73 protein-coding genes, 1 rRNA gene and 2 other annotated features (1 of these 76 cut by a window edge) are annotated in these 54757 nt (G+C 47.6%); of the genes, 70 read left to right on the top strand and 4 right to left on the bottom strand.

Translation table 11 applies throughout. The features are described from left to right. Together disA and pssA are read left to right on the top strand one after the other, a co-directional pair. Positions 1-555, top strand: partial view of a DNA integrity scanning diadenylate cyclase DisA gene (gene disA / locus C3B52_RS31065; protein ID WP_103110211.1) — the 3' portion only. The gene continues 522 nt to the left of window position 1, outside the view; only the last 555 of its 1077 coding nucleotides appear in the window; its start codon lies beyond the left edge, outside the window; its stop codon occupies positions 553-555. A gap of 87 nt (positions 556-642) precedes the next feature. Then, positions 643-1371: a CDP-diacylglycerol--serine O-phosphatidyltransferase gene (gene pssA, locus C3B52_RS31060; RefSeq protein WP_103110210.1), complete on the top strand. Its 729-nt coding sequence runs from the start codon at positions 643-645 to the stop codon at positions 1369-1371. Between the two features lie 93 nt (positions 1372-1464). Here pssA and C3B52_RS31055 read toward each other — a convergent pair whose 3' ends face one another. After that, the gene (locus C3B52_RS31055) at positions 1465-1860 is read right to left on the bottom strand and encodes a DUF1573 domain-containing protein (protein WP_103110209.1); all 396 of its coding nucleotides are present in this window, start codon (positions 1858-1860) and stop codon (positions 1465-1467) included. 285 nt (positions 1861-2145) lie between these two features. On the opposite strand from C3B52_RS31055, the gene C3B52_RS31050 reads away from it, so the two are divergent. From C3B52_RS31050 to C3B52_RS30925, 26 genes are all read left to right on the top strand, one after another. Then, positions 2146-3237 (top strand): PIN/TRAM domain-containing protein, encoded by a 1092-nt coding sequence (locus tag C3B52_RS31050; RefSeq protein WP_103110208.1) that lies wholly within the window; start codon positions 2146-2148, stop codon positions 3235-3237. Positions 3238-3258: 21 nt separating this feature from the next. Further along, entirely contained in the window at positions 3259-3945 is a 687-nt protein-coding gene (ispD, locus tag C3B52_RS31045) for a 2-C-methyl-D-erythritol 4-phosphate cytidylyltransferase (RefSeq protein ID WP_103110207.1), read from the top strand. Positions 3946-3947: 2 nt separating this feature from the next. Then, positions 3948-4421, top strand: a complete 474-nt coding sequence (ispF, locus tag C3B52_RS31040; RefSeq protein WP_103110206.1) for a 2-C-methyl-D-erythritol 2,4-cyclodiphosphate synthase — start codon at positions 3948-3950, stop codon at positions 4419-4421. 88 nt (positions 4422-4509) lie between these two features. Next, complete coding sequence (gene gltX, locus C3B52_RS31035; protein WP_103110205.1) at positions 4510-5976, top strand: glutamate--tRNA ligase; 1467 nt, start codon at positions 4510-4512, stop codon at positions 5974-5976. A gap of 27 nt (positions 5977-6003) precedes the next feature. Beyond that, positions 6004-6274 (top strand) — a binding site (T-box leader). A 69-nt stretch (positions 6275-6343) separates the two neighbouring features. Then, a complete protein-coding gene (gene cysE, locus C3B52_RS31030) occupies positions 6344-7009 on the top strand; it encodes a serine O-acetyltransferase (protein ID WP_103110204.1) in 666 nt (221 codons plus the stop codon). Further along, positions 6990-8396: a cysteine--tRNA ligase gene (gene cysS / locus C3B52_RS31025; protein ID WP_103110203.1), complete on the top strand. Its 1407-nt coding sequence runs from the start codon at positions 6990-6992 to the stop codon at positions 8394-8396. Before cysE ends, cysS begins: the two co-directional genes overlap by 20 nt. A gap of 15 nt (positions 8397-8411) precedes the next feature. Next, the gene (locus tag C3B52_RS31020) at positions 8412-8813 is read left to right on the top strand and encodes a Mini-ribonuclease 3 (RefSeq protein WP_103110202.1); all 402 of its coding nucleotides are present in this window, start codon (positions 8412-8414) and stop codon (positions 8811-8813) included. Between the two features lie 2 nt (positions 8814-8815). Then, on the top strand, positions 8816-9571 hold the full coding sequence (rlmB, locus tag C3B52_RS31015; RefSeq protein ID WP_103110201.1) for a 23S rRNA (guanosine(2251)-2'-O)-methyltransferase RlmB: 756 nt from the start codon (positions 8816-8818) through the stop codon (positions 9569-9571). A 1-nt stretch (position 9572) separates the two neighbouring features. Beyond that, the gene (locus C3B52_RS31010) at positions 9573-10097 is read left to right on the top strand and encodes an NYN domain-containing protein (RefSeq protein WP_103110200.1); all 525 of its coding nucleotides are present in this window, start codon (positions 9573-9575) and stop codon (positions 10095-10097) included. Positions 10098-10179: 82 nt separating this feature from the next. Then, positions 10180-10830 carry an RNA polymerase sporulation sigma factor SigH gene (gene sigH / locus C3B52_RS31005; RefSeq protein WP_005828894.1) on the top strand — a complete coding sequence of 217 codons (651 nt, stop codon included), beginning with the start codon at positions 10180-10182 and terminating at the stop codon, positions 10828-10830. A gap of 309 nt (positions 10831-11139) precedes the next feature. Further along, a complete protein-coding gene (gene rpmG / locus C3B52_RS31000) occupies positions 11140-11289 on the top strand; it encodes a 50S ribosomal protein L33 (protein ID WP_003392018.1) in 150 nt (49 codons plus the stop codon). After that, complete coding sequence (gene secE, locus C3B52_RS30995) at positions 11289-11537, top strand: preprotein translocase subunit SecE (RefSeq protein WP_103110199.1); 249 nt, start codon at positions 11289-11291, stop codon at positions 11535-11537. Before rpmG ends, secE begins: the two co-directional genes overlap by 1 nt. Positions 11538-11582: 45 nt before the next feature. Continuing rightward, positions 11583-12119, top strand: a complete 537-nt coding sequence (nusG, locus tag C3B52_RS30990; protein WP_049742216.1) for a transcription termination/antitermination protein NusG — start codon at positions 11583-11585, stop codon at positions 12117-12119. Between the two features lie 183 nt (positions 12120-12302). Continuing rightward, the gene (rplK, locus tag C3B52_RS30985; RefSeq protein ID WP_005828886.1) at positions 12303-12728 is read left to right on the top strand and encodes a 50S ribosomal protein L11; all 426 of its coding nucleotides are present in this window, start codon (positions 12303-12305) and stop codon (positions 12726-12728) included. A gap of 89 nt (positions 12729-12817) precedes the next feature. After that, a complete protein-coding gene (rplA, locus tag C3B52_RS30980; protein WP_103110198.1) occupies positions 12818-13501 on the top strand; it encodes a 50S ribosomal protein L1 in 684 nt (227 codons plus the stop codon). Positions 13502-13543: 42 nt separating this feature from the next. Further along, positions 13544-13705: a sequence feature (ribosomal protein L10 leader region), on the top strand. 25 nt (positions 13706-13730) lie between these two features. After that, positions 13731-14246, top strand: a complete 516-nt coding sequence (gene rplJ / locus C3B52_RS30975; RefSeq protein WP_049742218.1) for a 50S ribosomal protein L10 — start codon at positions 13731-13733, stop codon at positions 14244-14246. A 56-nt stretch (positions 14247-14302) separates the two neighbouring features. Next, positions 14303-14665: a 50S ribosomal protein L7/L12 gene (gene rplL / locus C3B52_RS30970; protein WP_088910278.1), complete on the top strand. Its 363-nt coding sequence runs from the start codon at positions 14303-14305 to the stop codon at positions 14663-14665. 101 nt (positions 14666-14766) lie between these two features. Further along, the gene (locus C3B52_RS30965; protein WP_103110197.1) at positions 14767-15363 is read left to right on the top strand and encodes a class I SAM-dependent methyltransferase; all 597 of its coding nucleotides are present in this window, start codon (positions 14767-14769) and stop codon (positions 15361-15363) included. Positions 15364-15674: 311 nt separating this feature from the next. Further along, on the top strand, positions 15675-19214 hold the full coding sequence (rpoB, locus tag C3B52_RS30960; RefSeq protein ID WP_103110196.1) for a DNA-directed RNA polymerase subunit beta: 3540 nt from the start codon (positions 15675-15677) through the stop codon (positions 19212-19214). A gap of 30 nt (positions 19215-19244) precedes the next feature. Beyond that, positions 19245-22871 carry a DNA-directed RNA polymerase subunit beta' gene (gene rpoC / locus C3B52_RS30955; protein ID WP_103110195.1) on the top strand — a complete coding sequence of 1209 codons (3627 nt, stop codon included), beginning with the start codon at positions 19245-19247 and terminating at the stop codon, positions 22869-22871. Between the two features lie 137 nt (positions 22872-23008). Further along, complete coding sequence (locus tag C3B52_RS30950; RefSeq protein WP_049742223.1) at positions 23009-23263, top strand: 50S ribosomal protein L7ae-like protein; 255 nt, start codon at positions 23009-23011, stop codon at positions 23261-23263. 122 nt (positions 23264-23385) lie between these two features. Further along, positions 23386-23829: a 30S ribosomal protein S12 gene (gene rpsL / locus C3B52_RS30945; protein ID WP_005828873.1), complete on the top strand. Its 444-nt coding sequence runs from the start codon at positions 23386-23388 to the stop codon at positions 23827-23829. Between the two features lie 54 nt (positions 23830-23883). Then, positions 23884-24354: a 30S ribosomal protein S7 gene (gene rpsG / locus C3B52_RS30940; protein WP_007716226.1), complete on the top strand. Its 471-nt coding sequence runs from the start codon at positions 23884-23886 to the stop codon at positions 24352-24354. A 71-nt stretch (positions 24355-24425) separates the two neighbouring features. After that, positions 24426-26504, top strand: a complete 2079-nt coding sequence (gene fusA, locus C3B52_RS30935; protein WP_103110194.1) for an elongation factor G — start codon at positions 24426-24428, stop codon at positions 26502-26504. Positions 26505-26625: 121 nt separating this feature from the next. After that, positions 26626-27816, top strand: a complete 1191-nt coding sequence (gene tuf / locus C3B52_RS30930) for an elongation factor Tu (protein WP_103110193.1) — start codon at positions 26626-26628, stop codon at positions 27814-27816. A gap of 169 nt (positions 27817-27985) precedes the next feature. Then, positions 27986-28924, top strand: a complete 939-nt coding sequence (locus C3B52_RS30925) for a DMT family transporter (RefSeq protein ID WP_103110192.1) — start codon at positions 27986-27988, stop codon at positions 28922-28924. A 9-nt stretch (positions 28925-28933) separates the two neighbouring features. On the opposite strand, the gene C3B52_RS30920 is transcribed toward C3B52_RS30925, so the two are convergent. Continuing rightward, a complete protein-coding gene (locus C3B52_RS30920) occupies positions 28934-29332 on the bottom strand; it encodes a globin domain-containing protein (protein ID WP_103110191.1) in 399 nt (132 codons plus the stop codon). A gap of 355 nt (positions 29333-29687) precedes the next feature. Here C3B52_RS30920 and rpsJ point away from each other — a divergent pair, with 355 nt between their 5' ends. The 38 genes from rpsJ to C3B52_RS30725 all read left to right on the top strand — a co-directional run bounded on the left by rpsJ (position 29688) and on the right by C3B52_RS30725 (position 51128). Then, positions 29688-29996, top strand: coding sequence for a 30S ribosomal protein S10 (gene rpsJ, locus C3B52_RS30910; RefSeq protein ID WP_005828858.1), 309 nt, complete (start codon positions 29688-29690; stop codon positions 29994-29996). Positions 29997-30144: 148 nt separating this feature from the next. Continuing rightward, the gene (gene rplC / locus C3B52_RS30905; protein ID WP_103110190.1) at positions 30145-30774 is read left to right on the top strand and encodes a 50S ribosomal protein L3; all 630 of its coding nucleotides are present in this window, start codon (positions 30145-30147) and stop codon (positions 30772-30774) included. Between the two features lie 20 nt (positions 30775-30794). Beyond that, positions 30795-31418, top strand: coding sequence for a 50S ribosomal protein L4 (rplD, locus tag C3B52_RS30900; protein WP_103110189.1), 624 nt, complete (start codon positions 30795-30797; stop codon positions 31416-31418). Then, complete coding sequence (gene rplW, locus C3B52_RS30895) at positions 31418-31708, top strand: 50S ribosomal protein L23 (RefSeq protein ID WP_103110188.1); 291 nt, start codon at positions 31418-31420, stop codon at positions 31706-31708. Before rplD ends, rplW begins: the two co-directional genes overlap by 1 nt. A 32-nt stretch (positions 31709-31740) precedes the next feature. Then, positions 31741-32571, top strand: coding sequence for a 50S ribosomal protein L2 (gene rplB, locus C3B52_RS30890; RefSeq protein WP_103110187.1), 831 nt, complete (start codon positions 31741-31743; stop codon positions 32569-32571). A 49-nt stretch (positions 32572-32620) separates the two neighbouring features. Further along, the gene (gene rpsS, locus C3B52_RS30885; protein WP_007716246.1) at positions 32621-32902 is read left to right on the top strand and encodes a 30S ribosomal protein S19; all 282 of its coding nucleotides are present in this window, start codon (positions 32621-32623) and stop codon (positions 32900-32902) included. Positions 32903-32931: 29 nt separating this feature from the next. Continuing rightward, complete coding sequence (rplV, locus tag C3B52_RS30880) at positions 32932-33264, top strand: 50S ribosomal protein L22 (protein ID WP_023558735.1); 333 nt, start codon at positions 32932-32934, stop codon at positions 33262-33264. Between the two features lie 13 nt (positions 33265-33277). Next, positions 33278-33940, top strand: a complete 663-nt coding sequence (gene rpsC / locus C3B52_RS30875) for a 30S ribosomal protein S3 (protein ID WP_103110186.1) — start codon at positions 33278-33280, stop codon at positions 33938-33940. 2 nt (positions 33941-33942) lie between these two features. After that, positions 33943-34377, top strand: a complete 435-nt coding sequence (gene rplP, locus C3B52_RS30870; RefSeq protein WP_103110185.1) for a 50S ribosomal protein L16 — start codon at positions 33943-33945, stop codon at positions 34375-34377. Then, positions 34367-34564, top strand: coding sequence for a 50S ribosomal protein L29 (gene rpmC / locus C3B52_RS30865; RefSeq protein ID WP_092276999.1), 198 nt, complete (start codon positions 34367-34369; stop codon positions 34562-34564). The genes rplP and rpmC overlap by 11 nt, the downstream gene beginning before the upstream one ends. 22 nt (positions 34565-34586) lie before the next feature. After that, positions 34587-34853, top strand: a complete 267-nt coding sequence (rpsQ, locus tag C3B52_RS30860; protein WP_103110184.1) for a 30S ribosomal protein S17 — start codon at positions 34587-34589, stop codon at positions 34851-34853. Positions 34854-34894: 41 nt separating this feature from the next. After that, complete coding sequence (gene rplN, locus C3B52_RS30855; RefSeq protein ID WP_103110183.1) at positions 34895-35263, top strand: 50S ribosomal protein L14; 369 nt, start codon at positions 34895-34897, stop codon at positions 35261-35263. Positions 35264-35312: 49 nt separating this feature from the next. Further along, positions 35313-35627, top strand: coding sequence for a 50S ribosomal protein L24 (gene rplX / locus C3B52_RS30850; RefSeq protein ID WP_007716253.1), 315 nt, complete (start codon positions 35313-35315; stop codon positions 35625-35627). A 26-nt stretch (positions 35628-35653) separates the two neighbouring features. Further along, positions 35654-36196, top strand: a complete 543-nt coding sequence (gene rplE, locus C3B52_RS30845; RefSeq protein WP_103110182.1) for a 50S ribosomal protein L5 — start codon at positions 35654-35656, stop codon at positions 36194-36196. A gap of 24 nt (positions 36197-36220) precedes the next feature. Next, positions 36221-36406 carry a type Z 30S ribosomal protein S14 gene (locus tag C3B52_RS30840; RefSeq protein WP_005828830.1) on the top strand — a complete coding sequence of 62 codons (186 nt, stop codon included), beginning with the start codon at positions 36221-36223 and terminating at the stop codon, positions 36404-36406. 27 nt (positions 36407-36433) lie between these two features. Further along, positions 36434-36832, top strand: coding sequence for a 30S ribosomal protein S8 (gene rpsH, locus C3B52_RS30835; protein WP_103110181.1), 399 nt, complete (start codon positions 36434-36436; stop codon positions 36830-36832). Positions 36833-36867: 35 nt separating this feature from the next. Continuing rightward, positions 36868-37404: a 50S ribosomal protein L6 gene (gene rplF, locus C3B52_RS30830; RefSeq protein WP_103110180.1), complete on the top strand. Its 537-nt coding sequence runs from the start codon at positions 36868-36870 to the stop codon at positions 37402-37404. Positions 37405-37436: 32 nt separating this feature from the next. Continuing rightward, positions 37437-37799 (top strand): 50S ribosomal protein L18, encoded by a 363-nt coding sequence (gene rplR, locus C3B52_RS30825; protein ID WP_047074697.1) that lies wholly within the window; start codon positions 37437-37439, stop codon positions 37797-37799. Between the two features lie 18 nt (positions 37800-37817). Continuing rightward, positions 37818-38315, top strand: a complete 498-nt coding sequence (gene rpsE / locus C3B52_RS30820) for a 30S ribosomal protein S5 (RefSeq protein WP_103110179.1) — start codon at positions 37818-37820, stop codon at positions 38313-38315. A gap of 16 nt (positions 38316-38331) precedes the next feature. Next, complete coding sequence (gene rpmD / locus C3B52_RS30815) at positions 38332-38517, top strand: 50S ribosomal protein L30 (protein WP_103110178.1); 186 nt, start codon at positions 38332-38334, stop codon at positions 38515-38517. Positions 38518-38550: 33 nt separating this feature from the next. Then, entirely contained in the window at positions 38551-38991 is a 441-nt protein-coding gene (gene rplO / locus C3B52_RS30810; RefSeq protein ID WP_103110177.1) for a 50S ribosomal protein L15, read from the top strand. After that, the gene (gene secY, locus C3B52_RS30805; protein WP_103110176.1) at positions 38991-40286 is read left to right on the top strand and encodes a preprotein translocase subunit SecY; all 1296 of its coding nucleotides are present in this window, start codon (positions 38991-38993) and stop codon (positions 40284-40286) included. Before rplO ends, secY begins: the two co-directional genes overlap by 1 nt. A gap of 60 nt (positions 40287-40346) precedes the next feature. Beyond that, on the top strand, positions 40347-40991 hold the full coding sequence (locus C3B52_RS30800) for an adenylate kinase (protein WP_103110175.1): 645 nt from the start codon (positions 40347-40349) through the stop codon (positions 40989-40991). A 6-nt stretch (positions 40992-40997) separates the two neighbouring features. Continuing rightward, positions 40998-41744, top strand: a complete 747-nt coding sequence (gene map, locus C3B52_RS30795) for a type I methionyl aminopeptidase (protein WP_103110174.1) — start codon at positions 40998-41000, stop codon at positions 41742-41744. A 117-nt stretch (positions 41745-41861) separates the two neighbouring features. Further along, entirely contained in the window at positions 41862-42080 is a 219-nt protein-coding gene (gene infA, locus C3B52_RS30790) for a translation initiation factor IF-1 (RefSeq protein WP_023558720.1), read from the top strand. 35 nt (positions 42081-42115) lie between these two features. Next, positions 42116-42229 (top strand): 50S ribosomal protein L36, encoded by a 114-nt coding sequence (gene rpmJ, locus C3B52_RS30785; RefSeq protein WP_003333770.1) that lies wholly within the window; start codon positions 42116-42118, stop codon positions 42227-42229. A gap of 21 nt (positions 42230-42250) precedes the next feature. Beyond that, on the top strand, positions 42251-42619 hold the full coding sequence (gene rpsM, locus C3B52_RS30780; RefSeq protein WP_049742247.1) for a 30S ribosomal protein S13: 369 nt from the start codon (positions 42251-42253) through the stop codon (positions 42617-42619). A gap of 16 nt (positions 42620-42635) precedes the next feature. Beyond that, positions 42636-43037, top strand: coding sequence for a 30S ribosomal protein S11 (gene rpsK / locus C3B52_RS30775; protein ID WP_005828803.1), 402 nt, complete (start codon positions 42636-42638; stop codon positions 43035-43037). A gap of 156 nt (positions 43038-43193) precedes the next feature. Further along, entirely contained in the window at positions 43194-44138 is a 945-nt protein-coding gene (locus C3B52_RS30770) for a DNA-directed RNA polymerase subunit alpha (RefSeq protein WP_049742248.1), read from the top strand. Between the two features lie 55 nt (positions 44139-44193). Further along, the gene (gene rplQ / locus C3B52_RS30765; RefSeq protein WP_103110173.1) at positions 44194-44553 is read left to right on the top strand and encodes a 50S ribosomal protein L17; all 360 of its coding nucleotides are present in this window, start codon (positions 44194-44196) and stop codon (positions 44551-44553) included. A gap of 186 nt (positions 44554-44739) precedes the next feature. Continuing rightward, the gene (locus C3B52_RS30760) at positions 44740-45591 is read left to right on the top strand and encodes an energy-coupling factor transporter ATPase (protein WP_103110172.1); all 852 of its coding nucleotides are present in this window, start codon (positions 44740-44742) and stop codon (positions 45589-45591) included. Next, positions 45567-46439, top strand: a complete 873-nt coding sequence (locus C3B52_RS30755; RefSeq protein WP_103110171.1) for an energy-coupling factor transporter ATPase — start codon at positions 45567-45569, stop codon at positions 46437-46439. The genes C3B52_RS30760 and C3B52_RS30755 overlap by 25 nt, the downstream gene beginning before the upstream one ends. Positions 46440-46441: 2 nt before the next feature. Beyond that, positions 46442-47239, top strand: coding sequence for an energy-coupling factor transporter transmembrane component T family protein (locus C3B52_RS30750; RefSeq protein WP_103110170.1), 798 nt, complete (start codon positions 46442-46444; stop codon positions 47237-47239). Further along, positions 47236-47970 (top strand): tRNA pseudouridine(38-40) synthase TruA, encoded by a 735-nt coding sequence (truA, locus tag C3B52_RS30745; RefSeq protein WP_103110169.1) that lies wholly within the window; start codon positions 47236-47238, stop codon positions 47968-47970. Before C3B52_RS30750 ends, truA begins: the two co-directional genes overlap by 4 nt. Before the next feature lie 255 nt (positions 47971-48225). Next, positions 48226-48663: a 50S ribosomal protein L13 gene (rplM, locus tag C3B52_RS30740; RefSeq protein ID WP_103110168.1), complete on the top strand. Its 438-nt coding sequence runs from the start codon at positions 48226-48228 to the stop codon at positions 48661-48663. Between the two features lie 20 nt (positions 48664-48683). Next, the gene (gene rpsI / locus C3B52_RS30735; protein WP_103110167.1) at positions 48684-49076 is read left to right on the top strand and encodes a 30S ribosomal protein S9; all 393 of its coding nucleotides are present in this window, start codon (positions 48684-48686) and stop codon (positions 49074-49076) included. A 119-nt stretch (positions 49077-49195) separates the two neighbouring features. Continuing rightward, on the top strand, positions 49196-49912 hold the full coding sequence (gene cwlD / locus C3B52_RS30730; protein ID WP_103110166.1) for an N-acetylmuramoyl-L-alanine amidase CwlD: 717 nt from the start codon (positions 49196-49198) through the stop codon (positions 49910-49912). Positions 49913-50018: 106 nt separating this feature from the next. Further along, positions 50019-51128 (top strand): P-loop NTPase, encoded by a 1110-nt coding sequence (locus C3B52_RS30725; RefSeq protein WP_103110165.1) that lies wholly within the window; start codon positions 50019-50021, stop codon positions 51126-51128. 62 nt (positions 51129-51190) lie between these two features. On the opposite strand, the gene gerD is transcribed toward C3B52_RS30725, so the two are convergent. Further along, on the bottom strand, positions 51191-51838 hold the full coding sequence (gene gerD / locus C3B52_RS30720; RefSeq protein WP_103110164.1) for a spore germination lipoprotein GerD: 648 nt from the start codon (positions 51836-51838) through the stop codon (positions 51191-51193). A 125-nt stretch (positions 51839-51963) separates the two neighbouring features. On the opposite strand from gerD, the gene C3B52_RS30715 reads away from it, so the two are divergent. Next, on the top strand, positions 51964-52551 hold the full coding sequence (locus tag C3B52_RS30715) for a KinB-signaling pathway activation protein (protein ID WP_103110163.1): 588 nt from the start codon (positions 51964-51966) through the stop codon (positions 52549-52551). A 31-nt stretch (positions 52552-52582) separates the two neighbouring features. Here the strand turns inward: C3B52_RS30715 and pdaB are convergent, their stop codons facing one another. Further along, entirely contained in the window at positions 52583-53353 is a 771-nt protein-coding gene (gene pdaB, locus C3B52_RS30710; protein ID WP_103110162.1) for a polysaccharide deacetylase family sporulation protein PdaB, read from the bottom strand. A 125-nt stretch (positions 53354-53478) separates the two neighbouring features. Here pdaB and C3B52_RS30705 point away from each other — a divergent pair, with 125 nt between their 5' ends. The 3 genes from C3B52_RS30705 to C3B52_RS30695 all read left to right on the top strand — a co-directional run. Further along, positions 53479-54132 carry a stage II sporulation protein M gene (locus tag C3B52_RS30705; RefSeq protein WP_103110161.1) on the top strand — a complete coding sequence of 218 codons (654 nt, stop codon included), beginning with the start codon at positions 53479-53481 and terminating at the stop codon, positions 54130-54132. A 116-nt stretch (positions 54133-54248) separates the two neighbouring features. Next, on the top strand, positions 54249-54482 hold the full coding sequence (locus tag C3B52_RS30700) for a hypothetical protein (RefSeq protein ID WP_103110217.1): 234 nt from the start codon (positions 54249-54251) through the stop codon (positions 54480-54482). Positions 54483-54678: 196 nt separating this feature from the next. Further along, positions 54679-54757: ribosomal RNA gene (locus C3B52_RS30695) — 16S ribosomal RNA — on the top strand; the annotation flags it as partial.

The following is a 54757-nucleotide window of genomic DNA, read 5'->3' as shown; positions in this document are numbered from 1 at the left end:
GGTGCGTTGGAATTCGAGGAATTAGTAACGTTTCAAGAAGTTACTTCCGTTTTGCAACGAATCGAGATGGTATTACGTATTAAGACAGAGGTCTCCAAGTACATATGTGAGCTAGGAATCGAGGGAAGGCTCGTTAGCATGCAGATGGAGGAGCTTGTATCAAACATTGAAGAAGAAGCGCACATGCTCATTCGCGATTATTGTCGAGATGTGTCGTATTCTCCTGAACATGTACTGCGTGACATGAAAAAATTAAGCTCCGATGAAATGCTGGAATTGCCCTCTTTCTTGCGTGTCCTTGGATACTCTGCAAACGTCAGTATGCTTGAAGAATCTGTTTCTCCAAGAGGGTATCGTATTTTGCAAAAAATCCCAAGGTTGCCTATTTCCATCATCACGAATTTGGCTGTCCATTTCCACAATTTACCTAGAATTATGATGGCTACGATCCAGGAATTGGACGAAGTTGAGGGGATTGGAGAGGTTCGAGCGAGGGCTATCAAAGAGGGTCTGAAACGGATTCAGGAACAAGTGTTCATTGACAGGCACATTTAAAGTAGATAGGATTAAGGCATTATTTGTATTCAACATTTGCCTAGGAGACGACTTTCTTTTGGGCAGAAGAAATCAGGAGGTAAGTCTATGTTCGTGAAATCGTTACCGAACATACTAACCGTAAGCAACTTGTTTCTGGGAGTTTTAGCAATTATTCTTGCGTTTCAAGGCGATCAATATGTCGATTATGCAGCCATTACAGTAATAATCGGTATGCTGGCAGACGGACTGGACGGGCGCGTAGCACGAATGCTGAATGCGCAAAGCGAGTTCGGTAAGGAACTGGATTCCTTGTCTGACGTTATCACGTTCGGGGTAGCGCCAGCGTTTATCATGTATGTTGTCGTCCTGCAAGATTTCAACCTGCTCGGTATTTTTGTCACCGCGATTTTTCCAATCTGTGGGGCGCTGCGCTTGGCTCGCTTCAATGTCCAAGCCGGGGTTCCAGGTTACTTCATCGGTTTGCCGATTACGGCAGCGGGTGGTGTGCTCGCTACACTTGCTCTGTACCACCAGGTTTTCAACCCGGTACTGCTTGCAGTAAGCATGCTGCTTCTCGCCTTTTTGATGGTATCCAAGGTCAAGTATCCGAATTTCAAAAAAGTGGGTATTCCTAAATCTGCGTACTGGATTACACCGATTATCATCGCTATTGTGGTCGTGGTAGCGATCAAGTACCCACAGCAGTTTCCTAAGATTGTCTTCTTGCCATTGGCGTTTTACGCTTTGTACGGAATAAAAAAAAACGTTGACTTTCTCGTCAAAAAATTACGTAAGAGAAAGAACAAAGAAGAAGAATCTGTGCCCTTTGAATAAAAGCCACGACAAAAAACCCGCACATCCGAGTGCGGGTTTTTCATTTTTTAAGTGCAACTTTTTTGAGGGTTCGTTCGTAATACGAGTGAAAGGTTATGAAAGGTTGAATACGCCCAGGGTGTTCAGTCTCTTCGACTCCTTCTCGAGTACATCTTCTAGCTTGATGTCCGTAATATTGCACAAGGCCGTGAGATAAAACAGGTTTTTACCGAGCTCGGCAGTGACTACGTCGCGACAATGCTCACACAACGGTCCGGAAAAGTGGGTGTCCAAATGGGGCTTGTTTTCCTCCAGGTTTTTGCTGGAATCATACGTTTGCTTTTTAGCAACTACTTCCACACAGCCACATTCGGTGATGGATTTGGTCAGTGAACGGTTGATGCGGGAAGCCGATTCCTGAACTTTGGACATGACGTCCAGTACGCTCCGATGTCTGATCAGAAGTTCCGATACTTGCGTTTGAAAGTCGTCTACATTTCGATTGTCCATATGGTTCACCTCTGCTTTAGGCTGTAGATATCGTCAAAATTTTCGCGCATTCGTTAATGCCATTATAAGAAGGGAGTCAGCCCTCTGTCAATTTGCATCCAAAGGAAACGGGTGTTCGAGGTTGACGAGAAATTGACAACTATGTTAAAATTTTTGGCTATTTGACATGATAAAATCATTTTTGCTATAGTGAGGGAAAGTGCCGATGAAGCATTTTAGCCATTTGGAAAGAAATAGGGTTTTACTCAAAGCTTTACGTCTATATTAATAAAAGGAGGTGAAGGCATGGTACGCCGCATAGGAAAAATCTTTTTTGTCTTGATTGGCGGTGGATTGGGGTATCAATACGGTGATGACCTGTTTTCGATGCTAAATCCGCTTTTGAATTTCGGTGTAGTAGCTGGAACACAGTATATTGGTGCGGTACTTGGTGCCATCTTGTTCTTCTTTTTAGCCAATTGGTTATTAGATTATATTTTGAGAGTTGTCCGTTGGGGAGAAGAGACACTCGTCAAAATGCCAATTGTCGATGTTATGTTCGGAGCGATGGGGTTGATTAGTGGTCTTATTGTTGCCTTTTTATTATTCCTGCCCATCAGTAAAATTCCGATCCCAGTGATAGGAGATCTTTTGCCGTTGGTTGTTTCCGGATTGCTTGGCTATTTGGGGTTCCAAGTAGGTTTCCGCAAGCGGGACGAGATTATGTCCGTTTTTTCCATCGGACGCAAGGATAAGAAAAAGGACAATGCCTCCACTACCGTTACGAACGTAGAAAACAAAATTTTGGATACTAGTGTGATCATTGATGGACGCATTGCAGATATTTGCCGCACCGGCTTTTTGGAAGGTGTGCTCGTCATTCCAGGGTTTGTGCTTGAAGAGCTTCAGCATATTGCAGATTCATCCGATGTATTGAAAAGAAATCGCGGACGCCGTGGCCTAGACATCCTGAACAAGATTCAAAAGGAAATGAAGGTCAAGGTTCAGATTTGGGAAGGCGATTTTGAAGAGGTATCCGAAGTCGACAGCAAACTGATCAAGCTGGCAAAAGTGATCAACGGGAAAGTCGTCACGAACGACTTTAACTTGAATAAAGTGTGCGAGCTGCAAGGTGTAGCCGTACTGAATATCAACGATTTGGCGAATGCAGTCAAGCCGGTAGTCCTGCCAGGCGAGGAAATGAATGTACAGGTGATCAAGGACGGCAAGGAGCACGGTCAGGGAGTTGCCTATCTCGATGACGGTACGATGATCGTCGTTGAGGGCGGACGTGAGTATATCGGCAACGATGTAGATGTACTCGTGACCAGCGTACTGCAAACATCTGCAGGGCGAATGATTTTCGCCAAGCCGAAGCTTCTGGAAAGAGCGTTATAGAGAGACAGGAGAGGAATTATCGTGAGTACGGGTGTCGTAATCGTTGCAGCCGGTTCCGGTAAGCGGATGGGTGGGCAACGGAACAAGCTGTGGTTACCGCTTGCGGGAGAGCCGATTTTAGCTCATACAGTGCGCCTCTTCGCTACTCATCGGGATGTTGATCACATCGTCCTGGTAGTAAGCGAGCAGGACCACGCAGATGTGCGAGAGTGGCTCCAAAAAGAAGCGATTCAGCTAACAGTTGTACTAGGCGGAGCGGAGAGACAGGATAGTGTGAGAAATGGCCTGTGCGCACTTCCTGAAAACTGCACGTACGTACTTGTTCACGACGCAGCCCGGCCTTTTGTCACTCGCGAACAGATCAGCGAAATGATCAAGCAGGTAGAGCACGATCAAGCGACGATCATGGCTGTTCCTGTCAAAGATACGATAAAGGTGGTGGGGTCCACAGGAATTGTGGAAGCAACCCCAGCGCGGGAAAGCTTGTGGGCGGTTCAAACCCCACAAGCTTTTCGTATGTCTTTGTTGCGAGAGGCGCATGAGGCGGCGCATCGTGCAGGAAAAGTAGGTACGGATGATGCGATGCTGGTAGAATGGCTCGGTCATTCCGTAACAGTTGTGCAGGGAAGCTATGAAAACATAAAGATAACGACTCCGGATGATTTATGGTTCGGTGAAGAGATATTACGAAAGCGAAAGGGAGAGTAGCTATGCGTATTGGACAAGGCTTTGATGTGCATCAACTGGTGGAGGGTCGCCCATGCATCATCGGTGGCGTCACCATTCCCTATGAAAAAGGATTGCTGGGTCATTCCGATGCAGACGTGCTCTTGCATGCGATCAGTGATGCCATTCTTGGGGCGATTGGAGAAGGAGATATCGGCCGTCATTTTCCTGATACCGATCCGGCCTTCAAGGATGCAGACAGTGTGAAGCTTTTGGAGCACGTATGGAAAATGGTAAAGGAACGCGGATACCGTTTGGGAAATGTTGACGCTACGATCATCGCTCAAGCTCCAAAAATGGCTCCGTACATTCCACAGATGTGCGAGGTCATCGCGCGCGTACTGGAGGCGGATGAGCCCTCCCAAGTAAATGTGAAGGCAACGACCTCAGAGAAGCTTGGTTTCACAGGCCGCGGAGAAGGAATTGCGGCACAGGCTGCATGCTTGCTTGTCAAGTAGAGGGGCAAGGTGTAACATAGAGCCTTAGAAACATGTCACGATAGTCAATTATTCATACCCTTTTACATTCATAAGGATGGTGCTACCAATGGCGAAAGAAATCCGCACCCGTTATGCGCCCAGTCCTACGGGGCATTTACACATCGGCGGTGCGAGAACCGCACTTTTCAACTATTTGTTTGCAAAACATCACGGTGGTTCGTTCATCGTTCGGATTGAGGATACGGACCAAACGCGGAATAAGGAAAATGCTGACGAAGAGCAGATGAAGAATCTGAAATGGCTCGGAGTCGAATGGGTAGAAGGCACTGACCTTGGCGGGCCGTATGGGCCGTATCGTCAAATGGAGCGACTGGATATCTATCGTAAATATATCGATCAGCTTTTGGCAGAGGGCAAAGCGTACTACTGCTATGCTAGCAAAGAAGAGCTGGATGCAGAGCGTGAAGAACAGCTGGCACGCGGTGAAACACCACGTATTCTGGAAAAGCACCGTCACGTTACAGAAGAGGCGCGTGCACAGTATGAAGCTGAAGGACGTGTTCCTTCTATCCACTTCCTGGTGCAGGAAGACCGTGAATACGTAGTTGATGATATGATTCGTGGACAAGTAACCTTCAATTCCAATGAGATGGGTGACTTTGTCATCTGCCGTCCTGATGGAATTCCAACGTATAACTTTGCCGTCGTGATTGACGACTACTTGATGAAAATCAGCCATGTCATTCGTGGGGAAGAGCATCTGTCCAATACACCTCGTCAATTGATGATTTATGAGGCGTTTGGCTGGGAAGCACCTCAATTTGCCCACTTGGCGCTGATTTTGAATCAAGACGGCAAAAAAATGTCCAAGCGCGACGAGAGCATTTTGCAGTTCATCGAGCAATATCGTGAGCTTGGCTTCTTGCCAGAGGCGATCGTGAATTTCCTCGTTCTGCTGGGCTGGTCTCCAGGCGGAGAAGAAGAGATTTTCGGCATGGAGGATTTGATCAAGCTGTTCTCAGCAGACCGTGTCAGCAAATCTCCGGCTGTCTTCGATGCAACCAAAATGAACTGGATGAACAATTTCTACTTGAAGCGTCAGTCGCTTGAGCTGATTACCGAGATGTGTATCCCGCATCTGGTGAAAGCGGGCTTCATTGAGGAAGCACTGTCCGAAGAGAAGCAAAGCTGGGTTCGCAGCATCGTGGGACTGTATCAAGAACAAATGTCCTACTGTGCACAAATCGTTCCGCTCGCAGCTCTTTTCTTCCTGGACGAAGTGGTGTACGATGAAGAAGCAACATTGGTGCTGAAGGAAGCGCAGCTGCCAGAGGTTCTGACATCTTTTGTGAAACACCTGTCGGCCCAAGACGCATATAATGTTGATGTTATCAAAGCAGCACTGAAAGAAGTGCAAAAGGAAACGGGTCACAAAGGAAAGGCATTGTTTATGCCAGTCCGTGTGGCAGCAACCGGTCAAGCGCATGGTCGCGATTTGGCAGAGACCTTGTATCTGCTCGGACGCGATAAAGTCATCACGCGCACCAATCAAGTGATTGCAAACGGAAAGTAGGCAAACGCCTCTTTTCTTGAATAAAGAGTGAATGCGACGATCAGGAGAAGTACAGCAGGACACACGTCTACAGAGAGGATGGATAGGTGAGAGCCATCCGGCGTGACCTGTTTGGAAATGCGCCTGTGAGCAATGAGCTGAACGCGTCTGGCTAAAAGTGGCCAGATGTCTAGTAGGTGATATCGGTGCCCCGCCGTTACCGGGATGTTGAGCGAGATTGTCAGGGCTAATCCTAAATTGGTTAGCCATGTTCATGACAATCTAAGCAGAGTGGAACCACGGCTAAACCGTCTCTGTCCTTTCGTTATGAAGGGCAGGGGCGTTTTTTATTTTTTAGCAGGAAAATCAGGCAGGAGGTGCCACCAAAATGTTAGCACAGATGAGAGATGACATTCGCGCTGTATTTGAACGAGACCCGGCTGCGCGCAGTACCTTGGAGGTCGTTATGACCTATGCGGGTCTGCATGCGATATGGGGGCACCGGATTGCCCACAAGCTGTGGAAGGCCGAATGGTGTACGCTTGCTCGCGTTGTTTCTCAAATGTCCCGCTTTTTTACCGGGATTGAGATTCACCCGGGCGCGCGGATCGGCCGAGGCTTGTTTATTGATCATGGGAGTGGGGTTGTCATCGGAGAGACTTGTGAAATCGGTGATAATGTAACGATTTATCAAGGGGTTACACTCGGGGGAACAGGCAAGGAAAAAGGCAAACGCCATCCTACGGTAGGAAATGATGTCATTATTGCGACTGGAGCAAAAGTATTGGGTTCCTTCAAGATTGGCGATAATTCAAAGATAGGGGCTGGTGCTGTTGTTTTGCAGGAGGTACCGCCGAATTCGACCGTCGTAGGAATTAAAGCCCGCATCGTCATTCAGGATGGCAAGCGTGTAAAAAACGATTTGGATCACGTGAATATGCCTGACCCGGTAGCAGATACCATTCGTTTGATGCAAAAAGAAATTGATCAGCTGCGAGCAGAATTGGAACATTTGAGGGAGGATAAAAAGAACAATGGGCATTCAACTGACTAATACGATGACACGCCGAAAGGAACCGTTCGTTACATTGGAGCCAGGGAAGGTAAAGATGTACGTGTGCGGTCCGACCGTGTACAACTACATTCATATTGGTAACGCCCGTCCAGCTATTGTTTTCGACACACTTCGCCGATACTTGAAATACCGCGGCTACGAAGTGACGTTTGTACAAAACATTACAGATGTGGACGATAAGCTGATCCGGGTCGCCAATGAAGAGGGAACGTCTGTCAAAGAAGTGGCTGACCGTTATACAGATGCTTTCAATGAGGATTTGCGCTCCCTGAATGTACTGCCGCCAGATATTCAACCGCGTGTGATGCAGACCATCCCTGAAATCATTGAATTCATTCAAGGCCTGATCGAAAAAGGCTACGCCTATAAGAGCGAGGGGGATGTATACTTCCGTACGGGACGTTTTCAAGAGTATGGAAAGCTTTCTCATCAACCGCTTGATGACCTGCAGGCAGGCGCTCGAGTAGAGATCAATGAGAAAAAGGAGCACCCGCTTGACTTTGCTTTGTGGAAAGCGGCAAAGACAGGAGAGGTTACCTGGAGCAGTCCTTGGGGTGAAGGGCGCCCGGGCTGGCACATCGAGTGCTCGGCGATGGCTCTGAAGTTTTTGGGTGAGGAAATTGATATTCACGCTGGTGGTACCGATCTGGTGTTCCCTCACCATGAAAACGAAATTGCGCAGTCTGAGTGCTTTACAGGAAAAGTATTTGCTCGCTACTGGCTGCACAATGGCATGCTCAATATCGACAACGAGAAAATGTCAAAATCACTGGGCAACTTCCTTTTGGCTCGTGATTTGACAGCAAAGTTCGGGGGACAGTTAATTCGTTTCTTTATGCTGCAAGGTCATTACCGCAACCCGATTAATTTTAGCGATGAATTGTTGGAGCAAGCAGCAAACGGCCTGGAGAGAATCAAGACAGCTTACACGAACCTCTCTCATCGACTGGAAACGTCGCGGGACGAAGAGCCGAATGGTCAAGCGGAAGAGCAAGCAAAAATCATCAGCGACCTGCGTGAGCGCTTCATTGCTGAGATGGATGATGACCTGAATACAGCGAATGCGATTACCGTATTCTTTGATATCGTAAAAGAAGCCAACCTCTACATGCGTCACCAAAATGTAGGGACAAAAGAGATCACTGCCTACATGGAGCTTCTCGTAGAACTGACTGGAGTATTTGGACTGGAGCTTGTATGTGAACAAGAGCTGTTGGACAGCGAAATCGATGCGCTGATCGTAGAACGTACAGAAGCGCGCAAAGCACGCAATTTTGCCCGTTCGGACGAAATTCGCGATTTGCTCGCAGCCAAAGGAATTGTGCTGGAAGACACTCCACAGGGTGTTCGCTGGCGCCGTAAGTAAGGGGCCGAAGAAGGTATGCAAAAAGAAGAACTGACGCGAGATCCCAATCTGACCAATCCACTGGTGCTTGCCTTTCTCGGCGACGCTACCTATGCTCATTGTGTGAGATACCATCTAATTGCCAAGGGGCTGGTTAAACCAAACCAGCTCCACAAGGCAGCCAATCGGTATGTGTCGGCAAAAGCCCAGGCAAATGTCTTGTTGACCTTGATGCCTACACTGCCGGAGGAAGAGCTGAGTGTGGTAAAACGAGGACGAAATGCCAAATCAGGCTCCACGGCTAAAAATGCCGATATTATCGATTATCGTCATGCCACTGCCTTTGAAGCATTGATCGGGTATTTGTATTTGAGCGGAAAAGAAGAGCGGATCGCTGAAATCGTGCAACAGGCTTTTGCGATTGTGGAAGGAGAATAAGCATGAGTGAAGAGTGGATTCTCGGGAAAAACCCGGTTATCGAGGCGCTCCGATCAGGGCGTACAATCAATAAGATTTGGATTGCAGAAGGAACCAATAAAAATTTAATGGGCCCCGTATTTTCTTTGGCAAAAGAACAGGGTGTCATTGTGACGACGGCGAACCGCAAGAAGCTGGATCAGCTGGTGTCTACAGATAACCACCAGGGAGTCATTGCTTCTGTAGCCGCTTACGACTATGTAGAAGTGGACGATATTTTGAAGCGGGCAGAGGAGAAAAATGAGCAGCCCTTTATACTTTTGCTGGACGAGCTGGAGGACCCGCATAATCTGGGCTCCATTATGCGTACGGCAGATGCAGTAGGTGCTCATGGCGTGATTATTCCCAAGCGCCGTTCTGTCAGCTTGACGGCTACTGTGGCCAAGGCGTCCGCAGGGGCCATCAATTATGTGCCTGTAGCGCGTGTAACGAATTTGGTTCGCACCATGGAAGAACTAAAAGAGCGTGGTGTCTGGATTGCCGGTACCGATGCGAGTGCGAAGCAGGATTTCCGCCAAGGTGATTATACGATGCCGCTTGCGATTGTGATTGGCAGTGAGGGCAAAGGCATTAGTCGTTTGGTACGGGAAAACTGTGATTTTCTGTACAGTCTGCCAATGGCCGGCAATGTAACCTCTCTCAATGCCTCAGTAGCTGCGGCACTGCTCATGTATGAAGTATACCGTTCCAGGAGTCCACTTCCGACGCGGGTGAAATGAAATGGCTAAAAAGAAAGCCAAGCAGCTGCTGATCGTGGATGGCTATAATATCATCGGTGCCTGGCCGGACTTGCGCGTATTAAAGGATCAAGATCGCATGGACGAGGCGCGTGATCAGCTGATTTCCAAAATGGCAGAATACCAGAGCTACACGGGAATGAAAGTCATCATTGTATTTGATGCCTATAATGTACCGGGCATCGGCCGCCAAATGGAAGATTATCAGGTAGAAATTTATTTCACGAAGAAAAAGGAGACGGCTGACGAAAAAATTGAACAGCTCGTCTCCCAATTTCACCAAAAAAATCGACAAATTTATGTAGCAACATCTGACTACACTTCCCAGCGTGTCATTTTCGGTCAGGGAGCACTGCGCAAATCCGCGCGGGAGTTGTTGTTAGATATGGAAAATGCGGGCAAGGAAATCAAGCGGCAGGTCGAAAAAACACATGAAGAAGGCTTCTCCAGACGCATTAAGTTGGATGATGAAATAGCGAAAATATTCGAAAAATGGAGAAGGGAATAAGTTCGATTTGGTTGACGCTTTTTTACGGCATCATGTATAATAGCGTCATCTATGGAGAAACCGGTTGGCGGAGGGATCATTTGTGAGTGTTGACCTCAAGGAGTTAAAACATGCCCAATATGAACTGATGACCGACGAAGAAGTAGTCGACCTGGTTCGCGATAATGACGCAGAAGCTCTGGAGTACTTGATCAACAAGTACAAGAACTTCGTGCGTGCCAAAGCGAGATCCTATTTTCTTATTGGGGCTGACCGCGAAGATATCGTGCAGGAAGGGATGATCGGACTGTACAAGTCTATTCGCGACTTCCGAGGGGACAAGCTCACTTCTTTCAAAGCTTTTGCTGAGCTGTGCATTACTCGTCAGATCATCACAGCCATCAAGACGGCTACCAGACAAAAGCATATTCCGCTCAATTCGTACGTATCGCTGGACAAGCCGATCTACGATGAGGATTCTGATCGTACCTTGCTTGATGTTATTTCTGGCACCAAGGTGACAGATCCCGAAGAATTGTTTATTAACCGCGAAGAGTTTGATGATATCGAGGGGAAAATGAGTGAGATTTTGAGCGACCTGGAACGTCAGGTGCTTATGCTCTACCTGGATGGACGTTCTTATCAGCAGATTGCTGTTGAGCTGAAGCGTCACGTCAAATCTATCGACAATGCCTTGCAGCGTGTAAAGCGCAAATTGGAGCGCTATTTGGAAGGAAGAGAGATTCATCTGTAAAAAGAGAATCTCTCTTTTTTATTCCTAGCGAAATCGAAATCGCTTTCAGTAGGGTAAACGGTGTAAAAAAGGGAAATAGCGGATTTTTTATGGAAGCAAAATGCTTTCGTCTTGTCAAGTCGTTTTGTTTGACATGGGTATTTCGGTGTGATAAATTTATTTAGGTAGCCATAGACTCTTATCTCTCTGTTCTATGGTTACTTTGGTGAATGAAATGGTCTGGAAAAAGTAGCGGTTTTCCCGTACTATTTATCATCGGGGTACTTTTCATTAATAGTAAGGTTTGAAATGAGATGGAGGTGGCAATAAATGCGAGTAAACATCACGTTGGCGTGCACCGAGTGTGGCGAGCGTAACTATATCTCCACAAAGAACAAACGCACCACTACTGAACGTGTTGAACTGAAAAAGTATTGCTCCCGTGACAAGAAGCAAACCCTTCATCGCGAGACGAAGTAATGGTTGATGCGACGAAGTCAGGGGGTGGCAAAGTGGGTTTTTTAGCACGAATCGGAGCCAGTTTTCGCCGTACCGGTGACTTTTTTGGCGACGTAATGTCCGAACTGAAGAAAGTCCGTTGGCCCAACCGTAAAGAATTGACGACCTACACGGTCGTTGTTCTCGTAACAGTTGTGCTGTTAGCACTGTTCTTCTTCGTCGTTGATTTGGGTATCTCGCGCTTGATCGATTTGATTCTAGGAACGTAATTTTGCAAGTCTTAGGAGGGACGGACGGTTAACGTCCTGGTGGATATGGAAAAAGCATGGTATGTACTTCATACGTACTCAGGTTACGAAAACAAGGTGAAGACGAATCTTGAGAAACGCCTCGAGTCGATGGGCATGGAAGACAAGATCTTTCGCGTTCTCGTTCCCACTGAAGAAGAAGTGGAGACTAAGGATGGCAAAAAGCGCACCGTCACGAAAAAAGTGTTTCCTGGATACGTCCTTGTTGAAATGGTGATGACGGACGACTCTTGGTATGTCGTGCGCAACACTCCTGGGGTTACCGGCTTTGTCGGATCCACAGGCGCTGGTTCAAAGCCAACAGCGCTGCGTCCCGAAGAGGCCGATACGATTCTCAAGCAAATGGGGATCGAAATTCCCAAAATCAGAGTCGATTTTGCTCTCCGCGATATGGTGCGCGTCACAGATGGTCCATTTTCTAATCGCACCGGGGAGATTATCGAGATTCACCCGGACAGACAGAAGGTTCGCGTATTAGTGGACATCTTCGGTCGCGAAACACCGGTAGAGCTAGACTTTACACAAGTTCAAAAATTGGATTAGGATTCAACTTGAAAAGTATCGTGCTATATGGTACATTTCATTTTGTTTTAACAATCCCACAACAATATCTGGGGTTTCTTGCACTCTCACTATAGATCGAAGGTCTTTACATAGACTTTCACCAAACGGTGGGAGGGGGCATTCCCCCGTAATAACCACATGTGAAGTAAGGAGGTGTCTTACGTGGCTAAGAAGGTTATCCGCGTAATTAAATTACAAATCCCAGCAGGTAAAGCGAATCCTGCACCTCCAGTAGGTCCGGCGCTCGGTCAAGCTGGTGTTAACATCATGGGATTCTGTAAAGAATTCAATGCTCGTACAGAGAGCGAAGTTGGTATGATCATTCCGGTGGAAATCACCGTGTTTGAAGACCGTTCTTTCACTTTCATCACGAAGACTCCACCAGCTGCAGTTCTTCTGAAAAAAGCTGCTGGCATCGAGTCCGGTTCTGGCGTACCAAACAAAACAAAGGTTGCTACGCTGAAGCGTGATAAAGTTCGTGAAATCGCAGAACTGAAGCGCCCTGACCTGAATGCAGCATCCGTTGAAGCGGCTATGCGCATGGTTGAAGGTACTGCACGTTCTATGGGTATCGTAATCGAAGACTAATTGTCTTAAGTGCAAGGGGGCACAGACATTGTGCCCCCCTGTCTGTGGGAGGATTAACCGCTACGACCACATTGAAGGGAGATTTAATCATGGCGAAAAAAGGTAAGAAATATCAAGAGGCTGTAAAGCTCGTTGATAAAAACAAAGTATACGAAGTAGCAGAAGGTATCGAGCTGGTTAAAAAAGCAGCTACTGCTAAATTCGATGAAACTGTTGAAGCAGCTTTCCGTTTGGGCGTAGACCCTAAGCGTGCTGACCAACAAATCCGTGGCGCTGTTGTATTGCCTCATGGTACTGGTAAAGTACAACGCGTTCTCGTATTCGCTAAAGGCGATAAAGCAAAAGATGCAGAAGCAGCTGGCGCTGACTTTGTAGGCGATGCAGACATGATCGCGAAAATTCAAGGTGGCTGGTTCGACTTTGACGTTGTAGTAGCTACTCCTGACATGATGGGTGAAGTAGGTAAATTGGGTCGTGTACTCGGTCCAAAAGGCCTGATGCCAAACCCTAAAACCGGAACTGTTACATTTGATGTAACGAAAGCGGTTAACGAAATCAAAGCAGGTAAAATTGAGTATCGCGTAGACAAAGCAGGTAACATCCACGCTCCGATCGGAAAAGCATCCTTCGATGCTGACAAGCTGGCTGACAACCTGGCTGCATTGACTGAAGCGCTGAACCGTGCGAAACCAGCAGCAGCTAAAGGTGTTTACATGAAAAATGTAACCCTGAGCTCCACTATGGGTCCTGGCGTACGCGTTGCTGTAAAATAATGACACTTGACTTCCTTTGTGGGAGTTGTTAAGATAGTTCCTGTTGATGAAAAGAATAGGCCGTAGACAGAAGGTGCAGAGCTTTCTAAAGCAATGCTTAATATCCCTCCGAGGCGTGTGATGTACGAAAGAGGAAATGAGTTTCCTTTGACGATAAAGCATTATGCCCTCGTGAGTCTGCGAGGGCATTCTTCATTTTCTAGGAACTAGAGCACGGGAGGTGTAAACAATGGCAGAAATTCGTCCAACCGTTATTCGTGAAGAAAAGGTACAAGCGATCAACGAAATCGCAACTAAGCTTCGCGAAAGCCAAACAACAGTGGTAGCTGACTACCGCGGTCTGACAGTAGCACAAGTAACTGAGCTGCGCAAACAATTGCGTGAAGCAGGTGTTGAGTTCCAGGTGTTGAAAAACTCCCTGACTCGATTGGCTACTGAGAAGGAAAGCCTGACTGAACTGGATCAATATCTGACTGGTCCGAACGCTCTGGCGTTCTCCAAAGACGATATCATCGCTCCAGCGAAAATCATCGCTGAATTCGCTAAGAAAAACGACAAGCTGGAAATCAAGGGTGGCGTAATCGAAGGTAAAGTAGTTGCTGCTGATCAAATTCAAGCACTCGCAACTCTTCCATCCCGCGAAGGTCTCCTTTCCATGCTTCTTTCCGTCCTGCAAGCTCCGATGCGCAACGTTGCACTGGCAGTCAAAGCAGTGGCAGAACAAAAAGAAGGTCAAGGCGCGTAATCGCCTGATCGCTTAACGTTTCAACTATACTTTTCCTTGAATGGGAGGATTTCAAAATGTCTAAAGAGCAAATCTTGGAAGCCATTAAAGGCATGTCCGTTCTCGAACTGAACGACCTGGTAAAAGCAATCGAAGAAGAATTCGGTGTAACTGCTGCTGCTCCTGTAGCTGTAGTTGCTGGTGGCGGCGCTGAAGCGGCTGCTGAGCAAACTGAATTCACTGTAAACCTGGTAAGCGGTGGCGCTTCCAAAATCAACGTTATTAAAGTTGTTCGCGAGCTGACTGGTCTGGGTCTGAAAGAAGCAAAAGACCTGGTAGACAACGCTCCAAAAACACTCAAAGAGGGCGTTTCCAAAGACGAAGCAGAAGCTCTCAAAGCAAAACTCGAAGAAGCTGGCGCACAAGTAGAAGTAAAGTAAGTTAGCTTCCTAATGGAAATCCCCTTGCCTGCGGCAGGGGGTTTTTCTGTAGAAGTGAGGGAGCCTTGCTTCTATAACGATGCGAAAAGGGTGAATCACACGTGGCAGATCACTACTACACCAATCAACCGGGCGCTGCGCATGATGAGCAGCAGTTTGCGTTTGAGCTTCGCGGTAAAGAACTGTGTTTTTGGACAGATGCAGGTGTTTTTTCGCGCGATCGGATTGACTTCGGGAGTGTATTGCTCATCGAAAATATGGACATTCCCAGTCATGCTCGAGTACTGGATGTGGGATGCGGTTATGGTCCGATTGGTCTGACTGCTGCTGGACTTGCTACTGAGGGACAGGTAACGATGATTGACGTCAATGAGCGTGCCGTGAGCTTGGCTCGACGTAACGCCGAGTTGAATGGCGTGAAAAATGTTGTGGTTCTCGTTAGCGATGTTTACAGCGGGGTGCAGGGAAAGCAGTACGATATCATTTTGACCAATCCACCTATTCGAGCGGGCAAGGAAATCGTCCATCGCATTTTTACGGAAGGGTATGAGCTCCTGGCTGAGGGTGGCGAGATGTGGGTAGTGATTCAAAAGAAACAAGGTGCCCCTTCAGCATTGAAGAAGCTTCAGGAAACCTACCAAGAAGTAATAGAGGTAGACCGCAAAAAAGGCTATCACATTTTTCGAGCGATCAAATAGTCAAGAAAAGGAACGTTAGAAAACTTTTCTTGACGAGAATAATCTATTGTGATAGCATTATAAAATGTCAATATGGGATAAATGTCTATTTTTCAGTAATTCCCTGTCTGTCAAGCATTTTCTTCTTTTTATGAAAAAGGAAGGAATGTTTGTGTAAAAACATGGGAATTCTTTTAAAATAGAGTTTCTCTGGGTTAAAAATGGTGTTACTGCTTTAACCCATTTTTATTTTTGAGGCATTCGTCTGCTCTCTTAAAGTTGCCGAATGCCAAGTTTCTATGTGTGAAAACACAACCTGAGGGGTGAATAAGTTGGCAGGTAAAGTGATTCAAAGTGGCCGACACCGCCAGCGTCGTACGTATTCACGTATTAACGAAGTGCTGGGCCTTCCAAATCTCATCGAGATTCAGCAAAAGTCCTACCAATGGTTCCTTGATGAGGGGCTCCGTGAGATGTTCCAAGACATTTCGCCAATCCAGGACTTCACAGGTAATCTCGTGCTGGAGTTTATCGACTACAGCTTGGGAGAGCCGAAGTACGATGTTGACGAGTCGAAAGAACGTGACGTCACCTATGCGGCGCCTCTGCGTGTGAAGGTACGTTTGTTGAACAAAGAGACGGGAGAAGTGAAGGAACAAGAAGTCTTCATGGGGGATTTCCCGCTCATGACTGAAACGGGAACCTTCATTATTAATGGTGCTGAGCGCGTTATTGTCAGCCAGCTTGTTCGTTCCCCCAGTGTATATTACAACACCAAAGTGGACAAAAACGGCAAGCAGACGTTCACAGCTACTGTGATCCCGAACCGGGGCGCGTGGTTGGAGTTGGAGACTGATGCGAAAGACGTAATCTATGTCCGCATCGACCGTACGCGTAAAATCCCGGTAACGGTCCTTTTGCGTGCATTGGGCTTTGGTTCTGACATTGAGATTTTAAACTTGCTGGGTGAAGATGAGTACATCAAGAACACGCTGGAAAAAGACAATACGGACTCTACTGAAAAAGCGCTGATCGAGATTTACGAGCGCCTGCGTCCAGGTGAGCCGCCGACAGTTGATAATGCGAAGAGTCTCTTGGTCTCTCGCTTCTTTGATCCAAAGCGCTATGATTTGGCTTCTGTCGGTCGTTACAAAATGAACAAGAAGCTTCATCTGAAGAATCGCCTGTACAATCAGCGTTTGGCAGAAACGTTGGTCGATACCGATACTGGTGAGATTTTTGCCGAGGCAGGTCAAATGATTGACCGCCGTGTATTGGATCGCATTTTGCCAGCACTGGAAGGAAACATCGGAGGCATTGATGTTCGTACGCATGGCGGCGTTTTGGAAGAGGAAGCGATTCATCTGCAATCCATTAATATTTTCTCTCCGATCGAAGATGGCAAGATCATCAAGATCATCGGAAACGGAAATGTAGATAAATCCTTCAAGCATATTACGCCGGCAGATATCGTTTCGGCGATCAACTATTTCATGAACCTGTTGCACGGTGTTGGTTCTACTGACGATATCGACCACTTGGGTAACCGTCGTCTCCGTTCCGTGGGTGAGCTCTTGCAGAACCAGTTCCGTATCGGTTTGTCCCGTATGGAGCGCGTAGTTCGCGAGCGTATGTCCATCCAGGATCAGAATCAGATTACACCGCAAGCTCTCATTAACATCCGTCCAGTGATTGCATCACTGAAGGAGTTCTTTGGTAGCTCGCAGCTGTCTCAGTTCATGGACCAAACAAACCCGCTTGCTGAGCTGACTCACAAGCGTCGTCTCTCTGCACTCGGACCTGGTGGTCTGACTCGTGAGCGCGCAGGCTTTGAAGTGCGCGACGTTCACCATTCCCACTATGGTCGCATGTGTCCGATTGAGACGCCAGAGGGTCCAAACATTGGTTTGATCAACTCGCTGTCTTCCTTCGCTCGTATCAACGACTATGGCTTTATCGAAACGCCTCGTCGTAAGGTCGACCCGGAAACAGGCTTTGTTCTTACTGATATCAGCTATTTGACAGCTGATGAGGAAGATGTGTTTAACGTGGCACAGGCGAACCAGCCTCTTGATGATGATGGTCGCTTTGTAAACGACATGGTTATTTGCCGTCGTAAAGGTGAAATCCTGAGCGTACCACGTGACAAGGTTGACTTCATGGACGTATCCCCTAAACAGGTAGTGTCCGTAGCAACCGCGCTGATTCCGTTCCTCGAAAACGATGACGCGAACCGCGCATTGATGGGTTCCAACATGCAGCGGCAGGCCGTTCCGCTTTTGATTCCACAAGCACCGTTTGTCGGTACGGGTATGGAGCATAAAGCAGCGCAAGACTCCGGGGTAGCTATCGTAGCTAAGCATCCGGGTCAGGTAGAGCGCGTAACGGCTCGCGAAATTTGGATTCGTCGTTACAAAGAAATCGACGGCAAGAAAGTGGCTGGCGATATCGACAAGTACAAGATGCACAAATTTATCCGTTCCAACCAAGGTACGTGTATCAACCAACGCCCGATCGTAAGCCGTGGCGACTGGATTGAAAAAGGCGATATCATTGGTGACGGTCCATCCACCGAAAAAGGTGAATTGGCTCTCGGTCGTAACGTAATCGTTGCGTTTATGACATGGGAAGGATACAACTACGAAGACGCGATTCTTCTGAGTGAAAAACTGGTTAAAGATGACGTGTATACGTCTATCCATATTGAGGAATACGAGTCCGAAGCTCGTGACACCAAGCTGGGTCCAGAAGAAATCACACGCGATATTCCAAACGTGGGTGAGGACGCTCTGAAAAACCTGGATGAACGCGGTATTATCCGTGTAGGTGCAGAAATTCAGGATGGCGACATTCTTGTTGGAAAGGTAACACCAAAAGGGGTTACTGAGCTGACAGCAGAAGAACGTCTCCTGCATGCGATCTTTGGTGAAAAAGCTCGTGAAGTACGTGATACTTCCTTGCGCGTGCCGCATGGTGGTTCCGGAATTATCGTGGACGTAAAAGTCTTTACGCGTGAAAACGGCGATGAGCTGCCTCCAGGCGTAAATCAACTGGTACGTGTCTACATCGCCCAAAAACGGAAAATTTCCGTGGGTGACAAGATGGCCGGTCGACATGGTAACAAAGGGGTTATTGCACGGATTATGGCAGAGGAAGACATGCCGTTCCTCCCAGATGGTTCTCCTGTAGAGATCGTACTCAACCCGCTGGGTGTACCTTCGCGGATGAACATCGGTCAGGTATTGGAGACTCACCTTGGTATGGCAGCGAAGCTTCTGGGTATTCACGTGGCAACCCCAGTATTTGACGGTGCACGACAGGCAGAAGTATTCGAGACGTTGGAAGAAGCTGGACTCGACCGCGATGGTAAAACCATCTTGTTCGATGGTCGTACAGGTGAACCGTTTGATCGACGTGTAACCGTCGGTTGCGTATACATGCTGAAACTGGCTCACTTGGTTGATGACAAAATCCATGCCCGTTCCACTGGTCCATACTCTCTCGTTACACAACAGCCATTGGGTGGTAAAGCTCAATTCGGCGGACAGCGTTTCGGGGAGATGGAGGTTTGGGCACTGGAAGCATACGGTGCAGCCTACACCTTGCAAGAAATTCTCACTGTGAAATCCGATGACGTCGTAGGCCGTGTGAAAACGTACGAAGCGATCGTCAAAGGGGAAAACGTTCCAGAGCCAGGCGTTCCTGAGTCCTTCAAGGTATTGATCAAGGAGCTGCAAAGCTTGGGTATGGACGTGAAGATCCTGTCCGGAGATGAGCAGGAGATTGAAATGCGTGAGATGGAAGATGAGGATGAGGGCAATGGTGAAAAGCTGAACCTCGTACTCGAAGGCGGAAGCTTGAACGAAGAGTAAGATTCCGGTACAAAAGGGAGGTAACGCCCTGTGATAGACGTGAACAACTTCGAATATATGAAGATCGGCTTGGCTTCCCCCGATAAGATCCGTTCGTGGTCTTTCGGGGAAGTAAAAAAGCCGGAGACGATCAACTACCGCACACTGAAACCGGAAAAAGACGGCTTGTTCTGCGAACGCATCTTTGGACCGACCAAGGACTGGGAGTGCCATTGCGGTAAATACAAGCGTGTACGTTATAAAGGTGTAGTGTGCGATCGTTGCGGCGTGGAAGTGACTCGCGCCAAAGTACGTCGTGAGCGTATGGGGCACATTGAACTGGCTGCCCCAGTTTCTCACATCTGGTACTTTAAAGGGATTCCAAGCCGTATGGGCTTGGTTCTCGATATGTCCCCGCGTTCCCTGGAAGAAGTTATCTACTTTGCTTCTTACGTGGTAACAGATGCTGGGGATACACCTCTCGATAAGAAGCAGCTGCTCTCCGAAAAAGAGTACCGCAACTATCGTGAGAAATACGGCCACTCCTTCCAAGCAATGATGGGTGCAGAAGCGATCAAACGTCTGCTCGCTGAAATCGATCTGGACAAAGACGTGGAAACGTTAAAAGAAGATCTGAAAACGGCACAAGGCCAACGTCGTAACCGCGCGATCAAGCGTCTGGAAGTGCTCGAGGCATTCCGTAACTCCGGTAACCACCCGGATTGGATGGTTCTTGACGTACTGCCAGTAATTCCGCCGGAGCTGCGCCCGATGGTTCAATTGGATGGTGGACGTTTTGCCACATCCGACTTGAATGACCTGTACCGTCGTGTAATCAACCGGAACAATCGTCTGAAGCGCCTGCTTGAGCTGGGTGCTCCTGACATCATCGTACAAAACGAGAAACGCATGCTGCAGGAAGCAGTAGATGCGCTCATCGACAACGGTCGTCGTGGACGTCCGGTAACAGGACCAGGTAACCGTCCACTGAAATCTCTCAGCCACATGCTGAAAGGTAAACAAGGTCGTTTCCGTCAAAACCTGCTCGGTAAGCGTGTTGACTACTCTGGTCGTTCCGTTATCGTTGTAGGACCAAACCTGAAGATGTATCAGTGCGGTTTGCCAAAAGAAATGGCACTCGAGCTCTTCAAACCGTTCGTGATGAAAGAGCTGGTGGCAAAAGGCCTCGCTCATAACATCAAGAGCGCAAAGCGCAAGGTCGAGCGCGTTCAGCCTGAGGTATGGGATGTACTTGAGGATGTTATCCGCGAGCATCCAGTCCTACTGAACCGTGCCCCTACTTTGCACCGTCTGGGTATCCAGGCATTTGAACCAGTATTGGTAGAAGGTCGCGCGATCCGTCTTCATCCGCTCGTTTGTACAGCGTACAACGCGGACTTTGATGGTGACCAAATGGCTGTTCACGTTCCGTTGTCCGCAGAGGCACAAGCAGAAGCTCGTATCCTCATGCTGGCAGCACAAAATATCTTGAACCCGAAAGACGGTAAGCCGGTAGTTACACCATCCCAGGACATGGTGCTTGGTTCTTACTACCTTACGTTGGAGCGGGAAGGCGACAAAGGCGAGGGTACGATTTACCGTGACCCGCACGATGCGATTGCAGCGTACCAGCAAGGCTACATTAGCTTGCATACACGTATCGCTCTACCTGCGAAGCGCCTGAACAAAACGAGCTTCACTGAGCAGCAACAGAACGCGCTTCTCGTAACGACTGTCGGGAAAGTCATTTTCAACGAAATTTTCCCTGCGGATCTGCCGTTCATCAATGCTCCAACCAAAGCTAATCTACAATTTATGGTTCCAGACGAGTCCTTTATCTTTGATAAAGGTACGAACGTTACGGAGTTCATTAAGAACCTCCCTGATCCAGGTGCTGTGAAAAAAGGCTTCCTGGGAACCATTATCTCTGAGTGCTTCCGTCGTTTTGGTACGATGAAAACATCCATGATCCTAGATAAGATCAAGGAATTGGGCTTCACGTACTCGACGAAAGCAGGTATCACGATTGCCGTAGCGGACATCGCGGTACCAGGTAAGAAAAAAGATATCCTCGATGGTGCGGACGAAAAGGTTGCTACCGTCATGACACAGTTCCGTCGCGGTTTAATTACCGAAGATGAGCGCTATGATCGCGTTATCTCTATCTGGTCTAAAGCCAAGGATGAGGTAACAGACGTGTTGATGAAATCGATGGATAAATTCAACGCAATCTTTATGATGGCGAACTCCGGTGCCCGTGGTAACGTATCCCAGATTACTCAGCTGGCTGGTATGCGCGGTCTGATGGCGAACCCGTCCGGTCGAATCATCGAGTTGCCTATTAAATCCAACTTCCGTGAAGGTCTGACCGTATTGGAGTACTTTATCTCCACGCACGGTGCGCGGAAAGGTCTCGCCGATACGGCACTTCGTACAGCGGACTCGGGTTACCTGACTCGTCGTCTCGTAGACGTTGCCCAAGACGTGATCGTCCGCGAAAAAGATTGCGGTACGGATAAAGGAATTCGTGTTACGGCCATTAAGGATGGTAAAGAAGAGATCGAAAAGCTGTCTGACCGTCTAATCGGCCGTACGTGCTTCGAGACTTTGCGCCACCCTGTGACCAAAGAAGTCATTATTGGCCGCAATGAGGAGATTTCTGAAGAGGTTGCCGAGTATATCGAAAAAGAAGGCATCACGGAGGTTTACATCCGTAACGTACTTGCTTGCCGCACCAGCCATGGTGTCTGCAAACTGTGCTACGGACGCAACCTGGCAACAGGCGCCGAGGTGGAAGTAGGGGAAGCAGTAGGTATTATTGCTGCTCAGTCCATTGGTGAGCCGGGTACCCAGCTGACTATGCGTACCTTCCATACCGGTGGGGTTGCGGGAGACGATATTACCCAAGGTTTGCCGCGTATTCAGGAGTTGTTTGAGGCGCGCAATCCGAAAGGGCAAGCTGTTATCTCCGAGATTGATGGTGAAGTTGTCGACATTCGCGAAGGTAAAGATCGTCGCGAAATCGAAGTTCGTGGTGAAGCGGAAAACAAAGTGTATGCAGCTCCGTACGGATCTCGCATCAAGGTTTCTGTTGGCGTCAAGCTGAATGCCGGGGATGAACTCACGGAGGGTTCCGTAGATCCGAAAGAAATGCTGAAAGTTCGCGGCATGCGCGGAGTTTCCAACTACATTTTGCAAGAGGTACAAAAAGTTTACCGTATGCAGGGTGTAGAAATTAATGATAAACACGTAGAAGTAATGATTCGTCAGATGCTTCGCAAGCTGCGTGTTATCGATAGCGGAGATACCGATCTTCTGCCAGGTTCCTATGTGGAAGTTCCGGAATTCGAGCAAGCAAATGCGAAAGTTCTCATTGAAGGCAGAAATCCAGCAGTTGGTCGTCCAGTTCTCTTGGGTATCACAAAAGCATCCCTCGAAACTGACTCCTTCTTGTCGGCAGCATCCTTCCAGGAGACGACTCGCGTTCTTACCGATGCAGCGATCAAAGGAAAAGTGGACCGTTTGCTAGGTTTGAAAGAGAACGTTATTATCGGTAAGCTGGTTCCAGCTGGTACCGGTATGTCGCGTTATCGCAATATTAAAGTGGCAAGTCAGATGGATTACGAAGCAGAGCTTGAGGCAGGGAAAGCGCAGCAAGCAGCAGTTTCAGTGGAGTAATTGCAGGTTAAGCGCCCATCATTTGCGGTGGGCGCTTTCCTAAATAAAAATATGAAGTGGGACGTTGACAACTCATAGCCCACCTGATATTATATTCAAGTGTGCCTGACATCTGTACTTTGGAGGATATGAAAATCATGTCTTATGAAAAAGTAGAGCGGGCCAAGGAGTTGACGATCGGTATCAAGCAGACGATCAAAGCTGTCGAACACCAACAGGTAGAAGCAGTTTACATCGCTACGGATGCTGATAAGCGTTTGACCCAAAAAGTCGAGCTCCTTTGCAAAGAGAAGGGTGTTCCAGTCATCCACGTAGATTCCATGCGGCGATTAGGCAAAGCGTGCGGGATCGAAGTGGGAGCAGCTACTGCTGCGATTAAGAAAAGTGGTTAATGATGTTTTTGTCTGTTGTTACACGTTGCGTAATGCTGGACAAGGACTTTCTATTTGGCCTAAAAATGACTCACCTGGATCTGTGGTCTTGAAGATTGGGTATTAAGAAGGGAGGTAACATCATGCCTACAATTAACCAATTGGTGCGTAAAGGTCGCGAGGATAAGGTTGTGAAGTCGAAGTCCCCAGCTCTTCAAAAAGGGTACAACAGCTTCAAGAAAAGCCAAACCAACCAGAGTTCTCCTCAAAAACGTGGTGTTTGCACTCGTGTAGGTACCATGACTCCGAAAAAACCAAACTCCGCGTTGCGTAAATACGCTCGTGTGCGTTTGACTAACGGTATCGAGGTAACTGCTTACATCGGTGGTATTGGCCACAACCTGCAAGAGCATAGCGTCGTGCTTGTGCGCGGCGGTCGTGTAAAAGACTTGCCAGGGGTACGCTACCATATCGTTCGTGGTGCACTTGACACTGCTGGTGTGAACAACCGTAAACAAGGTCGTTCCAAATACGGTACTAAGCGTCCGAAGCCAGGTCAAGCAGCTGCTGCAGCGAAAAAGAAATAATGAAAACGCCTATGAAGTGGCGTGAAGTTATATTGAAAAGAAGGAGGGAATACGATGCCTCGTAAAGGTCCTGTAACCCGTCGTGACGTGCTGCCTGATCCTATTCATAACAGCAAGTTGGTTACTCGTTTGATTAACCGCCTGATGTTGGATGGTAAGCGTGGTGTAGCTCAGAACATTCTCTACAACGCATTTGACATCATTCAGGAGCGCACAGGTCGCAATCCGATGGAAGTGTTTGAAGAAGCACTGAAAAACGTAATGCCAGTACTGGAAGTTAAAGCTCGCCGTGTAGGTGGTGCTAACTATCAAGTACCAATCGAAGTAAAACCAGAGCGCCGTACCACTCTCGGTCTGCGTTGGATGGTTAACTACTCCCGTAACCGTGGAGAGAAAACCATGGAACAACGTCTTGCTAACGAGATCATGGACGCTGCTAACAACACTGGTGCAGCTGTTAAAAAGCGTGAAGACACACACAAGATGGCTGAAGCGAACAAAGCGTTTGCTCACTATCGCTGGTAGGATTTTAAAATGGGTATCCGTTTCGGATACCCGTATATTCTCACACACGAGTTATGGAAGGAGCATACCTAATGGCTCGCGAGTTCTCTCTCTCGAATACGCGTAATATCGGTATCATGGCTCACATCGATGCTGGTAAGACGACTACCACGGAGCGTATTCTGTTCTACACTGGTCGCGTTCATAAAATTGGTGAGACACACGAAGGTGCGGCTACCATGGACTGGATGGAACAAGAACAAGAGCGCGGTATTACGATCACTTCCGCCGCTACTACTGCTCAATGGAAAGGCCATCGTATTAACATCATCGATACGCCTGGTCACGTAGACTTCACTGTAGAAGTGGAGCGCTCCCTGCGCGTTCTTGACGGTGCTGTAACCGTTTTTGACGCAAAGGGTGGTGTAGAACCACAGACTGAAACCGTATGGCGTCAAGCTGACAAATACGGTGTTCCGCGTGTTTGCTACATCAATAAAATGGACATCATCGGTGCTAACTTCGACATGTGCTTGGAGCAAATCCGCACTCGTCTTGGAGCTAACCCGGTAGCAGTTCAATACCCAATCGGTGCTGAAGATCAGTTCAAAGGAATGGTTGACCTCATCGAGATGAAGGCAATCATCTATACTGATGACCTGGGTAAAACATCTGACGCTGTAGAAATCCCTGCTGACCTGAAAGACAAATGCGATGAGCTGCGTCTGGCATTGGTTGAAGCGGCTGCAGAACAAGATGAAGAACTGATGATGAAGTACCTCGAAGGCGAAGAGTTGACTAACGATGAAATTCGTACAGCTCTGCGTAAAGGTACCATCGATGTTAAACTCGTTCCAGTAATGTGCGGTTCTTCTTACCGCAACAAAGGTGTTCAACCTATGCTGGATAACGTAGTAACCTTCCTGCCATCGCCTGTAGACATTCCGGCGATCAAAGGTACTTTGCCAGATTCCGAAGACGAAGTGTCTCGTCCAGCTGACGATAATGGTCCGTTCTCTGCTCTTGCTTTCAAGATCATGACTGACCCTTACGTTGGTCGTCTGACCTTCTTCCGTGTATACTCTGGTGTATTGAATGCTGGTTCTTATGTACTCAACTCTACTAAAGGCAAGCGTGAACGTGTAGGACGCATTCTGCAAATGCACGCAAACCACCGTGAAGAGATCCAAACGGTTTACTCCGGTGATATCGCTGCTGCAGTAGGTTTGAAAGATACAACGACTGGTGATACTCTGTGTGATGAAAAGTCTCCAGTTATCCTGGAGTCCATGACATTCCCAGAACCAGTTATCTCCGTTGCGATCGAGCCTAAGTCTAAAGCAGACCAAGACAAGATGGGTATTGCCCTGTCCAAATTGGCTGAAGAAGACCCTACGTTCAGAACTCGTACGGATGAAGAAACAGGTCAAACAATCATTTCCGGTATGGGTGAGCTTCACCTGGAGATCATCGTTGACCGCATGAGACGTGAATTCAAAGTGGAAGCGAACGTAGGTGCACCACAAGTTGCTTACCGTGAAACATTCCGTACAGCAGCTAAAGTGGAAGGTAAATTCGTTCGTCAGTCCGGTGGTCGTGGTCAATTCGGTCACGTTTGGGTAGAGTTCGCTCCACTCGAAGCTGGTGCTGGATTCCAGTTTGAAAACAAAATCGTCGGTGGTGTGGTTCCAAGAGAATACATCCCTGCTGTTCAAGCGGGTATCGAAGAATCAATGAAAAATGGTGTTATCGCTGGCTTCCCGCTGGTAGATATCAAAGCTACTATCGTAGACGGTAGCTACCATGACGTTGACTCCTCCGAGATGGCATTTAAAGTAGCAGGTTCTCTCGCTTTGAAAGAAGCTGCGAAAAAATGTGGCGCTGTTCTTCTTGAGCCAATCATGAAAGTAGAAGTAATCATGCCTGAAGAGTACATGGGCGACGTAATGGGTGACCTGAACTCCCGCCGTGGTCGCATCGAAGGTATGGAAGCTCGTGCAAATGCACAAGCGATCCGTGCGATGGTACCACTGTCCGAGATGTTCGGATACTCCACAGTTCTTCGTTCCCGTACACAAGGCCGTGGTAACTACTCCATGGAGATCGATCACTACGAAGAGGTACCAAAATTCATCTCCGAAGAGATCATCAAAAAGTCCAAAGGCGAATAATAATTGCTCCTGGCTTTATCTTCAAAAGAGAAAGGTTTACAATAGTAACGGGACAACCATTAGTAGGGTAAACCTTTCTTTAACCAATATAACCCTTATCATTTAAGGAGGCTTTTCTCTCATGGCAAAAGCGAAATTTGAGCGTAATAAACCACACGTTAACATCGGTACTATTGGTCACGTTGACCATGGTAAAACTACCCTGACTGCTGCTATCACAACTGTTTTGGCACAATCAGGTAAAGCGCAAGCAATGAACTATGCTGCGATTGACGCTGCTCCAGAAGAAAAAGAGCGCGGTATCACAATCAACACAGCACACGTTGAGTACGAAACTGAAAACCGTCACTATGCTCACGTTGACTGCCCTGGTCACGCTGACTACGTGAAAAACATGATTACTGGTGCTGCTCAAATGGACGGAGCAATCCTGGTTGTATCCGCAGCTGATGGCCCTATGCCACAAACTCGCGAGCACATCCTGCTCTCCAAACAAGTAGGCGTACCTTACATCGTAGTATTCATGAACAAATGCGACATGGTAGACGATGAAGAGTTGTTGGAACTGGTTGAAATGGAAATCCGTGACCTGCTGTCCCAATACGACTTCCCAGGTGACGACACTCCAGTAATCAAAGGTTCTGCTAAAGAAGCTTTGGACAACCCAACTGGTGAATGGGCTAAGAAAATCGCTGAGTTGATGGAAGCTGTTGACGGCTACATCCCAACTCCTGAGCGTGCAACTGACAAGCCTTTCTTGATGCCTGTAGAGGATGTTTTCACAATTACTGGTCGTGGTACTGTAGCTACTGGTCGCGTAGAGCGCGGTGTAGTTAAAGTTGGTGACCAAGTAGAAATCATCGGTCTGGCTGAAGAAACTAAAAATACAACTGTAACTGGCGTTGAGATGTTCCGCAAATTGCTGGATTCCGCTCAAGCTGGTGACAACATCGGTGCTCTTCTTCGCGGTGTAGACCGTAAAGACATCGAGCGTGGACAATGCTTGGCGAAACCAGGTTCCGTTAAGCCTTACACTAAGTTCAAAGCAGAAGTTTACGTTCTGTCCAAAGAAGAGGGCGGACGTCACACTCCTTTCTTTGCTAACTACCGTCCACAATTCTACTTCCGTACAACTGACGTTACAGGTATCATCCAACTGCCAGAAGGCGTTGAAATGATCATGCCTGGCGACAACACTGAGTTCACTGTTGAACTGATCGCTCCAGTAGCGATGGAACAAGGTACTCGCTTCGCTATCCGCGAAGGTGGCCGTACAGTAGGCGCTGGCGTTGTAGCTTCCATCGAATCCTAATCGATTCAGATTAACGTATAAAACCCGACAGCATTTTGTTGTCGGGTTTTTTGCTGTTTCGTTTTGAATATCATCGATTTTATAAATGGCTCCCATCAAAATGATTCAATAAGGATCTCCTTAGGATGTGCTACAATACGATCAGGATTGGATGGGGGATACAATAAAAATGAAAAGTAATGAGCGTTTACTGTATTTGATGTTAGCAGGAGTTATTACGCTGTGGGGTTTGAATGTCGTCATGGTTAAATATCTCACCGTATTTCCTCCTATATATGTAGCTGTAATCAGAATGACCGTTGCGGGTCTTTGTCTAGCACCTATTGTGTATATGTACCGGCAGAACTTGAAATTCAGGAAAATGGATTGGCTACTGCTAGCAGGTGTAGGGGCGAGCTCTATCGCGCTTCATCAAATCACACTGGCTACGGGTGTCCAGTACACAACGGCTGGCAATGCATCGCTCATTTTAGCGTTGAATCCATTGGCCACGGCATTACTTGCGATGATGCTGCTTGGGGAAGGCATGTCGTGGAGAAAAGGCTTGGGCATTGGGATCGGATTTGCGGGTGTATTGATTGTTGTCATTTCTCAGCACGGGAGTATTCACATGAATGGCTGGGGAGATGCGGTCATGTTTTTCTCTATGCTCATGTATGTAACAGGTGGATTGCTCGTAAGAAAGCTAGTAGTACGCGGTGTACCTGTCTTATTAATTACAGCTATATCGCAAATGTTTGGAGTTGTCTTTTTATGGGGAACGGCCCTCTCCATGAATCCGCTCAGCTACTATACCGGATTGGATGTATCGGCTTTTCAGTGGGGTGTCATATTCGTATCGGGAGCACTTTCGACAGCACTTGGGACAATCGGTTGGAATTATGGAATTCGTCAATTAGGGGCAAGTAGAACGGCCGTATTTCTAAATGGAATGCCGATGGCCAGTTTGCTATTCGCGGCACTATTTTTAGGAGAGCGGCTTCAGATCGTTCATTTGCTCGCAGTGGTCATGATCGTTGGAGGCGTTTACTTGGGCTCGCGTACGATGCCAAAGAAAATCCAGGCAAACGCTGCTGGAGCTGCGTCAGAGGTATCAACAAAAGCGTAGGGGAGATCCCTACGCTTCTTCTTTTTGTTCCCATTGATTGACCATATGATGAGCGGTAAGTCGCAGGCGATCAAATATTTGCTGCCTCAGCTCCCCTTGAAGCCCGGTTTGATCCATGGCTTCCTTCATACATGCCAGCCATGCTTCCGCCTGAACAACACCGATAGGAAAACGCATATGGCGTGCGCGAAGCATGGGATGACCATGTTGATCGGTGTATAGAGTGGGTCCACCCAAAAACTGAGTTAAAAACTGATATTGCCGCTCTTTCACCTCGGTGAAATCTTCGGGGAAAAGAGGAGCGAGATCTGGGTGCTTTGCTACCAAATCATAAAAGTTATCGACAAGACGGGCTAATGTATCGGCGCCGCCAATCATTTCATAGGGAGTACGAATTGCTTCGGACATCACGTCTAGCCTCCTTTAAGGGGATGTTCCATCCTTAGTATAGCGTGTTTCTTCTATTATATATAGAAGTTAGCTGCAGCTGGCAGGGAATCCCGCTTGCCTTTCAGTGGGGAAATCAGTATCATAGTCAGGGTGAGCCTACTGATTTGGCTTGCTTGTACAAAAAATATGTGGGTACCTAAAGAAATGACTTGCGTTGCCCAATTATTTTTAGTACAATATTGAATGTTGGTCATGGACTTGCGATGATGTGGGAGGTTGCTGACACACCCGGCCCCTTGGCCATGACCGGGGTGCAGGATATTTCCACGGAGAAATGTCTGTTTAGAAAATGGGCGAAAAAGGAGGGACTACAATGGCAAAGCAAAAGATTCGTATTCGTTTGAAGGCGTATGATCACAAAATTCTCGACCAGTCCGCAGAGAAAATCGTGGACACTGCGAAGCGTTCCGGTGCAAACGTATCCGGTCCAATCCCGCTTCCTACTGAGAAAGCAGTTTATACGATCCTACGTGCGGTTCATAAGTACAAAGATTCTCGTGAGCAATTCGAGATGCGTACACATAAACGTTTGATCGACATCTTGAACCCAACACCACAAACAGTAGATGCTTTGATGCGTCTGGATCTGCCATCTGGTGTGGACATCGAGATCAAGCTGTAAGGTCCCAAAAAGCGATACACGCGCAGACGTTGTCTTGATAAGCGTGTTACACCAAGCATCAAACCCTTAAAATGGCACCCCTGCGCATCGATGGGGACTTGATACAACATAAAATGTTTTTCTGAAATAAGCACAGGAGGTGGCACAAATGACCAAAGGAATCTTAGGGAAAAAACTTGGAATGACTCAAGTTTTTGGTCCGAACGGAACAGCGATTGCTGTAACGGTCATCGAGGCTGGTTCTAACGTAGTTCTCCAAAAGAAAGACCTGGAGAATGACGGTTACGAAGCAATCCAAATCGGCTTCGAAGACAAAAAAGAGCAGCGCGCTAACAAGCCGGAAAAAGGCCATGCAGCAAAAGCTAACACTGCTCCTAAGCGCTTCGTTCGCGAAATTCGCGGAGTTAACCTCGCTGACTTTGAGGTTGGTCAAGAGTTGAAGGCTGATATTTTTGCTGAGGGAGATATCGTTGACGTTGCTGGCGTATCCAAAGGTAAAGGATTCGCAGGTTCCATCAAACGTCACAATCAGTCCCGCGGTCCTATGGCTCACGGTTCGCGCTACCATCGCGGCCCAGGTTCTCTGGGTGCAGTTGATCCAGGACGCGTATTCAAAGGTCAAAGCCTGCCAGGTCAAATGGGTGGCGACAACGTTACTATCCAAAACCTGGAAGTAGTGAAAGTAGTGGCAGAACGTAACCTGATTCTCGTTAAAGGCTCCGTGCCTGGTCCGAAAAACGGTTGCGTACTCGTTTCCACGGCAGTCAAGAAGAACTAGTAAGGAAAGGAGGAACTGACATGCCGAAAGTAGCTCTTTATAACCAAACCGGTTCTCAAGTTGGAGAAATCGAATTGGCAGAAAGCGTATTTGGGATTGAACCTAACAACGCTGCACTGTACGATGCGATCGTGATGCAACAAGCATCCCAACGTCAAGGTACACATGACGTAAAGAACCGCTCTGAAGTACGTGGTGGTGGCCGCAAGCCATGGCGCCAAAAAGGTACAGGTCGTGCACGCCAAGGTTCCATTCGCTCTCCGCAATGGAAAGGTGGCGGTGTTGTATTCGGTCCAACACCTCGCAAATACGGTTACAAACTGAACCGTAAAGTTCGTCGTTTGGCACTGAAATCAGCACTCTCTACCAAAGTACAAAACAATGAACTCTTGGTATTGGAAGCCCTGAATATCGCGGCTCCAAAAACAAAAGAAATGACAGCTGTTCTGAACAGCTTCAAAGTAGATCGCAAAGTTCTGATCGTTACCTCCGAGTATGATCAAAACGTAGCGCTCTCTTCCCGCAACATCCCAGGCGCTAAAATCGTAGATGCAGCAGGCATTAACGTTCTGGACCTGGTAGCGCATGACAAAGTAATCGTGACGAAAGAAGCGGTTGCGAAAGTAGAGGAGGTGCTCGCCTAATGAAGAGCCTTCATGATGTCCTTAAGCGCCCTGTCATTACCGAGCGCACCACTGATATGATGGCTGAGAAGAAGTACGTTTTCGAAGTACCTCTCAAAGCCAACAAGACAGAAATCAAACAAGCTGTTGAAAAAGTATTTGGCGTAAAAGTAGAAGCAGTTAACACTGTTCGTGTTCCTGCTAAACCAAAACGCTACGGAAAATACTCCGGTTACACATCCGAGTGGAAGAAAGCGATCGTTAAGCTGACTGAAGACAGCAAAGACTTGGCCTTCTACGAGGGAGTATAACCTCGACGACTACCGAAAAGGAGGGTATTAACATGGGTATCAAAAAGTTTAAACCGACTTCTCCTGGTCGTCGCCAAATGACGGTTTCTACTTTCGAGGAGATCACTACGTCGACTCCCGAAAAATCCTTGCTCGCGCCTCTTAGCAAAAAAGCTGGTCGCAACAACCAAGGTAGAATCACCGTTCGTCATCAAGGTGGCGGTCATAAACGTAAATACCGTATTATCGACTTCAAGCGTAACAAAGATGGCATCGTAGGTCGCGTAGCTACTATCGAATACGATCCAAACCGTTCCGCTAACATCGCACTGATCAACTACGTTGACGGTGAAAAACGTTACATCATCGCTCCACAAGGTCTTCGCGTGGGCGACGAGATCGTATCCGGTGCAGATGCCGACATCAAAGTTGGTAATGCTCTGCCATTGGAGAAAATCCCTGTAGGTACAACCATCCACAACATCGAGCTGAAACCTGGCAAAGGTGGCCAACTGGTTCGTGCAGCTGGTACTTCCGCTCAGTTGCTTGGTCGTGATGGAGAGTTCGTAATCGTACGTCTGTCTTCTGGTGAAACACGCCGCATTCATAACGTATGCCGTGCTACCATTGGTCAAGTTGGTAACCAAGATCACGAACTGCTGAACATTGGTAAAGCAGGACGTTCCCGCTGGTTGGGTGTTCGCCCGACAGTTCGTGGTAGCGTAATGAACCCTAACGATCACCCACACGGTGGTGGTGAAGGTCGCGCTCCAATCGGTCGTAAGGCACCTGTTACTCCTTGGGGTAAACCAACCCTGGGTCTCAAGACTCGCAAGAAGAAGAACAAGTCCGACCAATACATCATCCGCCGCCGTAAAAAGTAAGGTAGGCTGATACAATAACCGAACGCCATTGGCGAAGGGAGGTTCACAAATGGGACGTAGCTTAAAAAAGGGTCCTTTCGTGGATGACCACTTGATGAAAAAAGTTGACGAGCAAAATGAAAAGAACGAGAAGCGAGTGATCAAAACTTGGTCTCGCCGTTCCACCATTTTCCCTGATTTCGTAGGACACACGTTTGCAGTTTACGATGGCCGCAAACATGTACCAGTATACGTATCGGAAGACATGGTTGGTCATAAATTGGGTGAATTCGCACCAACTCGTACCTTCAAGGGTCACGTCGACAACGACAAGAAATCCAAGAAGCGCTAATTTTCTCTTGACAGAGAGGAGGTACAAAGATGGAAGCAAAAGCAGTTGCTCGGAATATCCGCATCGCGTCTCGTAAAGTTCGCCTCGTGGTTGACTTGATTCGTGGTAAGCAAGTAGGTGAAGCATTGGCGATCTTGAAACACACGCCTAAAGCAGCTTCTCCAGTTGTTGAAAAGCTCCTGAAGTCGGCTATTGCAAACGCTGAGCACAACTATGAGCTGGATCCAAACAGCCTAGTAGTGAGCAAAATCTTCGTAGACCAAGGTCCTACGTTGAAGCGTTTCCGTCCGCGCGCTATGGGTCGCGCTAGCCGCATCCATAAACGCACGAGCCACATCACCGTGGTACTAAACGAGAAATAAGGAGGGATTACGTGTGGGTCAAAAGGTAAGCCCGGTAGGTCTTCGGATCGGTGTCATTCGTGACTGGGAGTCCAAGTGGTACGCTGACAAGGACTTCGCAACTCTGTTGCACGAAGACTTGAAAATCCGCAAGTATGTAAAAGGGCGTCTGAAAGATGCTGCTGTATCTACTATCGAAATCGAACGCGCAGCTAATCGCGTGAACGTAACGATTCACACCGCTAAGCCTGGTATGGTAATTGGTAAAGGTGGAGCTGAGGTTGAAACTCTGCGCAAAGCCTTGACTGAACTGACTGGCAAACGCGTTCATATCAATATCAACGAAGTAAAACGTCCGGATCTGGATGCTACTCTGGTAGCTGAAAATATTGCACGCCAATTGGAAAACCGCATTTCTTTCCGTCGTGCGCAAAAGCAATCGATCACTCGTACGCTGCGCGCAGGTGCTAAAGGTATTAAAACCTTGGTAAGCGGTCGTCTTGGCGGCGCGGACATCGCACGTTCTGAAGGTTACAGCGAAGGTACTGTTCCGCTTCACACTCTGCGTGCTGACATCGACTACGGTACTGCAGAAGCACATACCACTTATGGTCGCATCGGCGTAAAAGTGTGGATCTATCGTGGAGAAGTCCTTCCAGCGAGAAAGAACGTCGCTACTGAGGAAGGAGGCAAGTAATCATGTTGACGCCAAAACGCGTGAAACACCGTAAACAACACCGCGGGAAAATGGCAGGTAACGCAAAAGGCGGTACCACTGTTGCGTTCGGTGAATACGGATTGCAAGCATTAGAACCATCTTGGGTAACGAACCGTCAAATCGAGGCAGCTCGTATTGCGATGACTCGTTATATCAAACGTGGTGGTAAAGTTTGGATTAAAATTTTCCCAGACAAACCAGTAACACAAAAACCGCTCGAAGTACGGATGGGTTCCGGTAAAGGTTCTCCTGAGAAATGGGTAGCGGTAGTGAAACCAGGCAAGATCATGTTTGAACTTGCTGGCGTTCCTGAAGAAGTCGCTCGCGAAGCTATGCGTCTGGCTATGCACAAACTGCCTATCAAGTGCAAGTTCGTGAAGCGTGAAGAAGTGGGTGGTGACGCACATGAAGGCTAATGAGTATCGTAACTTGACCACTGCCGAGATCGAACAAAACGTCGCTTCTTTGAAAGAAGAGTTGTTCAACCTTCGTTTCCAGTTGGCTACCGGTCAACTCGAAACCACATCTCGCATTAAACAAGTGCGTAAGGATATCGCACGTGCGAAAACCATCCTGCGCCAGAGAGAATTGGGAATCGGCTAATTAAAGGAAGGAGGTTTGAACGATGACCGCAGATCGCAATATGCGTCGAACAGTTGTAGGTCGCGTCGTTTCCGACAAGATGGATAAAACCATTGTTGTTCTTGTTGAAACTTACAAGACACACACGTTGTACGGCAAACGCGTGAAATACTCCAAAAAGTTCAAGGCTCACGACGAGAACAACACGGCAAAAGTGGGCGACATCGTAGAAGTTATGGAAACTCGTCCATTGTCGAAAGACAAACGTTTCCGTTTGGTACGTATCGTCGAAGAGGCAGTAATCGTATAAGTCAGATTTTCGGATATCAATTCCGAAAGGAGGAACAGTAAATGATCCAAACTCAGACGAGATTGGCTGTTGCTGACAACTCCGGTGCTAAGGAACTCATGTGCATCAAGGTTCTGGGTGGTTCCGGTCGCAAAACGGCGAACATCGGTGATGTTATTGTGTGCTCCGTTAAATCCGCTACACCCGGCGGCGTTGTCAAGAAAGGTCAAGTAGTTAAAGCGGTTGTAGTTCGCACAGTAAGCGGCGTGCGTCGTCAGGATGGTTCTTACATCCGTTTCGATGAAAATGCAGCTGTAGTTATCAAAGAAGATCAGTCCCCTCGTGGAACGCGTATCTTTGGACCTGTGGCTCGTGAGCTCCGCGATAAGGATTTCATGAAGATCATCTCTTTGGCTCCAGAGGTTATCTAATTGAACGGCAAAACTCAGGCAGTTTGTTCGATAGGAGGTGCACCAAGCGATGCACGTTAAAAAAGGCGACACTGTTATCGTAAATGCGGGTAAAGATAAAGGCAAAAAAGGTCGCGTTCTCGCTGCTTATCCGAAGAAAGAACGCGTTCTGGTTGAAGGTATCAACCTCGTGAAGAAACACAGCCGTCCGTCTCAAGCTAACCCGCAAGGTGGCATTGTGACTCAAGAAGCAGCTATCCACGTATCTAACGTATCTTTGATCGATCCGAAGTCCGGAAAAGCAACTCGCATCGGTTACAAGGTTTTGGATAACGGCAAGAAAGTTCGGTATGCGAAGAAGTCTGGCGAAGTACTCGATAAGTAGTCAGGTTGGAAAGGAGGATATCCTAGATGGCAACAAGATTGAAAGAAAAGTATTCAAATGAAATCGTGCCTGGTTTGATGAGCAAGTTTAACTACTCTTCCATCATGCAAGTGCCGAAAGTAGAAAAGATCATCATCAACATGGGTGTTGGCGAAGCGGTTGCTAACGCTAAAGCCTTGGATACTGCAGTTGAAGACTTGGCTCTGATCGCTGGTCAAAAGCCTGTAGTAACTCGCGCGAAGAAATCTATCGCTGGTTTCAAATTGCGTGAAGGTATGCCGATCGGTGCGAAGATTACTCTGCGCGGCGAGCGTATGTACCACTTCCTCGACAAGTTGATGAACGTATCTCTTCCACGTGTTCGTGACTTCCGTGGAATTTCTTCCAAGGCGTTTGACGGTCGCGGTAACTACACACTTGGTCTGAAGGAACAACTGATCTTCCCTGAGATCGAGTACGATAAAATTGACAAAGTACGCGGTATGGACATCGTTATCGTCACTTCCGCGAAAACGGATGAGGAAGCTCGCGAGCTCTTGACTCAAATGGGTATGCCATTCCGTAAATAAACCCACTCGTAAGGAGGGAAGAATGTGGCAAAGAAATCAATGATCATCAAGCAACAGCGGCAGCCGAAGTTTGCAGTGCGCGCGTACACTCGTTGCGAGCGTTGCGGACGTCCTCACTCCGTATTGCGCAAATTTAAACTCTGCCGTATTTGCTTCCGTGAACTTGCTTATAAAGGTCAAATTCCAGGCGTGAAAAAAGCAAGCTGGTAATTTGAAACGGGAAGGAGGTTTTCTCTCATGGTTATGACTGATCCAATCGCAGATATGTTGACTCGCATCCGTAACGCCAACATGGTTCGCCACGAGAAAGTGGAAATCCCGGCGTCCACCATCAAAAAGGAAATCGCGCGCATTCTGAAAGAAGAAGGCTTCATCCGCGACGCTGAGTTTGTTGAAGACAACAAACAAGGCATCATCCGTGTATTCCTGAAATATGGTGCGAACAACGAGCGTGTAATCACAGGTCTGAAACGTATCTCCAAACCAGGTCTTCGTGTATATGCAAAAAACACTGAAGTACCTAAGGTATTGGGTGGCCTCGGTTGCGCGATCATCTCTACATCCACTGGCGTAATGACTGACAAGCAAGCTCGTCAAGCAGCTGTTGGTGGAGAAGTACTTGCATACGTTTGGTAATAAATAGATTGTAAATAGCACAGGAGGTGCACCACATGTCTCGTGTCGGTAGAAAACCGATCGTGGTACCTGCAGGCGTTACCCTCACTCTGAACGGAACTGAGCTGACGGTAAAGGGCCCTAAGGGTCAACTCGTTCGTAGCTTCCATGAAGATATCAAAATCAACATCGCTGAGAACGAAGTAGTAGTAGAGCGTCCTAGCGATAACAAACTTCACCGTTCCCTGCACGGTACAACTCGTGCGCTTGTTGCCAACATGGTAAAAGGCGTATCCGAAGGCTTCACTCGTACCCTGGAACTGGTCGGTGTAGGTTACCGTGCTGCCAAAACTGGCAACGGAATTACTCTCTCTCTTGGTTTCTCCCACCCAGTGGAAGTTACTCCAGAAGCGGGTATTGAAATCGACGTACCAAACCAAACAACTCTGGTTGTTAAAGGTATCAACAAAGAGCGCGTTGGCCAAATTGCTGCTGAAATCCGTGCACTTCGTAAACCTGAACCATACAAAGGTAAAGGTATCAAGTACAGTGATGAAGTGGTTCGTCGTAAAGAAGGTAAAAAAGGTAAATAAGCTTCTAGCTTCATGAGAAAGGAGGCCGCTTAATGTTTACGAAAGCTGATAAAAACAAAGCTCGGAAAAAACGTCACCTGCGTATTCGCAAACGCGTGATTGGATCTACTATCCGCCCGCGTCTGAACGTATTCCGTTCTTCTAAGCACATCTACGCTCAACTGATTGACGATGCGACTGGCGTAACACTGGTATCTGCATCTTCTTTGGATAAAGAGCTGGGCCTGAAAAATGGCGCTAATGTGGAAGCTGCTACAGCTGTTGGCACACTGATCGCTAAGCGTGCACAAGAAAAAGGTGCGACTGAAGTGATTTTTGACCGCGGTGGTTACATCTATCATGGACGTATTAAAGCACTGGCAGAAGCAGCTCGTGAAGCTGGTCTGCAATTCTAACAACAAGGAGGGAAAGGAATGCGTATCGACCCTAGCAAATTAGAGCTCGAAGAAAAAGTAGTCGCAGTTAACCGTGTAGCTAAGACGGTTAAAGGTGGACGTCGCATGAGCTTCAGCGCCTTGGTTGTTGTGGGTGACCGTAACGGCCACGTAGGTGCTGGTATGGGTAAAGCTCAAGAAGTTCCAGACGCTATTCGTAAAGCGATTGACGACGCTAAGAAAAAATTGATCCGTGTACCGATGAGAGGAACGACTGTTCCGCACGAAGTAATGTGCCAATTCGGTGCAGGTAAAGTTCTCCTGAAGCCTGCTTCTGCGGGTACAGGTGTTATCGCTGGTGGACCTGTTCGTGCCGTTCTCGAACTGGCTGGTGTAGGCGATATCTTGAGTAAGTCTCTTGGTTCCAACAATCCTATCAACATGGTCAACGCTACGCTGGAAGGCCTCGGCCGTCTGAAAACAGCGGAAGATGTCGCGAAACTTCGCGGTAAGACTGTTGACGAGTTGTTGGGTTAATAAGGAGGGAATGAACATGGCAAAATTGCAAATCACCCTCAAACGTAGCTTGATTGGACGCACTGTCGATCAACAAGACACTGTAAAAGCTCTGGGTCTTCGCAAATTGAACTCTACCGTAGTGAAAGAAGATAACGCTGCGATCCGCGGTATGGTTTTCAAAGTGAAGCACTTGGTTGAAGTGAAAGAAGTAGAAGCATAATCACACATCTCAATTAGTTAGGAGGTGCAACGTATGAAATTGCATGAACTGCAACCTGCAGAAGGATCCCGTCACACTCGTAAGCGCATCGGTCGCGGTATCGGTAGCGGAACTGGCAAAACTGCCGGTAAAGGTCACAAAGGTCAAAAAGCTCGTTCCGGCGGCGGTGTACGTCCTGGATTCGAGGGTGGTCAAAACCCATTGTACCGTCGTCTGCCTAAGCGCGGTTTCACTAACATCAGCCGCAAAGAATTTGCGCTTGTTAGCTTGGACGCGCTGAACCGTTTCGAGGAGGGTACTGTAGTAACACCTGAGCTGTTGAAAGAAACTGGTGTTATCAGTGCGCTGCGCGACGGTGTTAAGGTTCTGGCTAACGGTGAACTGACAGTGAAGCTGACTGTAAAAGCTCACAAGTTCTCCGGAGCTGCTGCTGAGAAGATCGCACAAGTCGGTGGAACAACCGAGGTGATCTAATGTTAGCGTCCTTAACTAACATTTTTAGGATTGGCGATTTACGTCGTAAGATCCTTTTTACACTCATGATGCTAGTGGTTTTTAGGATCGGAAGCTTTGTGCCAGTTCCTAACGTAAATGTCGAGTTGTTTCAGCAGAACACAAGCCACTTACTGGGATTGTTGAACACCTTCTCTGGAGGTGCACTGCATAACTACTCGATTTTTGCCATGGGAATCATGCCTTACATCACGGCTTCGATTATCATGCAGCTGATGTCGATGGATGTCGTTCCAAAGCTAACGCAATGGGCACGTGAAGGAGAGGTTGGCCGTCGCAAAATCGCTACGGTTACTCGCTACTTTACAATCATCCTTGGCTTGATTCAGTCTGTAGGGATGACGATCGGTTTCAACAATATCGCGCCTGGCTTGCTCAATGATACGTCTGTGGGCAGTTATGCACTGATTGCGTTGACACTGACCGCAGGAACCGCGTTCATGATGTGGATGGGTGAACAGATTACTGAAAAAGGTATCGGTAACGGGATTTCGATCCTGATCGTTGCGGGTATCGTCGCTAACATTCCAAACGGAATTACGACGATCTACACCACACAATTTGCTGATCCTTCTCAGAACATCTTTTTCAGCATCGTTAAAGTTGTGATCATCCTGCTGGTGATCCTCGCCATTATTGTCGGGGTTATCTTTATGCAGCAAGGTATTCGTAAAATTCCAGTTCAATATGCTAAACGAGTGGTTGGACGTAAAATGTACGGTGGGCAATCTACCCACATTCCACTGAAAATCAACTCTGCTGGTGTTATTCCTGTTATCTTTGCGATCTCGCTCGTAATTTTCCCGTCAACAATTGCTCAGTTCTGGGTGGATCAATCCAGAACGGGTATTGCCAACTGGATTTATGAAAACTTCCAGCCGAGTGCAGGTTTGGGCATGCTGCTTTACGCAGTACTGATTATCGGCTTTACCTACTTCTACACCTTTGTACAGATCAATCCTGTACAAATGGCGGAGAACATGAGGAAAAATGGCGGTTACATTCCTGGTATTCGACCTGGTAAAAACACTGAGGTGTACATTACTCGTACGTTGAACCGCTTAACATTGGCTGGTGCTTTGTTCCTGATGGCTATCTCCATCTTGCCGTTCTTCTTCAGCAAGTTGGCTAATTTGCCTCAGCAGATTTACATCGGTGGTACGTCGCTGTTGATCGTTATCGGGGTTGCACTTGATACGATGAAGCAGATTGAAAGCCAGATGATCAAACGCCATTACCAAGGGTTCATCAAGTAATACCTAGGTTTTTACAGAAAAGCCTCTGTAGCTTTTCTTTATGGGACGGAGGGAATGAACGTGAATATAATCTTGATGGGACTGCCTGGAGCCGGTAAAGGGACGCAGGCAGAACGAATCGTAGAAGAGTTTAACATTCCGCACATTTCGACTGGCGATATGTTCAGAGCGGCGGTCAAGAATGAAACGCCGCTCGGACTAGAAGCTAAGTCCTATATGGATAAAGGCTTGCTGGTTCCCGATGAGGTTGTCATCGGGATTGTGCGGGAACGCCTGTCAATGGACGATTGCGCTAATGGATTCCTGTTAGATGGTTTCCCGCGCACTGTTCCTCAGGCGGAAGCGTTGACAGCTACTGTAAAAGAGCTGGGACGCGAGATTAACCATGTGATTAACATCAACGTTCGTCGTGAACAACTGATTGAACGTCTGACCGGTCGCTGGATTTGCCCTGTATGTGGAGCTAGCTATCACACGATGTTCAATCCTCCTAAAGAGGTTGGCGTTTGTGACAAAGATGGTGGTAAGCTGTATCAGCGTGAGGATGACAAGCCGGAAGTGGTAGCACAACGACTTGACGTCAACATTGCTCAGACACAACCACTCATCGATTACTACTCCGCTCAGGAACTCCTGCGAGATATCAATGGGGAACAAGATATCCAGGTAGTGTTTGCGGAAATTAAGTCTTTGCTAAGAGGGTAATTGCGAATGATTATCCTAAAGTCGAAAGCAGAACTTGAGGTTATGCGCGAAGCTGGTCGTATAGTCGCACTCACCCATCAAGAACTGGCTAAGGCAATTAAGCCTGGTGTCACGACGAAGCAGCTAGACGAAATAGCCGAGACCTTTATCCGTAGCATGGGAGCAATTCCATCATTCAAAGGCTACGGTGGCTTTCCAGGAAGTATCTGTGCTTCAGTCAATGAAGAACTCGTACACGGGATCCCAGGACAGAGGGCGTTGCAAGAGGGAGACATCATTAGTCTAGACATCGGTGCCCAGTTTCAGGGTTACCACGGCGACTCCGCTTGGACGTACCCCGTCGGTAAGATTTCCACTGAAAATCAGAATCTATTGCGAGTAACGGAAGAGTCGTTGTTCAAGGGGCTTGAAAAAGCGATGCCGGGTGCACGACTGTCTGATATCTCACATGCGATTCAGATTCATGCGGAAGCTGCCGGTTTCACACTCGTTCGCGAGTATGTGGGGCATGGGATTGGGCAAAACTTGCACGAAGATCCGCAGGTTCCTAACTACGGCCCTCCTGATCGAGGTCCACGGTTAAAACCAGGCATGGTGTTGGCAATTGAGCCAATGGTAAATGCCGGCGAACGTTATGTCCGCACATTGGAGGACAATTGGACGGTAGTAACATTGGATCGGAAAACTTGTGCTCATTTTGAACACACCATCGCGATTACGGAAGATGGCTATGAGATTTTCACACGGATATAAGCGGTAGTTCCGAATGCTTTCGGGATTGTCGTCCAACGTGTCGACGATAAGTTCGTTGTGTGATCATTTCGCAAAACTCATGGTCCGACTGAAGAGCAGAAGAAAGGAGAGTTTACCATGGCAAAAGATGATGTAATTGAGGTGGAAGGAACGGTAATCGAGCCTTTGCCGAATGCTATGTTTCGGGTAGAATTAGAGAATGGACATAAGATCCTTGCTCACGTCTCCGGAAAAATCCGCATGCACTTTATCCGTATCCTGCCGGGGGATAAAGTAACTGTTGAACTGTCGCCATACGACTTGACCCGCGGTCGTATTACTTACCGCTATAAATAAGTTAGTAAAACCCCTAGAAAAGGGAGGCAAGAACCATGAAAGTGAGACCTTCGGTTAAGCCGATCTGCGAGAAATGCAAGGTTATCCGTCGTAAAGGTAACGTAATGGTTATTTGTGAAAATCCGAAGCATAAGCAAAAACAAGGGTAAACAAGGAGGTGCTTTTTACACATGGCACGTATTGCAGGCGTTGACTTGCCACGCGAAAAACGCGTTGAAGTCGCTCTTACCTACATCTTTGGTATTGGCCGCCCCACGTCTCAAAAAATTCTGTCTGCCACTGGCGTAGATGCGAACACTCGTGTTCGTGATCTGACAGAAGACGAAGTTGGAAAACTGCGTGAGTACATCGACAAAACGGTTAAGGTGGAAGGCGATCTCCGTCGTGAGATTTCTTTGAACATCAAACGTTTGATGGAAATCGGTTGCTTCCGTGGCATCCGTCATCGTCGTGGACTCCCTGTTCGCGGTCAACGTTCTAAAACGAATGCTCGTACGCGCAAAGGTCCACGCCGTACAGTAGCAAACAAGAAGAAGTAAAGGAGGGTAATCTGACATGGCGAAAAGAAAACAGGCTACAGCAACTCGTACCCGTCGTCGTGATCGCAAAAATGTTGAAGTCGGCGTAGCACATATCCGTTCTACTTTCAACAATACGATCGTAACTATCACAGATCCACACGGTAACGCGATCTCTTGGTCCAGTGCTGGTTCCCTCGGCTTCAAGGGCTCCCGTAAAAGCACTCCATTTGCTGCGCAAATGGCTGCTGAAGCGGCTGCACGTGTTGCAATGGAACATGGCATGCGTTCTCTTGAAGTATCAGTTAAAGGCCCAGGTGCAGGTCGCGAAGCAGCGATCCGTTCCCTGCAAGCTACTGGTCTTGAAGTGAACATGATTAAAGACGTGACGCCAATTCCGCACAACGGTTGCCGTCCACCAAAACGTCGCCGCGTGTAACTGGTTTATATCGTTCAGAACATGTCCATACTAGAATGGTAAATTCTGATTTATAGCTTGTCATGCACGCAAACGGTAAACCGCCGGGGAAATTCCTGAGTGGGCACGTATGCGGCCCACCCAAGGATTTCGACGTTTTGAAGGAGGGTTTGTTTAATGATAGAAATAGAAAAACCAAAAATCGAGGTTGTGGAAGTTAGCGACGACAACTCGTATGGAAAGTTTGTTGTAGAACCTCTAGAGCGCGGATATGGAACTACCCTTGGCAACTCGCTGAGACGAATTCTTCTTTCGTCCTTGCCAGGCGCGGCAGTTCGTACCGTTCAAATCGATGGGGTTCTTCACGAGTTCTCTACAGTGGAAGGCGTCGTTGAAGATGTAACCGAGATCATCCTGAACATCAAAGGCTTGGCGCTGAAGATCCATTCCGATGAAGAAAAAGTAATCGAGATCGATGCAGAAGGCGAAGGCGTTGTCAAAGCGGGAGATATCCGTGCTGACAGTGATGTGGAGGTCTTAAACCCTGATCTTCATATTGCAACGTTGGCCAATGGCGGTCGTCTGCATATCCGCATGACAGCTGGACGTGGTCGTGGTTATGTTCAATCAGACGGAAACAAATCGGAGGATCTGCCAATTGGTGTGATCCCGATTGATTCGATCTACACGCCGATCAAGCGCGTTAACTATCAAGTGGAAAATACCCGTGTAGGGCAAATGACCAACTATGACAAGTTGACTCTTGAGGTTTGGGCTAACGGTAGTATCAGTCCGGAAGAAGCCGTAAGTCTCGGCGCTAAAATCATGACGGAGCACCTGAACCTGTTTGTCGGTTTGACCGACGAGGCGAAGGATGCAGAAATCATGGTGGAAAAGGAAGAAGACAAGAAAGAGAAAGTCTTGGAGATGACTATCGAAGAGCTCGATCTTTCTGTCCGTTCCTACAACTGCTTGAAGCGTGCCGGTATCAACACCGTGCAAGAGCTGACGCAGAAGACCGAAGAGGACATGATGAAAGTGCGCAACCTGGGACGCAAATCTCTGGAAGAAGTACAAGAAAAGTTGGCTGAACTGGGCTTGTCCCTGCGCAGCGACGACTAGAGAAGCAAACCGATAGCACGTTTTTGTTCTCTCGAGTAAGAGGGAGGTAAAGAACATGGCATACCGTAAATTGGGTCGTCGCAGTTCAGCTCGTAAAGCGCTGTTCCGTGACTTGGTAACTGACCTGATCATCAACGAGCGCATCGAAACTACAGAGATGAAAGCGAAAGAACTTCGCCCAATCGCTGAGAAAATGATCACGCTCGCGAAACGTGGCGATCTGCATGCTCGCCGTCAAGTTGCTGCTTTCGTTCGCAAAGAAGTTGCGAATGCAGAAGGCCGCGATGCTGTTCAAAAACTGTTCGATGAAATCGCGCCTCGTTTCAAAGAGCGCAACGGTGGATACACTCGTATCCTGAAAGCCGGCCCTCGTCGTGGCGACGCTGCTCCAATGGCGTACATCGAATTCGTATAAGTCATCACAAGATATTGGTCGTTCTACCTGCGTACGGGAGCCTCTCCCGAACCTGGTAAACTACCGCGAAAAGGGTGGGGGCAGATCTGGTCATAGGCTGGACTCTGATTCAACCCTTTTTTCCTTTCTATCCGTTGTTTTGCTCGTTCGTTCCTTCGTAGGTAATGGGGAGGATGTGATAGCCTCATGAGTGAGGAGAGCTTGCTAGCTTTACAAAGTGTCTCTTTTGCTTACGATGATGAGGATGGCAAGCGAGTACCCGTACTGAAAGACGTGGACCTCACGATCAAGAAAGGCTCTTTCGTTTCCATTCTTGGGCATAACGGGTCGGGTAAGTCGACCATGGCAAAACTGATGAATGCTTTATTGCTTCCTGCTGGAGGTAAGGTGCTTGTCAGTGGCATGGATACGCAGAACGGAGAAGTGCTGTGGGAGATTCGTCAGCATGTTGGCATGGTCTTTCAAAATCCTGACAATCAGATTGTTGGGGCAACCGTGGAAGACGATGTGGCCTTTGGCCTCGAAAACATGGGCGTCGATCCCAAGGAAATGCGGCATCGCATTGATGAGACGCTGCTTTCTGTCGGCATGGAAAAGTACTTGTTAGCCGAACCGCATCGTTTGTCAGGTGGACAAAAGCAGCGCGTGGCTATCGCGGGGATTTTGGCAATGCGGCCTTCTGTCATTATTCTTGATGAAGCGACCGCGATGCTTGATCCGAAGGGTAGACAGGAAGTACTGCTTTTGGCACGTAAGCTTAATCGTGAAGAAGGGATCACGATCGTCAACATTACTCACTTTCCCGAAGAGGCCATTTATTCGGACCGCGTCATCGTGATGAACGCTGGCGAAGTTTTGATGGAGGGTCTACCAAGTGAGGTATTCAGCCAGGTAGAGCGACTCAAGGAAGCAGGCCTTGATGTACCGTTCGTTGTACGGTTGCGTCACGAGCTTTCCGCAAAAGGAATCGATCTACCATTTGTACTGCACCAAGAGGAGCTGGTGGAGCACGTATGCAAATTACTTTTGACCAAGTAAGCCATATCTATGGCAAAGGCACACCGTTTGAAAGGGTTGCCTTGCAAGATATATCCCTGACGATCCCATCCGGTTCGTTTGTGGGCATTATTGGCCAAACCGGCTCCGGCAAATCTACACTTATTCAGCACTTGAATGGTTTGCTCACTCCTTCATCAGGTCGTATTCTTTTGGGGGATGTGGTCATTACACCTTCGAAGCGACTCCCTCACGCGCAGAGACGGGATATTGGACTTGTCTTTCAATATCCTGAGCATCAGCTGTTTGAAGAAACGGTAGCCAAGGATGTCTCCTATGGACCTCTTAATTTTGATTTGCCTGAGGCAATGGTTGAGTCCCGTGTGCGTGAGTCACTAGAAGTTGTAGGTTTGGACTATGAATCGATCAAAGACCGCTCGCCATTTCACCTGAGTGGCGGTCAGATGCGCCGTGTGGCTATAGCAGGGGTTTTAGCTATGCAGCCCAAGGTGCTGGTCTTGGACGAGCCGACAGCTGGTCTCGATCCTGCTGGACGTAAGGCTATTTTAGAGGGAATTCACCGCATCCATGTAGAGCAGGGCCTAACGACATTGTTGGTGACGCACAGCATGGAGGAAGCCGCACGCTACGCTGACTATTTGCTCGTCATGGCTGGGGGGCAGGTAGTTTTACAAGGGAAACCGGACGAGATATTTATGCAGGCAGAGAGACTGCGAGCATTGTCTTTGGATGTACCAGAAACAGTCGCATTTGTTTCGAGCCTGAATCAATTATTGCCGAGTGAAGCAAATCTGCAAAGCTCCCTGTATCGGGAAGAAGATCTGATAGCCCATCTCCTGGAACGGCTGTCCGTACCAAAGGAGGGCTAGGCATGCTGCAGAATATTGCAATCGGTCAATATGTGCCAGGAAAATCGTTTCTTCACCGATCTGATCCACGAAGCAAACTGCTCTTTATCATCCTTTTTGCTACCTTGGTCTTTTTGGCGAATAATGCGATCTCCTACGCCATTCTCGTCGGCTTTACATTGTTAACGGCAGTGCTGTCGCGTCTATCGCTGTCGTATATTCTGAAAAGCCTGAAGCCAGTCTGGATTCTCATCGTGTTTACTGTTATTCTTCACATCTTCATCACCAAAGGTGGGGCAGTCTACTATCAGCTGGGATGGTTTACGATTGAAGAGAACGGTGTTCGCCAGGCTATCTTTATCTCACTGCGTCTAAGCTTGCTTGTGCTGATGAGCTCACTCTTGACGCTTACCACCTCTCCGATCGATCTGACAGAAGGCTTGGAACGCTTGCTAGGGCCTTTTGGTCGAGTAGGTGTGCCGGTTCATGATATAGCGCTGATGATGTCGATTGCGCTTCGTTTCATTCCGACGCTGATGGAGGAAACGGACAAGATCATCAAGGCACAGACTGCGAGAGGTGCCAACTTTACCAGTGGAAGTCTCGTGCGAAGAGCCAAAAGCTTAATTCCAATAGCCATTCCTCTGTTTATTAGCGCGTTTCGTAGGGCAGAAGAACTGGCGTTGGCGATGGAGGCTCGCGGCTATCGTGGGGGAGTAGGAAGAACGCGGTTGAACAAGCTCAGCTTTTCCTGGCGTGATGCCAGTGTGGCTATCGTAGGCGTTGTTCTGACACTGGTAATAGGGTGGTGGCGATCATGAGGCGCTTACGTTGCATAGTAGGGTACGATGGTACTGACTATAGCGGCTTTCAAGTACAGCCTGATCAGACGACGATTCAGGGGGAAATTGAGGCTGCACTAGAGCGGATTACCGGGGAAGAGATTCAGATACATGGTTCGGGTCGTACGGATGCCGGTGTTCATGCACGCGGTCAGGTGATCCACTTTGATACGAAGAGCCATATTCCGATGGATAAGTGGCGATTCGTGCTGAATAATCAGCTGCCGGATGCGATTGTCATCCGTTCCGTGGAAGAGGCTCCAGAGTCGTTCCACGCCCGTTTTGACGTCCAGGTAAAGGAATATCGGTACTGCATCGACAACGGTCCTGTAGCTGATGTATTTCGCCATCGCTACGCTGATCATATTCGCTTTCCACTAGACGTGGAGGCGATGCAACAGGCTGCTCGCCATTTAGTAGGGGAGCATGACTTCACATCCTTTTGTTCTGCCAAGACCTTTGTAGAGGACAAGGTCCGTACTGTGTACGGGCTAACCGTCGAACGCCGCGGAGACGAAGTATGGGTAACCTGCAGGGGCAACGGCTTTTTGTACAACATGGTACGCATCATTGTCGGAACATTGGTGGAGGTTGGCCAAGGAAAACGTACAGCTGATGAGCTGGCAGATATTCTAGCGGCCTGTGATCGTGAACGGGCAGGTAAAACAGCACCGGCAAAAGGGCTGACCATGTGGGAGGTCGTCTACTAGTTCGTTGATTTCCAACTATTAGCCTTGACGAAGGCACTTGACTATGCGTTCCCTATGTAGTACGATATTCCTTGGTATTTTAACCCCGCCTAGCCCCACTCTAGCCCCGGGATTGAAAGACAAGATCGTGATTATATGGAACACCTGGGAGAGTTGCTCACCCGTAACAGCAACAATCTTCCATTTGCAAGTTTCGATGTTTTTGGTTATAAGTAGATGAACATGTTTAAGGTAAGATATTTAGGAGGGACAAAAATGCGTACCACATATATGGCGAAACCGCTCGAAGTTGAGCGTAAATGGTACATCGTTGACGCAGAAGGTCAAACGCTTGGCCGTCTGGCGAGCGAAGTAGCTTCTATCCTGCGCGGCAAATTGAAACCAGAATTCACTCCTCACGTTGACGCTGGCGATTTCGTAATCGTAATCAACGCTGACAAAGTGAAATTGACTGGTAACAAACTGCAAGACAAAATCTACTACACTCACTCCCTGTATCCAGGTGGTTTGAAAAAGACCACTGCTGGCGCAATGCTGGACAAGAGACCAGATCGTATGTTCGAACTGGCTGTAAAAGGCATGCTGCCTAAAAACAGCCTGGGACGTCAAATGTTCACCAAGCTGAAAGTATACGCTGGAACTGAGCATCCGCATGCAGCACAAAAACCAGAAGTTTGGCAAATTCGCGGTTAAGGTAAAGGGAGGAAATATACGTGGCACAAGTACAATACTACGGTACAGGTCGTCGTAAGCACTCCGTAGCACGCGTTCGCCTGGTTCCAGGTGAAGGTCGCATTTTGATCAACAAGCGTGAAATGGATACTTACTTTGGTTTGGAAACACTGAAATTGATCGTTAAACAACCACTCGTTCTGACTGAAACTCTTGGTCGTTACGATGTTCTGGTTAACGTAAATGGTGGCGGAACTACTGGTCAAGCTGGTGCTATCCGTCATGGCGTGGCTCGCGCTCTGCTGAAAGCAGATCCAGAATTGCGTGGCGCTCTGAAACGCGCTGGCTTCCTGACTCGTGACCCTCGTATGAAAGAACGTAAAAAATACGGCTTGAAAGCAGCTCGTCGCGCTCCTCAATTCTCCAAGCGCTAATATTGCTTTCGGATACAACCCCTTGTCTGTTCGCAGGCAGGGGGTTTTCTTTTTGCGGGTATATTTGTCCATGTTTGTCCATATGATGGAACGAGAATGGGACAAAGGGGACGATACTCGTGACAAGAAAAGGAGTAGGCTGGATTCTTGCTTTTGCTTTGCTTATTTTGTTGTTCACCTATGAATCACCGGATCGTTCCTCCTGGATGGCTTGGTCATTGCCTTTGACGGGTACCGTTATTGCTATTGATCCTGGGCATGGAGGAAAAGATGGTGGCGCTGTCTCGAGTTCAGGGGATGTAGTGGAAAAAGAGGTAACACTTGCGATTAGCATGTACTTACGTGACTTTTTACAGCAGTCAGGAGCTTTTGTCGTGATGACGAGGGAAGAGGACAAGGATTTGGCTTCACCTGAGGCAGATAAAGCGAAAAAACGAAAGTCAGAGGATATTCGTAACAGGGTGAAGCTTGTAAACGATAGTGCTCCAGACTTTCTCATCAGTATTCATGTTAATTCTATCCCTTCTCCCAAATGGTCTGGCGCGCAAACATTCTATTCGCCCACGTTCAAGAAAAGCGAGGACGTATCCTTTTTGATTCAGGATGAAATCAAGAGGGTGATCGGGAATACGGACCGTGTTCCGAAAAAGACGGATAATGTATTTCTGATACGTGAGGTGACCTGTCCTGCGGTATTAGTAGAGGTTGGATTCGTCAGCAATACGGAAGAAGCAAAAAAGCTCCAAACGGTTGAGTATCAAAAAGCGATGGCAAATGCGATCTATCAGGGGATCCTGCGCCAATATTCCGGTGAAAAAGCGCCAGTTACACCTTGAGCGGTGCTGCCTCGTGTTCCAGTCGCTCGAATATGCTATAATGAACCCGCAAACGTTATTGAAAGCATGAAATGATCGAAAAGAAGATAGATGAGGTGAACGACAGATGTTGACCAAAGAACAGATTTTAGAAGCACTGCGTGATGTAAAGGACCCAGAAATCAACCGCAGTCTGGTTGAACTCAATATGATCCGCGATATTCACATTGACGGTGACACCGTTAGTCTCACTGTAGTTTTAACGATTACAGGCTGTCCGTTGAAGGCTAAGATCGAGGATGATGTGGTCGCAGCCATTCGAGCTTTGGGAGCCGCCAAAGTTAATCTGCAGTTCGGTGCCATGACAGATGAAGAGCGTGCTGCCCTGAGTGCGCAGTTGCGAGGTGGGCAAGCTCAAACGCACAATATGACTCCTGGACAAGCTCCATTGCTCAACCCGATTCTGGCGAAGGATTCGAATACGACCTTCATCGCGATCACGTCGGGTAAAGGTGGCGTTGGTAAATCGACTGTTACCGTCAATTTGGCAGTAGCCCTGGCTCGATTGGGCAAAAAGGTTGGTATTATCGACGCAGACATTTATGGCTTTAGCGTACCGGATATGATGAATATCGACCAACGCCCAACGGTAATCGGAGAGACGATTTTGCCAGTTGAAAAGCAAAATGTAAAAGTAATGTCGATGGGATTTTTTGTGGAAGACAATTCACCGATTATATGGCGTGGCCCTATGCTGGGTAAAATGCTGCGCAACTTTTTCTCCGAAGTGCACTGGGGTGAAGAACTGGATTATTTGCTCCTGGATCTGCCTCCTGGAACGGGAGACATGGCCTTGGATGTGCATACGATGATTCCGCAAAGCATGGAGATTGTTGTAACGACACCGCATGCTACAGCAGCTTTTGTAGCAGCTCGGGCAGGGGCTATGGCCAAACGTACAGGACACGAGATTTTAGGAATCGTGGAAAATATGGCTTGGTATGAGGCGAAGGATGGCTCCAAGGAATATGTCTTTGGACGTGGCGGTGGAGCCAAGCTGGCTGAAACCTTGGCGAGTGAGCTTTTAGCGCAAATACCTTTGGGACAGCCAGATAATCATCCGTCAGAGCCAGATTATTCGCCATCGATTTATGGAGAAAGAACCGAAATTGGTCAACTGTATCTCGACATGGCCAAGCGTGTAGTGGAAAAGTGCTCAGAGGTTGCGACAAAATAACAGATACCTTCTGATTTTAGTAAAAAAGGTGGGCTCTCATCACAGAGCTCACCTTTTTTCGTTCATTGGGAACCGCCGCCGCTTGCACCACCACCACCGCTGCTTCCTTTACCTCCGCCGCCTCCGCCTTTTTTCTTCGATTTCAATTCCTTAGGCTTGGTCATATCCTCGGAGACCTTTGTGAGCAGCTTCATCAGCTCTTCCTGAAATAGCGGGCTTTGCAATGATTCCTTCATGATTTGCATGGTTTGCTGACGGTAAGCGGAGCTTTTCATCAGATCCATCAAGTTTTTTTCAAATTCAGGATCCTTCATGATATTCATGAGGTCCTTTTGGTATTCAGGGTCTTTCATTAGATCCTTCATCAGCGTTTTTTGTTCGCTTTTCAATGACTTGGCCAGAGTGCTGGCGAACTTCGGATCTTTAAACGCCTCTTTGATGTGAGGGCTATTCGGATTGGTCATACTCTGCACTAAAGTTGAACGAACGGTGGACTCGTCCAGCATCAGGTTTTGCTTGAACTTCTCGTCCTTCATCATTTTTTCAACCGATTTTTTTGCTTCGTCCGTCTGCAAAATGTCCAGCACCATGTCTTTGACGCTTTTATAATCAGGCTGAGACGAACTTTGCGCTTGTCCCCCGCTCGAGCAGCTGGTCATAACCAGACAGACAATTGCAAGGAACGAAATCGTGATTGCCTTCATTCTCATGGGGCGGACACCTCCTTCTTTACTCTGCCTATAAGTAAAGTGCGCAGTTTGTTTTGTTCTTACGCTAGTATTTTCTTGCATGCATTGGTACAATCATATTCGATGTGGATGGGAGGGAATGTTTGGTGAGTTTGCGTAAGTATGGCTGGCTTTTTATCACCACCCTGCTGCTTGGAGGGTTGGGCGGTGTTCTGGTCGCCTTTATTTTTGATTTGTCCAAGCTGCTTGAGGGCAGTATAGGCAACTTTTTTGTAGGGACACTGATGTATTTGTTGTATGGAATGACCATCAGTATTGTCGCCCAGATGGGTTTTTTTGCGTATATGACGATAAATTATTTTGCCAAAACAATTTTCAAAACTCCGTCTATGTGGAAAAGTGTTCAAGTATTTCTTATCATTTTCGTGTTTTTTGATATGATTTACCTCCGCTACACATCATTGGGTGAGGGTGGATCCATAGGTCCTTATTTTATTGAGCCGATTATTTTGTTAATCGTTGCAGTTGTAACTGCTTATGGGAAAGTAAACTTAACGAATCGAACTGCCTGGGTACCAAGCCTGTTTTTTATGTATGTGGTGACTGCGCTGGAGTGGATTCCTGCTTTAAAAGAAAATGATGTACATGCGACATTGTCAATGCTCGTACCTTTATTGTTCTGTAACGTATGGCAAGTGATGCAATTACATCGTCTGGTAAAAAGAGAAAGCTGACCTTATGGGGGTCAGCTTTTTTAGTTTAGCTCTAATTAATTTCCTTGCTCTGAACAGTTGTCCCCGCAATCAGCTCAGAAACGGTGACGAATTCATAGCCTTGCTCACGCAGCTTGTCGATGATGACAGGGAGAGCCAAATGTGTTTCCTTACATGAGTCACTGGCATGCATGAGGACAATATCCCCAGGGTGCGCTTTAGACAGGACATTTTTAATAATTGTTTCTGTCCCTGGATTCATCCAGTCCTTGGAGTCCGTATCCCATTGGATGACAGAGTATCCCATATGATTGGCAATTTGCAAAACACGCTTATCGATGTCCCCATTTGGCATGCGGATGAGCGTCGGCTTCTTACCCGTCATCTCTGTCAAAATGGTATCTGCTTTTCCAATCTGGGAGCGGATCTCTTCTTCGGAGTATTTGCTGTAATTATCATGCTTGTGCCCATGGGAACCGATCTCAAAACCGTCTTCCTTTATTCTTTTGACGATTTCGGGATGGCGCTGGCTCCAGGGGGAGGAGAGAAACATAGTTGCTTTGTTTACTTTTTTCTCCTTTAAGACATCCAAGATAGGGATAGCGCGTGTTTCGCCCCAGCTGATGTCAAAGGTGAGAGCGATCTTTTTCTCTTTTGTGTCCACCTTGTAAATGGCCTGAGGAGCTTGGGGACTGGTACTTCCTGAAAATGCGGAAATCGTGTCTCGCTCTGCATAGCCGATTCCGGCGGCCATCAGAACGGCAGTCAAAATAATTAAGATCTGCTTCAAGCGTTTGGCACTTACGACGTAGATGAACTTCATGAAAGTGCACCTCCTTTGTCCGATAACAGTTTATGCATGTAAGACAAGGATATTCTTTGGTCAGTTGGGTATTGTTGAGGTACAATGCATATAGATAAATTACAGGCTGTAAAGGAGCGTGGCTCATGAACATTCATCTTCGGCGTTTGTGGTTAGACAATCGACGCTTTTTCTTGGCTGCCTGCTTGATTTTTGTGGGAGGCGGCTTGATCGGATATTTCCAAGCACCTGCTGTGGAATCCATGGTGAGCAATCTGATGGAGCAGCTAAAGCAGGTAGCGGAGCGAATTAAAGAAAATGGTGGCGGAGTATTCGCTACATTTTGGACGATTCTCTCCAACAACGTCCTGAGTGCATTAATGATGATGGCATTGGGATTATTCTTTGCATTCTTTCCCATAATTGGAATGATGGCAAATGGCGTGCTGCTGGGATTTATTATCTCGAAATACAGCACCGTAGGGATCAGTCCCTGGCTAATCTTTGGTGCAGGCATTTTGCCGCATGGTATTTTTGAATTGCCAGCAGTATTGTTTGCAGCAGGGATTGGCATTCGATTAGGGGCACTTAGCTTCCGATCAGTTGGTGTTTTGTTCCAGCCCCACAAGCTGGATCGGTTGAAAAATGACTGGTATGATACGTTAAAGCAATTTCCAGTTGCAGTTCTTGTGGTTATTGTTTTGCTGGTAATAGCAGCGATTGTAGAGAGCGCAATTACGCCGTACATTCTCAAAGCCACTATAGGAGAGCAGCTACAGCAGTTAAACTTGCTAAAATAATTCAGAGTTTGCCCACAAATTGAAGCCTTCCTAAACGGGAGGCTTTTAATTTTGAATAGGGCTGAATTTTGATGGAAAAGATAGTGGGTAGACTCGTAAGGCGGAGGGCGATAACGTTGCTGGGGTTTTTATTTAATACAAAAGAAGTACAAGAATTAGAGTATCTGTTAAAACGTGAATTAGAAGAGATGCTTCTTGATTTTAGCGATAAACGCATTGATTATTTGGTGAAGCGGGCGATGGAGGAGAGGTACTCAATTATGTTCCGGATGTACGCCCGTATAGCCTCTCCCAGCGAGCTTTCCAAATATGTGAGACGTAGAAAGCTAGGAGAGGAACATTTCACTTGAAAACTTTTTTAAAAAACATATTGACTCAAATATAGGGAACATGATAGATTAGTTCTTGTCCTTAAGACAACATCGCAAACACGATGAACGTGAAACGGACAATGAAATACTAAGAATGCTCCTTGAAAACTGAACAGCGAAAGCGTTGATGAGTCTATCATTAAATGATTTGCCAGCTTTGAACCAGTAACAAACTTTATTGGAGAGTTTGATCCTGGCTCAGGACGAACGCTGGCGGCGTGCCTAATACATGCAAGTCGAGCGAGTCTCTTCGG

The sequence above is a fragment of the Brevibacillus reuszeri genome (genome assembly GCF_002897295.1).
In the GTDB taxonomy this organism is placed as follows: domain Bacteria; phylum Bacillota; class Bacilli; order Brevibacillales; family Brevibacillaceae; genus Brevibacillus; species Brevibacillus reuszeri_A.
The sequence above is the reverse complement of the archived record's forward strand: the minus strand, read 5'-3'. Positions and strand labels throughout refer to the sequence as shown.

Bases quoted from the DNA above. Each gene is read 5' to 3' on its own strand.
- rplP (WP_103110185.1), top strand. From the start codon at position 33,943: ATGTTGACGCCAAAACGCGTGAAACACCGTAAACAACACCGCGGGAAA.
- rplL (WP_088910278.1), top strand. From the start codon at position 14,303: ATGTCTAAAGAGCAAATCTTGGAAGCCATTAAAGGCATGTCCGTTCTC.
- C3B52_RS31020 (WP_103110202.1), top strand. From the start codon at position 8,412: ATGCAAAAAGAAGAACTGACGCGAGATCCCAATCTGACCAATCCACTG.
- ispF (WP_103110206.1), top strand. From the start codon at position 3,948: ATGCGTATTGGACAAGGCTTTGATGTGCATCAACTGGTGGAGGGTCGC.
- rpsQ (WP_103110184.1), top strand. From the start codon at position 34,587: ATGACCGCAGATCGCAATATGCGTCGAACAGTTGTAGGTCGCGTCGTT.
- C3B52_RS30705 (WP_103110161.1), top strand. From the start codon at position 53,479: ATGAACATTCATCTTCGGCGTTTGTGGTTAGACAATCGACGCTTTTTC.
- infA (WP_023558720.1), top strand. From the start codon at position 41,862: ATGGCAAAAGATGATGTAATTGAGGTGGAAGGAACGGTAATCGAGCCT.
- rplO (WP_103110177.1), top strand. From the start codon at position 38,551: ATGAAATTGCATGAACTGCAACCTGCAGAAGGATCCCGTCACACTCGT.
- truA (WP_103110169.1), top strand. From the start codon at position 47,236: ATGAGGCGCTTACGTTGCATAGTAGGGTACGATGGTACTGACTATAGC.
- rplM (WP_103110168.1), top strand. From the start codon at position 48,226: ATGCGTACCACATATATGGCGAAACCGCTCGAAGTTGAGCGTAAATGG.
- secE (WP_103110199.1), top strand. From the start codon at position 11,289: ATGGTTGATGCGACGAAGTCAGGGGGTGGCAAAGTGGGTTTTTTAGCA.
- rplD (WP_103110189.1), top strand. From the start codon at position 30,795: ATGCCGAAAGTAGCTCTTTATAACCAAACCGGTTCTCAAGTTGGAGAA.
- cysE (WP_103110204.1), top strand. From the start codon at position 6,344: ATGTTAGCACAGATGAGAGATGACATTCGCGCTGTATTTGAACGAGAC.
- rplJ (WP_049742218.1), top strand. From the start codon at position 13,731: ATGGCAGAAATTCGTCCAACCGTTATTCGTGAAGAAAAGGTACAAGCG.
- C3B52_RS30760 (WP_103110172.1), top strand. From the start codon at position 44,740: ATGAGTGAGGAGAGCTTGCTAGCTTTACAAAGTGTCTCTTTTGCTTAC.
- gltX (WP_103110205.1), top strand. From the start codon at position 4,510: ATGGCGAAAGAAATCCGCACCCGTTATGCGCCCAGTCCTACGGGGCAT.
- C3B52_RS30750 (WP_103110170.1), top strand. From the start codon at position 46,442: ATGCTGCAGAATATTGCAATCGGTCAATATGTGCCAGGAAAATCGTTT.
- C3B52_RS30950 (WP_049742223.1), top strand. From the start codon at position 23,009: ATGTCTTATGAAAAAGTAGAGCGGGCCAAGGAGTTGACGATCGGTATC.
- tuf (WP_103110193.1), top strand. From the start codon at position 26,626: ATGGCAAAAGCGAAATTTGAGCGTAATAAACCACACGTTAACATCGGT.
- rpsL (WP_005828873.1), top strand. From the start codon at position 23,386: ATGCCTACAATTAACCAATTGGTGCGTAAAGGTCGCGAGGATAAGGTT.
- rplE (WP_103110182.1), top strand. From the start codon at position 35,654: ATGGCAACAAGATTGAAAGAAAAGTATTCAAATGAAATCGTGCCTGGT.
- rplF (WP_103110180.1), top strand. From the start codon at position 36,868: ATGTCTCGTGTCGGTAGAAAACCGATCGTGGTACCTGCAGGCGTTACC.
- rplN (WP_103110183.1), top strand. From the start codon at position 34,895: ATGATCCAAACTCAGACGAGATTGGCTGTTGCTGACAACTCCGGTGCT.
- rplR (WP_047074697.1), top strand. From the start codon at position 37,437: ATGTTTACGAAAGCTGATAAAAACAAAGCTCGGAAAAAACGTCACCTG.
- rpsM (WP_049742247.1), top strand. From the start codon at position 42,251: ATGGCACGTATTGCAGGCGTTGACTTGCCACGCGAAAAACGCGTTGAA.
- rpsH (WP_103110181.1), top strand. From the start codon at position 36,434: ATGGTTATGACTGATCCAATCGCAGATATGTTGACTCGCATCCGTAAC.
- rpsK (WP_005828803.1), top strand. From the start codon at position 42,636: ATGGCGAAAAGAAAACAGGCTACAGCAACTCGTACCCGTCGTCGTGAT.
- rplA (WP_103110198.1), top strand. From the start codon at position 12,818: ATGGCGAAAAAAGGTAAGAAATATCAAGAGGCTGTAAAGCTCGTTGAT.
- C3B52_RS30755 (WP_103110171.1), top strand. From the start codon at position 45,567: ATGCAAATTACTTTTGACCAAGTAAGCCATATCTATGGCAAAGGCACA.
- rplV (WP_023558735.1), top strand. From the start codon at position 32,932: ATGGAAGCAAAAGCAGTTGCTCGGAATATCCGCATCGCGTCTCGTAAA.
- rpmC (WP_092276999.1), top strand. From the start codon at position 34,367: ATGAAGGCTAATGAGTATCGTAACTTGACCACTGCCGAGATCGAACAA.
- nusG (WP_049742216.1), top strand. From the start codon at position 11,583: ATGGAAAAAGCATGGTATGTACTTCATACGTACTCAGGTTACGAAAAC.
- cysS (WP_103110203.1), top strand. From the start codon at position 6,990: ATGGGCATTCAACTGACTAATACGATGACACGCCGAAAGGAACCGTTC.
- rpsG (WP_007716226.1), top strand. From the start codon at position 23,884: ATGCCTCGTAAAGGTCCTGTAACCCGTCGTGACGTGCTGCCTGATCCT.
- pdaB (WP_103110162.1), bottom strand. From the start codon at position 53,353: ATGAAGTTCATCTACGTCGTAAGTGCCAAACGCTTGAAGCAGATCTTA.
- secY (WP_103110176.1), top strand. From the start codon at position 38,991: ATGTTAGCGTCCTTAACTAACATTTTTAGGATTGGCGATTTACGTCGT.
- rplW (WP_103110188.1), top strand. From the start codon at position 31,418: ATGAAGAGCCTTCATGATGTCCTTAAGCGCCCTGTCATTACCGAGCGC.
- C3B52_RS31050 (WP_103110208.1), top strand. From the start codon at position 2,146: ATGGTACGCCGCATAGGAAAAATCTTTTTTGTCTTGATTGGCGGTGGA.
- C3B52_RS30725 (WP_103110165.1), top strand. From the start codon at position 50,019: ATGTTGACCAAAGAACAGATTTTAGAAGCACTGCGTGATGTAAAGGAC.
- C3B52_RS30925 (WP_103110192.1), top strand. From the start codon at position 27,986: ATGAAAAGTAATGAGCGTTTACTGTATTTGATGTTAGCAGGAGTTATT.
- rpmG (WP_003392018.1), top strand. From the start codon at position 11,140: ATGCGAGTAAACATCACGTTGGCGTGCACCGAGTGTGGCGAGCGTAAC.
- rplX (WP_007716253.1), top strand. From the start codon at position 35,313: ATGCACGTTAAAAAAGGCGACACTGTTATCGTAAATGCGGGTAAAGAT.
- rplB (WP_103110187.1), top strand. From the start codon at position 31,741: ATGGGTATCAAAAAGTTTAAACCGACTTCTCCTGGTCGTCGCCAAATG.
- fusA (WP_103110194.1), top strand. From the start codon at position 24,426: ATGGCTCGCGAGTTCTCTCTCTCGAATACGCGTAATATCGGTATCATG.
- rlmB (WP_103110201.1), top strand. From the start codon at position 8,816: ATGAGTGAAGAGTGGATTCTCGGGAAAAACCCGGTTATCGAGGCGCTC.
- rpsE (WP_103110179.1), top strand. From the start codon at position 37,818: ATGCGTATCGACCCTAGCAAATTAGAGCTCGAAGAAAAAGTAGTCGCA.
- rpsS (WP_007716246.1), top strand. From the start codon at position 32,621: ATGGGACGTAGCTTAAAAAAGGGTCCTTTCGTGGATGACCACTTGATG.
- rpmJ (WP_003333770.1), top strand. From the start codon at position 42,116: ATGAAAGTGAGACCTTCGGTTAAGCCGATCTGCGAGAAATGCAAGGTT.
- C3B52_RS31010 (WP_103110200.1), top strand. From the start codon at position 9,573: ATGGCTAAAAAGAAAGCCAAGCAGCTGCTGATCGTGGATGGCTATAAT.
- rpmD (WP_103110178.1), top strand. From the start codon at position 38,332: ATGGCAAAATTGCAAATCACCCTCAAACGTAGCTTGATTGGACGCACT.
- rplQ (WP_103110173.1), top strand. From the start codon at position 44,194: ATGGCATACCGTAAATTGGGTCGTCGCAGTTCAGCTCGTAAAGCGCTG.
- C3B52_RS30770 (WP_049742248.1), top strand. From the start codon at position 43,194: ATGATAGAAATAGAAAAACCAAAAATCGAGGTTGTGGAAGTTAGCGAC.
- C3B52_RS30920 (WP_103110191.1), bottom strand. From the start codon at position 29,332: ATGTCCGAAGCAATTCGTACTCCCTATGAAATGATTGGCGGCGCCGAT.
- rplC (WP_103110190.1), top strand. From the start codon at position 30,145: ATGACCAAAGGAATCTTAGGGAAAAAACTTGGAATGACTCAAGTTTTT.
- rpsJ (WP_005828858.1), top strand. From the start codon at position 29,688: ATGGCAAAGCAAAAGATTCGTATTCGTTTGAAGGCGTATGATCACAAA.
- pssA (WP_103110210.1), top strand. From the start codon at position 643: ATGTTCGTGAAATCGTTACCGAACATACTAACCGTAAGCAACTTGTTT.
- map (WP_103110174.1), top strand. From the start codon at position 40,998: ATGATTATCCTAAAGTCGAAAGCAGAACTTGAGGTTATGCGCGAAGCT.
- gerD (WP_103110164.1), bottom strand. From the start codon at position 51,838: ATGAGAATGAAGGCAATCACGATTTCGTTCCTTGCAATTGTCTGTCTG.
- C3B52_RS31055 (WP_103110209.1), bottom strand. From the start codon at position 1,860: ATGGACAATCGAAATGTAGACGACTTTCAAACGCAAGTATCGGAACTT.